Source organism: Algimonas arctica, assembly GCF_014652695.1.
In the GTDB taxonomy this organism is placed as follows: Bacteria; Pseudomonadota; Alphaproteobacteria; order Caulobacterales; family Maricaulaceae; genus Litorimonas; species Litorimonas arctica.
Genome location: NZ_BMZH01000005.1, coordinates 170,030 through 225,364, shown reverse-complemented (window position 1 = coordinate 225,364; position 55,335 = coordinate 170,030). Strand labels below are relative to the sequence as shown.

The window sequence follows — 55,335 nt, the reverse complement described above, 5'->3', positions numbered from 1 at the left end:
CCCTAATTTAAACTCTTCTGTATATCGAATGCGACTGCCCATAAGACACTCTCCTTGCTTCCAGTTTTACCCAACAAGGTGTCTACAAAGCTAGGGGCACATCACTCTACAGATAAACGAGAATGCCAATTTTTGTCACGAAGTTTAAAAGTCAGAGAGTCACTCTATTGTCGAAACAAGAACTTACCCCAGTCCGACATAAGATCCTTACGTTTTTCGAATAGATCGCTTCGAGCATAAGCTCGCTCCGTCATGTCGCCTCTGACATGGGCCAAAGCGACTTCTGAAACTTCCCTTGGAGCTCCCGCATAGTCGGAGCACCAATCTCTAAAAGAAGATCGGAATCCGTACGTGGTGAGGCCGTGTAAACCCATTCGCTTATATAATGCTGAAAACACCATATCAGACATGGTTTTGTTGGGCTTCGAGGCTGGAAACAGATAGGTCTCATCAAACCCCTTACATTGATTGAGTATTGTCATCGCTTGAGGCGAAAGCGGTATCCGATGGGGTCTTCCCATTTTCATCAGACTGGCCGGGATCGTCCATGTCTGAGTTTCAAAATTAATTTCAGACCTTTCAGCCAATCGCGTCTCACCAGACCGCGTCGCAGTCAGGATTAGAAATCGGAGAGCGAGAGCCGAGACCGCGTCTCGCGGCTCAATCTCTTTCATGAATGCGGTAACGTCGTTCCATGGCATCGCCTTGTGGTGCTTCGTCTTAGCGGTCTGTTTGATTAAAGCGTCAATCACGCCCATTTTCCAATGCCGGCCAATGAGCATAACTGCTTATGTGGAATTGCGTCCGCATGGATGGCGCGGTTTCCGTTCATGCGGGCGCAGCTGTCGTTAACGTTGGAGTCGCGACAATATCTCGCAGCGTAGCAGATGAAACCGTCTCAAAATGGTGTAAGCTAAACCATGCGAACGCCAAAAATCCTGACGACACTCAAGAGCTATAGCTGGTCGCTTTTTACGGCCGACCTCCTTGCGGGTCTGACCGTGGCGATGGTTGCGCTGCCGTTGAGCCTGGCGATCGCGATTGCGTCAGGCGCAGACCCTGCAAAAGGCTTAGTCACCGCAATTGTCGGCGGCTTATTTATTTCCCTCCTCGGCGGAAGTCGCGTTCAAATCGGCGGCCCAACGGGTGCCTTTATCGTTGTCGTGTTTGGCGTGATCGCTCAACATGGGTATGATGGGCTTGTTCTCGCGACTTTCATGGCTGGGATCATTCTGCTGATCGCGGGATATTTTCGGGCAGGGAACCTCATTGCTTTCGTGCCTGAGGCCGTCGTGAATGGTTTCACCATCGGTATCGGCATCATCATTGCGGCGAGCCAGTTGCAGGATTTTTTCGGGCTGACGGTCCAAAATATACCGGCTGACTTTTTGGAGAAAATTCCAGCCTTATGGGAGGGTCGAGAGACGCTCAACTTAGCGGCGCTTGGCATCGCGGCTTTGTCGTTGGCATTGATAATCGTATTGCGGCGTATCGCGCCTCGCTTTCCGGGGCTACTCATCGCGGTGGGAATAGGGTCGGCATTTGTCTATTTTATGAACATGCCTGTCGATACGATTCAATCGCGGTTCGGGGATTTGCCAAGCCAATTACCGCACCCGCAATGGCCTGATATGTCGCTCTCACGTATGGGCGATCTCTTACCGTCGGCCCTCATTATTGCCTTCCTCGCCGGAGTTGAATCGCTTCTCTCCGCTATGGTGGCGGATAAGATGATTGATGGGCATCATAGGCCAAATGCGGAGTTGTCCGCACAAGGGGTCGCCAATATAGCGTCCTCACTATTTTCTGGTCTTCCTGTAACCGGCGCGATTGCTCGGACGGCCACCAATGTCAAAGCGGGCGGAAAAACACCGGTGGCGGGTATTATTCATGCCATTATCATTTTGCTCGTCATGTATTTTGCGGCTCCGCTCGCAGGATATCTTGCCATGCCCGCGCTCGCGGCCCTTCTTGTCATAACGGCTTGGAACATGACCGAGCCGCACAAATGGCGCGACTATGCGCGGGGCCGCAAAAGCGATCTGTTTTTATTAGTGCTGACGTTAGGGCTAACGGTTGTCGTTGACTTGACGGTCGCCATTGGCGTCGGTGTTTCTGTGGGCTTAGCCTTACGCCTCAGTCGCCGGAAATCAGTTGAAAGCGATTGGACGCCCCCGGACAGGTAGTTTTTCAGTTCATTCTTATTGGGCCCGAGGGGCTTCATTATCAGCTTGAGTGCTAACAGAGACATATTCACACGCCGCCCTTGATAAGGTGCCGGTGACTAAGGCTGCGGTGCCTATGAGACGCAAAGTTTGATGTGACGCAGACGCGGCTGCCATCCTACCCCTGAGGCCTGTCGACAGGTTCTGTTCGGTCATCGACCCTTAGGCTTTCTTCCCGTCCAATAGTTTCTCCATCAATATGATTTGATGGGCTTGTATCTCGATTAAGGCCGTAATTTCGCTCTGGCGCATTTCATCCATTTTATTGTGCCGTTGCAAGATTTCCAATTCGGTTTTCAAATTGACTTCGTAATCATGTCCCGCGGAAATGCGATCCTTCTCGCTCTGGCGGCTTTGAGACATCATAATTATGGGGGCTTGAATGGCGGCCAACATGGATAAAATGAGGTTTCGGAATATGAACGGATAAACATCGAACGCGATGTATCCAGATACCGCTATTAGTGCATTGCTTCCGGTCCACAGCACTAAGGCAAAGAAAAATAAAATGATAAATGTCCAAGACCCGCCAAAACGGTTTTGAAGGTTTCAAGCCGTGCAGGCTGCGCGATGCAATAGACTGTCGAAGTTTATCCTGCGGCCACTCTTGCCAAGATTGACATATACGGGGGAAGGGTATAACTTGGTTGAGTAGGAGAGTTAAAATTTATGGCTCTAGGGCAGATGAAAGCGTTAATTTCGATAGCTGTCGCCACTCTGTTTGGCGTCATGCAGATCGTCTGTGCGTGTCTGCCAGCGGCGACATCTGCTGATTTATTACCAACGTCAGCGTCTTCACATACCTCGCATATGGCGATGTCCAAGGCTGGCATGTCGGCCCAGTCTCATGGTGAGCATTCAGCTCACGGCACGTCGATCATGGCGATGGATATGGATGATGCTGACCGTGAGTCCCGCGCCGACGACGACCATGACCATGCGATGGACTGTGTACATTGTGATACGGACCTCACGAATGCCTCAGTCAGTGATATTCCAACGCCCAGCGTTGTCGATGTCCCTCAGCCAGAGCTTGTCTTTGTCATGGCTGACCCCACACCGCGATACCGTGCGGGCATGGCGGCCACCAATCTGTCCGGGCTCCGATGGCGGGATCCGCCGCGATCGACGCCCGTTTCGCTGAACACACTCGCCCTCATTTAAATCACCGCTTGGCTAAAGCGTGACGGACCGTTTTGGCCGTCTCGCAAAGGGTCTTGCGCGGTTTTGTCTTCTGAGACTCCGCTCTTGACCCGTTTTCCGGCGGTGGCGTCGGGTCGTGGTGACGGAACCCCCATTTCTGCCTCTATTGTCCCTTCGCACCGCCGGTCTTTATCGACGGCGATGTGCGTCGTCGTGTTTTCCTCATTCAGGACATGACCCATGAATAACCACGTTTTTTCCGCGATGAAAATCACCGCGATGAGTTCGGCGACGGCCTTGCTGATGGCGACCTCTGCGTTCGCTCAAGACCCATAGCGGCCATGCCATGCCGCAGATGGACCCGTCACAAATGGATCACTCAAACATGCCGCAGGGCAGCCACGCAGACGTCATGGCGGCGCGCGCGCAGCATATGGTCGAAGCGCGCGGGACAGTTCGGCGCGTGAACGCAGCCCGCCGCGAAATCACGCTCCAACATGCGGCTATTCCGCAAGTCAGCTGGCCTGCCGCTGACATGATTTTCCCTGTCGGGCCGTCGATTGACCTCAGCCGCCTGTCCCCCGGCCAGCCTGTCCAGTTTACGCTGCACCGCGCCCCCAATGGCAGTCTTCCGCTTGTCGAGCTGTGTCCAGCGCAAGGGGTGCATGTCACCCCGGGGCTCTGCGCCGACGGCATGAACCACGGCGCTATGGACCACAGTAAGATGAACCACTCTGCTCACGGCACGCACGACTAATCTTTCACTACGATTTTTCGGAAAGGACACGACATGACATTCGATAGACGTCGATTTTTACAAACATCGCTGGGATCAGCCGCCGCGATTGGCGCGGCGGGCCTTTTGCCCGCGTGGGCCAGACCTGCATCAATGGGCAATATGGGGCTGCCCGCGCTAAGCGGCACTGACTTTGGCCTAACCGTCTCGAAGTTTCCTGTCCGCATTAATGGACGCAAGACGATGGCTACGGGCGTGAATGGGACGGTTCCCGCGCCCCTGATCCGTTTTCGGGAAGACACGCCGATCCGCTTGAATGTTCATAATGATCTAAATGTCGATACGTCGATCCATTGGCATGGGCTTTTGGTGCCATTTCACATGGACGGGGTTCCGGGTGTCAGCTTTCCGGGCATCAAGCCAAAGTCCAGCTTCACCTATGAATTTTCGGCGCCGCAAAACGGCACCTATTGGTACCATTCCCACTCCGGTTTGCAGGAACAAGTCGGTCACTACGGTCCGATTATTATCGATCCTAAAGGGACGGATCCGGTCGCCTATGACCGCGAATATGTGCTGGTTCTGGGCGATTGGACTTATACTGATCCGCACCATCTTTTCGCGCGTTTGAAAAAGAACGCGGAAAGCCTAAATTTCAATCAGTCAACGGTAAGTAACCCTAAAGGGCTCACAGGGATGTGGGGTGCGATGCGCATGTCGCCAAACGATCTCGCTGATGTCACGGGCGAAACCTACACCTACGTCATCAACGGGCACGCGACGGCGGATAATTTCAATATGGTGTTCAAGCCCGGCGAGCGGGTGCGGCTTCGTATTATCAACGCGGCGGCGATGACCTTATTTAATGTTCGGATGCCGGGCCTGCCGATGACCGTCGTGCAGGCTGATGGGCTGAATGTGCGACCCGTCGAGACCGACGAATTTCAAATGGGCGTGGCGGAAACCTACGACGTTATTGTCCAACCGACAGAGGCCAAGCCTTTTGCCTTCGTCGCCGAGTCGATTGATCGGTCCGGGCAAGTGGTCGCCACGCTCGGTCCGCGGCCCGGCATGCGGGCGGCTGAGCCGCGCATTCGCGCTGTGCCTGTCCTCACTATGAAAGACATGGGCATGGATCATTCCGCGATGGGCGGAATGTCCAGAATGGACCATGCTGGTATGGATAAGGCTGGTCCTGATACAGGGGCGATGTCCGGCGCAATGGACCATGCCGCGATGGGGCATGGAGATATGACCTCTGGACCCGACCCCTTTGGGCCGACGGTCCAACTCCCTCGCGTCGAAGCCGACCTCACGACCGGACCCGGCGTCGTGAATGTAGCCGCGATGCCCGTCAGCCGCTTGGATGAGCCGGGGATCGGGTTAGACACTGTTCCCCATAGAACCCTGACTTATGCCGATCTGCGCAGTCTTGACCCTAATCCCGATATGCGTGTGCCCGCGCGAGAAGTCGTCGTGCACCTTACGTCCAATATGGAACGCTACATGTGGTCCTTTGACGGGGTGAAGTTTTCTGAAATCACCAAGCCGATCACTTTTATGGAGGGTGAGCGCGTCCGCATGACGCTCGTGAATGATACGATGATGCCGCACCCGATCCACTTGCACGGCATGTTCTTTGACTTGGTCAATGGCGGGGGAAACCACCGTCCGCGTAAACACACGGTCGTTGTGAAACCCGGCGAGAAACTATCGACAGATATTTCTGCCGACCATGTCGGGGACTGGGCGTTTCATTGCCACCTCATGTACCACATGCATGCGGGCATGATGCAGGTCGTCAGCGTCCTGCCAAACCCAATGATGAGAAGAAACGATCCGGTCGATGCCGCTATGGCCCGTCAATCGACGGAGGATGCACCATGAGCGTCTTATCCGTGAGAGGGGTGGCCTTTACCATCCTCGGCGTGTCGGCGCTTGTCGCGCCTCTCAGCGCCCATGCGCAAAATGCCGATGCTGCTGAGCCGGACAAGCTCTGGTCCATGGCGGACCGCTATTGGGGCGAAGCGGTGATGGCTGAGGCCCGTGATGATCTACTCGCCGAGAATGGCGACATGAAAACGTCCATGTTGATGTTCGATCGTCTGGAATGGCAGGACACGGGCGGCGACGGCACATTGCTGTGGGATTTTCAAGGCTGGTACGGCGGCGACATCAACAAGCTTTATATCAAAAGCGAAGGCGAAGTGTCGCTTGAGGATGACGAGATTGAGGACGCCGAAGTGCAGGCGCTCTGGTCTCGCGCTGTCGCACCCTTCTGGGATGTGCAAGCGGGGATCCGTTATGATTTGGAACCCAAGGGTCGCACCCATGCCGTTCTCGGCATTCAGGGGCTGGCGCCTTATTGGTTTGAGGTTGATACGGCGGCCTTCCTGTCAACGGACGGTGATCTGTCTGCCCGCATAGAAGCGGAATACGACCTTCGCTTTTCGCAACGCCTTGTTTTGCAGCCTCGGATTGAAGCCAACCTTTCGGCACAGGATATTCGCGACATCGGCGTTGGTGCGGGTCTGAGCAGCATCGAGCCCGGTGTTCGCCTGCGCTATGAAATTCGTCGAACCTTTGCGCCCTATATTGGCGTCGAATGGCAGAAACAGTTTGGCAACACCGCCGACTTCACCCGCGCTGATGGCGGTGATGCTGACAATATTGTCGGAGTTATCGGTCTTCGGACTTGGTTTTAGGAGATTATCATGGGCGGATTTATTGAACCGAACATTCACCCCATCCTTGTTCACTTCGCCTATGCGCTCAGCTTGAGTGCATGGGCTGTCTATATCATGGGACGGATATTCCCCCCGGGGCCGAGGCGAGATCGCACTCAGCATGCCGGGGACTGGATGTTGGCTCTGGGGTCCATTGCCATCGTCGCGGCAATCGCAGCCGGGTTTTACGCTTATTACACGGTGGCTCATGACGGTCCGTCACATGCTGCTATGACCACCCATAGAAATTGGGCGGTTCCGTCTGGGACTGCGGTTCTTATTCTGGCAGTTTGGCGGTTTATTGAGCGGACCAAAGCGCCCAGTGCGATCTTCTTAGGTTTGCTCGCGGCCGCGACCTTGTCGCTGTCTGTTACGGCGTGGTGGGGCGGCAACATCGTCTACAAATACGGCATCGGCGTGCAGAGTTTGCCGACTGTGACTGGTGACGGTCACGATCATGAGCATGGTGCAATGCCAGACCATGAGACTGCGGGAGATATGGCAAACACCATGACGGCCCCTTTGGATCCGGAGCAGGGCGGTCATGATAATTCTGACGGGCATCATAGTGTTGATAAACCGGAAGCGGGTGTGCCGTCAGGGCACGAAAATAGCGATGGTCATCACGACCCTATGCCTATGATGATACCTTATGCGCACGATAATGTGGACGGGGATCATAATAGCGGGCCTGAAACGGTGGATGATCAGGCGATAAAATCCATCATCACAGCCATCCAAAAAGGGTGGGAAGACGGCGACGGAACACCGTTTCGAACACATTTCCTAGATTTTGACGGCGCGCGGTATTTTGAATCGGGGGGGCAGAACACCGGTTTGAGCGATCTGGTCGAAAATCATGTCGAGCCTGAAAAAGACTCGATCCCAGATTTGAAACTCGGCCTGTCTGACTTGAAAATCTATTATGAAGGTGACTTTGCTTGGGCTGTTGCCAGTACAACTGTGCAGGGGACGATTATAAAATCAGGTCGCGTTCTCGACAATACAGGCAAGCAGACGTGGCTATTCCGTAAAGTCGATGGGGCTTGGAAGGTTGTTCATACGCATTCTTCGTCCCGCGCTGCGCGAAATTAACGCCAAAAGACGGTTGTGAGCGCGTGAACGTTCGCAACCGGCGAAATGAAGCAATTAGTGGGGGTCGTTATGGTGAACCAAAGTAGAGTTTTTTGGAGACGTATATACCGTCTAGATGGCGTATCTTCGAACAAGATTAAGGCGGATAACATGCCGCAAATATCTCATCGAAGACAAACTGTCTGGTCATTGACGCACGTTTATCACCTCCGCCTAGTCGTTCGGAGGGCATGAAATGGTTGCCGTTACACCCTATAATATGCCGCGCGATCCGCTCATGGGCGCAAACCATCTGACTGCGGTCAGGTGGATTTTAGCCGCGATCGTCGCGCTCGGTCATGTCTTTCTACTGACGACAGGGTGGGAGCCGATCCGCATCCATCAATGGACGGGCGGTTACATGGCCGTGAACGGCTTTTTCGTGCTGAGCGGTATGCTGATTGCGAAAAGTCTTGATTTGCGGCGCGACCTGAAAATCTACGCCGCGTCGCGCGCCCTGCGTATTTATCCGGCCTTGATTATTCTGCTGCTCGCGTTTGTGTTCATTTTTTCGACTATGTTTTCACGACCGGGCGGGATCGAGAATATCATGTCCGGCGAAATCTGGTCCTATGTGGGGCGAGTCCTATTGTTGGGCGACCCACAGAATGCGCCGGGCGGAATTTTTGCGGGCAATTTGGAAGCGGATTTCAATGGTCCGCTCTGGACGATCCGGTTTGAGATCGCCGCATATATTCTTGCAGCTGTTGGCTTTGCGCTCGGTATTTTGAAGAATAGATGGCTGACTGTTGTGACCTTCGTCACCGTGCAAGTGGCCTATCTCGGGCTGCCTTTGGTTATGGATGTCGGAACGCTGTCAGCAGGCGTCATGCCCCTAATGCGTCTGTCCGCGGCATTCTTACTCGGCATGTGTTTGTGGCAATGGCCCCGCGCTCGCCGTCCGCATTGGGTTTTGGTCATTGCCGCGATAGCCGCTTTTTTATGGCTCGGCGCAGGCTTTGGCGGTGAGTTGTTAGCCACGCTGGCGTTGACGGGTGTGATGTTGCGTTTTGGATTGTCTGACGTGGCGCACGCTCCAGTCGTGGCATTGCCGGATTATTCCTACGGTATCTACATTTGGCATTTTCCGGTCATGCAGGCGGTGATGTTTCTGCGGCCAGACACGGGCCCGCTCGGTCTTGCGCTCTTGTCCACCCCTCTTTGGATCGGATTTTCGGCGGCAAGTTGGCACTTTATCGAGAAACCCGCGTTACGTTTAAAGCCACGTGCGCGTCGGACCGTCGCCGCCCCGTCAATCGGCACAGAGGACAACAGACCCATGCCGTAGCACGCTTCACAAAACTACGCGGCACTTACTCAATGATTGGAAAACACTATGGAAACGAAACATAAATCAGGAAATAAAGGCAGTAGTTACGGACGCTTCCTTGCCATGATCGCTACGTCAACGGTCATCATGCTCGGCTTGATGTATCTCAACACTTATGAGCTGAGCCACGTCCGTTTCTCTGAAACGCGCACCTATATGGCACTTTACATGGGGGCTGTGATGGCGTTGGTCATGCTCGCCTTCATGTGGGGCATGTATCAGAATAAAACGAAGAACTGGACGATTGTTGGCGGATCAGCCTTGCTGTTTATTATCGCCCTCTTCCTTGTTCGCTCACAGACCACAGTCCAAGACCGGGCGTGGATGAGCGCCATGATCCCGCACCATTCCATCGCTATTTTGACGAGTGAGCGTGCAGAAATCGACGATGTTCGGGTCCGGGAACTGGCGGATTCTATCATCGCGGCACAGCGTCGCGAAATCGCCGAGATGGAATGGTTGATCGCAGATATTAAAGCGAACGGCGCAGCCACAACTGAAACCGACGCCAGTGCCCGTCCTATCCCAAATTTTAGCGCGACGGAATAAGCGCAGCATACCACCTCGCACCCTCAATGAAATTAGAAGTGAGATTTCCATGACCACCTCAGGAGAATTTGCCGTCAACAAAACAGGAGAGGGCCGTAAGGCCATTGTCTACCGCATGGTGACGAGTGAGCATATTTGTCCGTTTGGGCTGAAGACCGTGGACCTGTTGAAACGTAAAGGGTTTGAGATCGAGGATAATCATCTCGAAAACCGGCCTCAGACAGACGCTTTTAAGGAAAAATGGAATGTAAAAACGACACCCCAAACGTTTATCGGGGGTGAGCGGATTGGCGGGTTTGACGATGTTCGCCGTCACTTCGGCTACACAGTCAAAGATCCCAATGAGAAAACTTATACGCCTGTCGTCGTCGTGTTTATCATCGCGGCCCTGATGGCTCTCGCGGCTGTTTGGGCGTTGACTGGGGATTGGGTCACCGGTCGAACTGTGGAGTGGTTTATCGCCTTCTCGATGGCGATGCTGGCGATGCTCAAGCTTCGTGATTTGGACAGCTTCTCCAACATGTTCCTGAATTACGATGTGCTGGCCCGGCGTGTTGTTCGCTACGCCTATGTCTACCCTTTTGCGGAAGCCTTCACTGCCGTGATGATGATTGCGGGCGGGGTGTTCGGCTTGATTGCGGCTCCCGTTGCCTTGTTCGTCGGCACGATTGGCGCGTGGAGCGTGTTTAAAGCCGTCTACATCGACAAACGCGAGCTTAAATGCGCCTGCGTTGGCGGGGGCGTGAATGTGCCGCTTGGATTTGTCTCACTCTCAGAGAACCTTGCCATGATGGGTATGGGGATCTGGATGATTATTAAAGCTGTGATCTAAAACCCTATTTTTCAACTCAAACAGGACCGCTACATGAAACATTATCTTATCGGATTAACGACCCTCGGGCTTATAACGTCGCTGCCCCTCACGGCGCATGCGCATACGGTCTTGGCGTCGTCAAATATTGAGGCGGGCGCCTCTATGGTTGCCGCGCCGAATACGCTTGACCTAACCTTTGTAAAGTCTGTCGGGCTGGCGAAACTTGAGCTGACCGAAGCGGGGTCAGATACTGTTCTGGACCTCACACCCGAACGGACAATGGCGAAAACGCATCGCGTTGATTTGCCATCGCTTGAGCCCGGAAATTATACAATCCAGTGGCGCGCAGTCGCAAGCGACGGCCATGTCATGACCGGTGAAATCGCGTTCACGATTGCCGCCTAGTAGCGTGCTCGATGTGTTCGCAATCCTGCTAAAAGCTGCCTTTTACGCGGGCAGCCTCACAGCGGTCGGCGTGGGTGTGCATACAGCCATAGGGATGCCTATTAAGTCGCTGTGGCTGAGGGTTGCTGCGCATGGTCTTGTGCTTGCGCTGGCCCTGCGGCTCCTGTCCTTAAACGCGGAGATTATAGGCGGTTGGGGACAGGTGATGGATGTCTCCATGTTCAGTTGGGTCTGGCCGAGCGTGCGGGCGCAAGCTGTCGCACTCGGCCTCGGCGCTGTCTTACTCGTAGCTGCTAGCGTCTCGCGGCCTCGCGTGCTTGCTGGACTAGGCGCTATCGTCACCGCCGCCGGGTTTGGATTGGCAGGACATACGCAAGCTCTGGAAGGGTCCAGTCTCGCATCTTTCGCCGTCGCTTTTCATGTTTTGGTGGCAGGGTTTTGGGTTTTAGCGCCCGTCGTTCTGTGGCCTAGATCGGGCGCGGACGTCAGGGCTTTAGCGGTGAGACTGGACCGTTTCAGTCGCCTTGCCGTTTGGACTGTTCCGATGATGGTCGCTTTGGGACTCTGGCTGTCAGTGCAAATCTCGGGATCAATCGCGAGCCTCTTTCAAACGGCCTATGGTCGACTGCTCTTACTAAAACTGGGCGTGGCTTCGGTGGCTCTCGGGATTGGCGCGTTTAACAAGCTTTATGTGACGACCAAATTGACAGTAGATGGCGCGGGGGCCATCCGCCATTTACGGTGGGCGCTCCTCGCTGATGTCGTTTTGTTCTCTATCGCAATTGCCGCAATCGCAGCCGCAACGTCTGTATTCGGACCGCACTAGGTTGAGACAAAGTTTTGGAAGGCCAGGCTCCAAATGCCATTCATAGACTTCGCTATTGGAGGCCTTTCATTATCCAAGTCACAGACCCAGATTGCTTCAATATTAGGCCGCCGTTACAACGCTGACTCTGCCGTTTAAAACAGACTTTATTCTGTCTCATTTGGGGGTCACGAAAACTGTAAAAACACCCGGTTCAAGGGCGGTTTGTCTGAGGTCTTTAAAACGGTAACCGCGTGATTAAGGTCAATTTTTATATGGGTGACACCTGAGGACGCGCTTATAATTTGAGCTCCCAAGGACCGAAAAAGCGCTATCCCCACGCGATTCTCGCTCAAAACATCCAGTTCCACATGTTCGAACTGTTTTGAAATCGCATCAGAAAACAAACAGGCAATGAGGGACCTCGCAATCCCTTGATGGTGGTAGTCATCTAAGATTGCGATCGCAAAATCCCCACTTGTCGGCGGCAGGTTATCGACGCGAAAAATATGCGCGGCGGCAATGGGAGGGTTCGTATCCAAGCTGGAATCAACCGCGCCCCACGCTAAATGATCATCGCCATCAAAGTCTGTCAGCCGTTTTAAAACCGACGGCGGAGCTTGTTTGAAGCCAGAGAAAAACCGGAAATACCGAGAGCGATCTGACAAAGCGATGATGCCGGCTTCGAGGAGTGGCGCGTCTCGACTTTGCAGAGGCCGCAGGCAGAGGCTGCGGCCATCTTTCATTTCGGTATGTATGACGTCAGCGATGTTGGGCGCCCTTTTTAAAACGAGATAAGCTCAATCTGTCAGAGAGCCGATCATTTAAAGTCGTTCCGTAACAACTATGGCATCGCCGTTGCAATTGATCGCTCAATATCGTCGGTTGAAGAATTAATCAGCGTTTTATCCAGCTGTAGAATTATTGTGGCGAGGACTTCTTTATGAAGCAACGGGCGAATTTCTCCCAGAGAGTCAGGATCGGCGGTGAGGACAAGGTTTTGATACGCGCCTTTGTGCGCGAGCGCGTAGAGGCGTTCAGCAACTTGTTTAGAGAAAGTGGCTTCCATGGACTCCTTATCGGATTGCTCAGACGGCGACTTCCCTGATGGACCTTCATCGGCAAGGTCTGTTGGTTCCCAGTGACCATCCGCTTTTAAGTGGGCGCCTTTCATACGGAAGAGTTTGGCCTCCTCACCCGTCGTGACGACTACAAGCGTGTTTTGGGGGAGATTAAAGTCTGACATTAGAAAGGCTCCGAGCGTTAAATGTGAGTGTCTTCTATTATACGCCTCACATTGCTCGAAGTTTCCAAATGCCTCAGCCTGACGGCGAACGGATATGCTCAGGCTCCAGTTTTCAATCTATTCTGACGTTCTTGGGTGGCGCCTTCGGGAGGGGCTCAAACGCGTCGGTGTGCCGTTAATCGTGTTTTGGCCGATTATGATGGTGTGTTTCATCGCCCTGGCGATCTGGGGCATGGTCGCCGCCAAGGGCGGCGTGATGCCTGAAAACCCACCAGAGCCCTCGCCAATGACAGTGAAGACGTTTCCACAGACGCATCTGTGGTTTCTCTATCTCTTACTGCTGCTCTATACTGGGATGTTGGCCTTTCGTGCGCTGCTGTCACTCGTATGGCTAAAGGCCGGGTTGGGGCGGCTGAGCGATTGGGCTCTGCGTCCTATTGGCTCTATCTAATCCATTTGCCGATTATTATGGCGCTGCAAATTTGGGTGGCGCCATGGGCATGGCCAGCCGCGCTGAAATACGTCATGATATTAGGGCTCTCGATTCCTTTGATGCTGGTGAGCTACGAAATTCTCGTACGCTATACGTTTATCGGGGGACTCTTAAATGGGCGAAAGCGCATCCGTCGGGCCCGTAACCAAAAGGAGATAGCCGCAGGACTTTAGATGTAAAAACGGCCGAAGCGAATCTCGCTTTCATGCGGGCACTGGTCGATGATGATGGCTCTCACAACCGGAATTTCGGGTTCATATATCTCATTGCGGGCGTGCTTTACGGGGCTCAATGCTTGCTGAATTGGGCGCTTCTTGTGACAGACGCGCAGGTCTCGCCGCTTATTTGGATGCTCGTAGGCTGGCTGCCAACGATCCTTTTTCTCATCATGATCTTTCAGAATTCATGGCAAAATCTGTCGAACCCTTACGGTAAGGGGACGACGAAACGGGCTGTGGGGGCGGCGTTTACAGGGGCGGGCATCGCCAACCTCGTCTTGGCGCTCATCTTCGGTTGGGTCGCTTTTCAGAAGCGAGATTGGTCTATTTGGTTGTTGTTCCCCCTCGTGGTCTGTGCACTCCAAGGCGCGATCTGGTTGGCGACCGCGATATTGCGGCGTCACATTTGGCACGGTATCACCGCCATCGGATGGTTTGTGTCGGCCATCGTGTTGGGCCTATTCATCGATAATATACCCGCCTATGTTCTCGCTCTCGGTGTGGCGCTTTTCGTCTGTATGGCTTTGCCGGGACTGCTCATTTTCCGAGCGGGAAAACAGACGATGTCAAACGCGTAATCGATATGTCTGAACCGAGCATCGACAATATCAGAGACATTATTCATGTGCGCGTTCGCTTGGGCGTGATGGCCTATCTGGCGAATGCCGAAGTCGCGTCTTTTACAGAATTAAAGACGGCCTTGAATGTGACACAAGGTAACCTGTCGATCCAAATGCGAAAATTGGAAGAGGAAGGATATATTAATATCGATAAATCAATCGTAGGGCGCAAACCTTTGACTACGATCCGAATGACAAAGTCCGGGCGGACCGCCTTTGCAGCCTATATTGATGTTTTGTCAGGCGTACTGGGCGGGGCTTTCAAGGGATAGGCCGGATACAAAATCATACGATTGCCAGTGCTAGTTTGAGCAATCGCTCAGAGATGGACTTGAGATTTTTAGCGAACAGAGATGGCGACAATAATATGGTCTCATCCCCCAAGGGCCGAAATATGTAGATTGACCTGCGTGCAAGGGTCGAAGTTTTACGCGCAACAAGACTGATTTTCGATACAAGTCGGTGTTTTGTTCAACAAACGCTATAAAAGTCTTGTGTTTATATAATTTGTTGTATATTCACAACAATATGATACATAACCGTGTCAAATTACTCCGTGTCGAGAAAGGTCTATCCCGTAAAGATTTGGCTGATGCCATAGGGATAAACTTCCAGACGATCGGTTATTTAGAGCGAGGGGACTATAACGCGTCCTTGGAGTTGGCGTTCAAACTTGCCGATTTTTTTGAATTACCATTTGAAATGGTGTTCAATCCCAAGCCGTTCAAATCACTCGCTGAACAATTGGCTGCGTCAAGTATTGCCGCAAAGGAATAAATCATGACCATCAAGAGACCTGATGTAACGTTGCACCCTAGCACTCTTTTGGGCAAAAATTTAAAACGGTTGAGATGGTGTGCAACGATAGCTGTAGTAGGCTTTCCAATCATGGTGCAAATATTAGGCGCGATGATTCTGTATTCAGAACAATACGCATTGTTGACGTCTCCCCTTATGTTGGGTCTCTACGCGGGTGTCATGCTTATGGTGGTCGCATCTGGGGTGTATGCGGTTACAAACCGTGTTTTCTTAAGGTTCTCCGGTGCAAATTCAGGATTGCAAGAATGGGAAGCAAAGACGCAAGATGACGCCTATTCATTTGCTTGCCGCATCATCTTAAAGGGAGCTTTGATTGCGTTTTTAATCGTCTCAATTTTTGGGGCGTTACAAATGTTAGGCATGACAGGTTGGATGAATTTCAACCTCAGTGAATCCCTTGTGTTGAATTTTCCGGGCATGGCTGCGCTGACGATCATTCTGACATATGTCATTGTGTTACTGCCAACACTTTACATCGCTTGGACTTTGAAGCCTCTGAGCGAAGACGAGTATGATCTAGCGTTGTAGAACGGTGCCCATGTTGGAAAATATGCGAACGGTGGGCGTTGTAATGGCGTTTATCTTAGCGGCATGTGTGACGGCTGAAACGGCTGTGTCGCAACCCTCTACGGCGAAAGTAGACGGTCATATATCGGATCGCGGGTGGGATCTTGTTTGGGCGGATGAATTTGACGGTGATGCGCTTGACCGAACCAAATGGTCCCCCGAAGTGTCCTGCTGGGGCGGCGGGAACGAAGAACGCCAATGTTACATCGACCGCCTTGAAAATGTGAGTGTTGCGGGGGGCTATCTGTGGCTTACCGCTCGCGACGGAGAATGGACAGGTCCCGGTGTTCACATGGAACATCCCGCATACCCGGGCGCCTCAAAAACAAAACCTTATACATCTGGCAAAGTCCGGACTCGCGATTTGGCGGCTTGGAAATATGGTCGAATTGAAGGGCGGATGGAATTGCCAAACGGGCAGGGGGCATGGCCAGCCTTTTGGATGATGCCGCAATCCAGCGTCCATGGCGGGTGGCCGCTGTCGGGTGAGATTGATATTATGGAAGCCGTTAATCTTGGGGCAACCTGTTACGATTGCGCGGACAGCGATGTTGAAAACCGGTCCTCTGGCGCCATCCATTTTGGCAAACGTCCGCCCAACAATACTCATGTTAGCGAGCGCCGGGCTTTGACGTCTGTTGCGGGGCAGGACGGCATGCCGCGGGAGCAGTTTCATACATTCGCGGTCGAATGGGGCGAAGGCCGGATAGATTGGTTTGTCGATGGGGACCGTTTCTGGACCGCCAAAGCCGAAGACTGGTTTACGGATGCGGTGCGTAAATCCGAAAACCCCAACGCACCGTTTGACGAAGACTTTTATCTCATGCTCAACTTTGCCGTTGGTGGGAAATGGCCAGAAGGGGATAATGAACGTGGTATCGATCCGAGCGTTATACCGTCGGCGCTGATTGTGGACTATGTCCGGGTCTATCAGTGCGATGCCGATCTTGAGACAGGTCGGGCTTGCATGTTTGATGATTGATCGACGATGAAAATTCTGATTGCAGGCGGCGGCATTGGGGGACTGACAGCGGCGCTGGCCTGTGCGCATTTCGGACATGAGGTCCTTGTTTTCGAACAAGCGGACGCCTTAGGTGACGTCGGCGCAGGCATTCAAATTCCGCCCAATGCGATGAAAGTGTTTCGCGCTCTGGGCATCGCTGAGCGGATTGCGCGTGACGCGGTTCAGCCGACCGCGATTGAGACGCGGATGGGGCTCAGCGGTCGGACAGTTTTCTCTGTGCCTTTGCGCGATGATCGCGGTGAGGACTTGGCCGCAAACCTGTGGGGCGCGCCCTATCTCCACATTCATCGGGCAGACTATATTTTGGCCTTGAAGGATGCCTTAGAGGACCACCCCTCAATCACGTTAAAATTCGGCGCGACCGTGTCTGCCATTGACCAGACGGACCTTTCCGTCACGCTCAGCCTATCAGACGGGACGCACTATCGCGGCGACTTACTGATCGGTGCAGACGGGCTACATTCCTTTGTGCGGACGTGGATGCAGGGTCCAGACCGTCCGAGATTTACCGGGAACATTGCTTGGCGGGCGGTTGTTCCAGTTGAGCTCTTGGGGGCGGATGCGCCCTCTGCGACAGCCTGCGCTTGGATGGGACCGGGCCGTCATGCCGTGACCTATCAATTACGCGGCGGGACGCTGGCGAACTTCGTCGGCGTGGTTGAGCAAGTTGAACCGATCGCCGAAGGGTGGAGCGCGCGCGGTAGAAAAGCTGACGCGCTCAATGATTTCGCGGGCTGGCATCCAACCATTACAAAGCTGATTGCGGCTGTGCCAGACGACGCGCTGTTCCGCTGGGCGCTGTATGATCGCGACCCTCTCTCGCATTGGACACAAGGGCGCGTGACGCTCCTCGGCGACGCCGCGCATCCGATGTTGCCGTTTCTGGCGCAGGGGGCGGCGATGGCGGTCGAAGATGCGTGGGTGCTGGCTGCGGAGATTACGGAGTCCGACGATTTAGCCGCCGCACTCCAGATTTATCAGGCCACCCGCCGGCCAAGAACATCGCGCGTGCAAGCGGGATCGCGGAAGAATGCCAAGACATTCCATAAGCGCACACCCCTCTCGCAACTCGCGACCTATGGGCCGATGTGGCTCGCCGGGACCGTCGCGCCGTCGTTGATCCGACAGCATTTGTCGTGGCTTTACGGGGCCGACGTGACGCGACGTTAAGCGGGTTTTCCGCGTATTCTTATGCAGGTTTGCTGCGCAAGGCGAAGATCATCAAGGCGCAGGCGACGATTTCAATCGCGATGGGCTGTAATGCGCCGGGCGCAAAGCCGTTCATGAGGCCAAAGTAGATCCGGCCGATAGCCGTGAAGCCGAACAGACAAATCGGGGCGAAAAGCCAGCCGCGCTTGCCAGCAAAAAGCGCGCCCGCGACGCAAATTGTGAATGTCACGAATAAAGCGGCGAAGTCAGCAAAGATGGTCGCGTTGCCAACAGGGCCTGTACCCGCGATGCCGCCGAGCGTTTCCGATAGTTTGGCAGGCACAAACAACGCCTGAAACGTGAGAAGAATCCCAATCAAAAACGGTGGAATGAGTGCGAGTTTTGCAATGCGTGACATAGATTTTCCCCTTAAACCCAACTGGGTTTTTTGTGCTCTTGCCGTTCACGGCCCGAACTGTCCAGAAATTAAGATTCGTCTTTCAAGGCCGCTTCCATAACCCAAAGGCGGTCTTGTCCCCAGACGGCGGTCTCTCCCACGCGGAAGCTCGGAACACCCCAAATCCCGTAGGACATCATCTCGGCGCGATTGGTTTCCGCGACAGCGCGCCAGTCATCCGTGTCGAGTTGTTGCCGTGCTTCGGACCAATCGAGTTCGGCCCCCTCGACAATGCGTCTTAACCCGCGGTCAGAGCCGGCATCGACGCCTTCGGCCCAGACATAATGAAGGAAGGTGCGGACGAAATCGATGCCGTGCCCTTGGTCTATCGCCCAGTTCAAGATCGCGTAGCCACGCTCAACAGGGGCACCGACCGGATCGGAGACCCGCCCAAATAACACGCCCAGTCGGTGTGCTTCGCGCGCTGTATCGCGCACGATATAGCGGCGCTTAGCCTTCGGCACAGGGAGCGCGCGCATGACCATCGGGAGAACAAACCGCAAGCGTAACTCGGCCCCATAGGTGGCCGCGAGCGCTTCGGTCCGCTCAGCGACAATGGCAGTATAGGGGGAGCGGAACGACAGATACCAATGCAGCACTTTGTTCGTCTCGCGGGATATATCGGGGACACGGGTGGGTGTGGCAGGCGGTGTAAATATGGGTGTCGTTGGGGCTTCTTTGCGCTTTGCGCCGATCCCAGCGAGACGGCTTTCTAGATAATGCAGTCGGTCCAAACCCCAATACCATTCACCGCCATAATGGATCATCCCGCCTTGATAATGCCCCAGCGCGCGGAGACGTGCATTGGCGTCAGCCGTGTCCAGCGCAGGCGGTTGCGGGCTGAGGTTGGCCTTAAGGCCTGCACGAACGGCAAGGCGTTGCGCATCAATCGCTGCATAAACAGCCAGCGCGCTGCGTTCCGGCGCAGCCCCGTCATCGGGCGGTCCGACTATATAAGTCGTTAAATCAATGTCATAGCGGGCTTCAAAGTCGGGTATGACAGACTTTAAGAGCTGTGAGTAAGGATCGCTAGGGTCGAGGAAAACCTCAATATGCGGGCGACCCGTCCGCTTTGCCTCAAACCGGGCGCGCTGTTTTTCTAAGCGCTCGCGGCTGAGAATGCGTTCGGCGAGACGCGGGACGATATATGATTTTATGCTCACATCGCTATCATGATGGCGGAAAGGCTGGAGGGCAAGCCCACAACAGGTTAGGTTGGCCCAACATAAATGAAGGACTCAAGTCATGAGCTTGCCAAAAACCTACAAATCTCTCGTCTCAACTGTCACCGAAGGCGGTCAACTCCGTATGGAGATGGTTGAAAAACCAATGCCCGTTCCGACGGCTGATCAAGTTTTGATCAAAGTCGAAGCCTGTCCGATTAATCCATCGGATCACGGCGTCATGTTTGGCTATTCCGACATGTCTAAGGCAACGAATGACGGCGATGCGCTCGTCGCGCCGGTCCCTCCGATGGGCATGCGGATGATGAAAGCCCGTATCGGACAAGCGCTCCCTATCGGCAATGAAGGCGCAGGCACTGTCGTCGCCGCTGGCGAAAGTGACGCCGCTCAGGCGCTCATGGGCCGTACAGTCGCGGCCATGGGCGGCGGTATGTATGCTGAATATCGCTGCGTTCCGATCATGTCAGTTCTACCGGTGAATGAAGGCAACACGGCGCGCCAAGCCGCGTCATCATTTGTGAACCCGCTGACAGCGCTGTGTTTCCCAGAGACGATGAAAAAAGAAGGTCACACAGCGATTGTCCATACGGCGGCGGCGTCCAACCTCGGCCAGATGCTAGTCAAAATCTGCAAGGCTGACGGTATTCCGTTGGTCAATATTGTGCGTAAACAAGAGCAGGTGGATATCCTTAAGGCCATCGGCGCGACGCATATCGTCAATTCGTCGGACGAAGATTTTATCCCACAATTGATCGACGCCATTCACGAAACGGGCGCAACATTGGCGTTTGATGCAACGGGCGGCGGGAAGCTGGCGTCGGACATCCTAACCGCGATGGAAGGCGCCGCAGCACGCACCCCGGGCGCCTACTCGATCTATGGCTCAATCCATCACAAACAAGTCTATCTCTATGGCTCGCTCGACCCGTCACCGACAACACTCACACGCGGCTACGGCATGGCGTGGGGCGTGGGCGGCTGGTTGCTGCCAAACTTCCTGGCCAAAGCCGGCATGGAAACTGCGATCCGTCTGCGCCAACGCGTGGCCAGTGAACTAACGACAACCTTTGCTAGCACCTACACGGATGAAATTAGTCTTGCCGACGCGCTTAACGCCGATATTGTCGGGCGGTATAATGCGAAGAAAACGGGTGAAAAGTTCTTAGTCAACCCGACGCTCTAAGGACTCTATGAAACCACTCGCACAACAGCGCATTCTCGTCACAGGGGCGAGTTCCGGTCTTGGCCGGGCGCTGTCTGTGCGACTGGCCGATGCGGGCGCGACTGTTGTCGCGACCGCACGTCGGCAAGCTCCGCTGGATGAGTTGGCGGACCGTCATCCAGGAATCGAAACGCGCATTCTCGATCTGATGGACGCTGCAGGGCTCGCAAAACTCTGTCATACAATCGGGCCTCTCACCGGGGCCGTCCTAAATGCCGGCGTCACCCATGTGGGCCCGTTTAACGCGGGATCAGATGCGGACGATGCGGCGATGGTCGAGACCAATGTCATGGCCAATGTGCGGTTGGCGCGGGCGCTCTATACGCCGCTTGTCGACGGTCGCTTGGTCATCGTGGGGTCGATGGCTGGACAAGTCGCGCTGCCCTATCAGGCGGTCTATTCCGGCACCAAAGCCTTCTTACAGAACTTTAGCCTCGCGCTACGAGAAGAATGGCGTGATCAGGTGAGCGTCGGTCTGTTCACGCCCGGCGGCATTAAAACTGAAATGACTGACATCGAAGCCTTGTCCAAACTTCAAAACATGCTCGCCGGAGCGGACGAAGTGGCGGATGAACTGATGGCCTTCTATCTGTCCGACCGCGCCTTGCGTATTCCGGGCTTCGTCAACCGTGTCTCCGCCACCGCAACGCGGCTTCTGCCCCGCCCCACGATTACACGAATTATGGAACGAGTTTATCACAGGGAGCCGTGAGAGGGGTGTAGGGGGTCGTTTGTGGGCGGTATCAACGCCGCCAATCTAAAGCCTCATTCAACATCAGACTTTTTAGACGGAGTCGGAGATGTCCATATCAATAAAACTAGTCCTGATATTATTAAAATCGCGCAGCCCGAGAGCAGCCATGAGTTAATATACCAGTGATCTCCCCACTCGAATTTCCCAAACATGATTTTCTTCCATCCCTCAAAATGTTGATATGAGGCGACAAAAAATCCAAACGCACCAATAATCGACGCGAAATACAAGTTTATCCAATTTCGCGTGTTCGGGAGTAAAAGAGACAAACCTAACACGCCGATGATGGTGCGCTGCGCGCGACAATAGGGGCAAACGTAGACGAGGTCAGTCAACTCTAACGTCCACGTCAGAACGCAAATAAGGATTGCGATAATTCCGATTATTTTCCTGTTCTTCCATAACCAATTCATCAAAATCTTGTCCATGTGTCTCCCCTTTGGAAATACCGATTTCATAAATACTTGCGCCAACGCTATGGTCTTGTTCGCGAAGCCTTCTCCACATAATTAATCGCGTTTCAAACGCGACCTTACGGCTTTGTATGCGAGCCAAACCAATGACATTAAGCCGATGAGGGCGGCGACATTAAACAGAAAGTACTTCGCAGGCGTCAGGAAGGCCTTGACCCCAAGGAGACTGTAATTCCCCTTCAACGCCATGAGCTGAATGGTGTTTTCCACCAGATCGGCGCCGAATACCAGAAAGGCGGGAATGGCGAGCATGACGCCGATGCGGTTCGGGAACTTCAAAGCAAGCCCGGCAAAAAATGAGCCGTAGGCGAGCGGGAAAAGATAATCGAGCAAGAGCGTCATCCAGAAATGGCTGCTTTTTTGATCCTCCGACATGGCGGTCAAAACAGTCATTTGATCGTCAACAGACGCCGCCTGATCCAAAATATCTCCGCCCACGAATGGGATCCAAGCTTGAAAGGCGAACACGAGCGCTATTGCGACGACAAAGCTCGCAATAATAACCCAAGGTTTTCGAAGTGTTTCAAGCATTCAGTGGCCCCCTTATTGTGTCGACGGCCTTTTGCGGCTTTTATTGTCGAGACTCGCACGTTCACTCTACGGTGTTGAATGCCCACACACGCTAAGCCTGAGAGTTTTATATTGATAGCCGTTTGTTTTGAATAGACTTCGAAAGAAAATGCACGTCGAAGTCACAACAATGACCCCCACATCCTGTTTGAGAGCCCCATGACCAATATCCTCACGCTTGACCGCGATGGCCCTATCGCCATCCTCACACTCAACCGACCAGACATGCTCAATGCGCTGGGACAGGATGGGGATGGCCAAGCGTTTGCGGATATGCGCGCCACACTCGAAGCGGACCACACGTTACGCTGTGTTGTGCTGACCGGGGCCGGGCGGGGATTTTCTGCCGGCGGTGATATTAAGGCGATGAAAGCCCGCACGGGCGCGTTTGGCGGGTCGCCTGAAGACGTCCGCCAAGGCTATCGCCGCAATATTCACCGCATCGTCGATAGTCTTTATAATCTTGAACTCCCGCTCATCGCGGCCGTCAATGGTCCGGCGATCGGGCTTGGCAATGACGTCGCCTGTATGGCCGATATCCGGATTGCGTCGGACAAGGCCAAGTTCGGCCCGACATTTTTGAAATTGGGCTTGATCCCCGGCGACGGCGGCGCGTGGTTACTGCCGCGCATTATCGGCGCGAGCCGGGCGGCAGAGTTGATTTTCACAGGCGACGTTATCGACGCGGAGACAGCGCTTGATTGGGGTCTGGTCAGTCGTGTTGTGCCGCATGATGACCTGATGAACGAGGCTATGATCATGGCGCGTAAAATCTCGAAACAGCCCCCGCAAGCGCTGCGCGCGGCAAAAACATTGCTGCGTCACGGCGCGACGGCGAGCTATCCGGCGATCATGGAAATGAGTGCAGCGATCCAAACCGCGATGCATTTCACTGAGGATTTCAGCGAGGGCGTCGATGCGATTCTAGAGAAACGAACGCCTGAGTTTAAAGGTCGCTAGCGGCCTTGTTGCCCGTCATCGACTTTAATAACCGTGCCCGTCACCGCATGGCTTTTGGGGTCAAGGAGGAACAGGAGCGTGCTGTCGAGAAAGTCCGGGGTTGGCACGCGCTTGCGTTTAGTATGGGCCGCGAAGTCTTCGGCTTGTTCGCCCGCTTGCATCCGTTGCGCCATGAAATCCGTCATTTCTGACTTCACGATACCCGGTGCGATGGCGTTCACATTGATGGGGAACTGAGCCCACTCAACGGCCAGTGTTTCGGTCATCCGCGCAATCGCGCCTTTTGAAGTCGAGTAGAGCGCCGCGCCATTGCCGTCATAGCTATAGGCGGCGATCGACGCGATGTTGACGATCCGGCCGGATTTTTTGGCTTTAATCAGGCGTTTGGCGACCTCGCGTGCGAGCAGAAAAGGCCCCGTCAGATTGACCGCGATGAGCTGTTCAATGAAAGCGACATCCAGTTTCGTCGCCAGCTGCCCATCCGCGATCCCCGCATTATTGACGAGGATAGTCGGCAGGCCGAGATGGGCTTCAACCGTCGCGGTAAGGGCTTCGACCTGTGCCATGTCGGACATGTCAGTGGGTACGCAAAGCACTGTGCCGCCATCGTCTGTGATTTCTTTAGCGAGGGCGTCTAGGCGGTCAACCCGGCGTCCGGCGATAGCCACGGAGGCGCCCTGTGCCGCCAAAAGTTTGGCAAAGCGCCAGCCAAGCCCCGAGGTCGCCCCCGTGACGATAGCGATGTCGTTGGAAAGGTCGATGGTTTTGTCAATCATGGGACGGCTCATATGAAGTTGAGCCGTCTCTTAGCGTGGGTTGCAGGGCTGCGCCAAGACACAGCCGACAATGGCACAGACGTGATTGAGATGGCCGTGATTAAGCGCCGGGATCACAGGCCGTGATCAGTCGTCGCCCGTCTTCTCATGGCCCGTGCTGAGATAATCGGACGCGCTGCGTTGAGTGCCGCGCGTTGGGCTGTCTTCTTTCGCCCGACGGATACGCTCAAGCGGGCTGAGCGGTTCTTCGGCGCGCGTATCGGCGGGCCAAGCGTCCGCGTCACCAGTATCGGTGCTATTGTCCTCGCCTGAACTGTCGCCCTGATCGGATGCGTCGCCTTGGCCCGTGTCTTGGCCAGCCTCTTGTGCTTGGCCGTCGTTATCCGATGAACCTTCGGCGTTTGCGTCGCCGTCGTTTTGAGCTTGCCCGGACGCATCAGCGACCGACTCGGACGGGTTTTGACCTTGTGGCTGTCCATCAGGTGATTGCCCATTCGCCGCGCCAGACGCGTTGCCGCCGCCGGTCTGACCAGATTTAATCGCGTCCATAATTTCTTGCAACGTGCGCGTGGACCCGCCGCGCGATCCGCGTGTGGGAGTCGCGCCGTTTTCACCGACCACAGCGACCTTGTTCGGTCCACCTTCGGACGTCGCTTCACCGCCAGACTCTTGCATATCAGTCACGATAACGTCCCACGCCTCTTGCTCGTCACGCATCAATTGTTCGTCGGATTTTGCCTCATCGGACGGGACATATTCCGCGTCGGAAATATCACCGTCGTCACTTTCCGCAATCGCTTTGGCGCGTTCCTTCATCAGGTGACGCCGCGATTCAGACGGGAGGCGTTCAACCGGGCTGACCGGTTCATAGTCAATGACGGGGGCGCCTACGCCGGTCGAGCTAGTATTGGGGGTGCGATAAATATCGGATGTCCCGCTTTTTTTGCGGGATTTCCTCCAATCCTCTTCGGACTGATCGGTCTGGTCTGTGACCTGCGCATAAGCAGGCAAGGCGGTGCCGAGCGCTGCCGTGAGCGCCAAACTGGTCATGAGAGTTTTCAACATCATGAGCGTTGCTTAGCACAGATAAGCTGAGCCGCGCGTGAACGGAGAGCGTGCATTAACCGCTGATCTTGCGCACGACACGGAAGCCCGTAAAGTCGTTTTTGTCGCCCCGTCGCAACATGGTGCGCGCCGAATATCGCAGGTCATCAGGCCCCGAGAACCACGACCCGCCGCGCACAACTCGTTGTCCGCAAGACCCGCGCGCATCGGCGCTGCCGTCCACGGGCGCATCACGCAGGTTCAACGTATTACAATCCAACGTCCACTCCGCGACATTGCCGACCATATCGCGCAGCCCGAATTTATTGGCCGACAAGGTGCCGCCGGGCAGGGTGCGTCCGACGCCGGGGTCAGTACAGGCCGTATTGGCCCACGCGACAGAGGTTTCCTTGGACGCGCCATTGGCAAACGCGCAGAGCGCGGCTGTTGATCCGCCGGGATAGATGTCATTCGATCCGGCGCGCGCCGCATATTCCCACTGCGCCTCGCTGGGGAGAGAGTAGGCAAATCCTGTCTTCGCTGACAGCCACGACGCATAGGCTAGTGCGTCAGCAAACGACACATTGATGACGGGCCGCAATCCGCGCCCCCAGCCCTTATCGCTCGGACGGGTTGAACAGCCACCTGCCGCGACACAGGCGTCATAATCGGCAAAGCTGACTTCGCGCACGCTCATAGCAAACGGTGCACTGAAGTTCACAGGGCGGGCCGGCTTTTCATTAGACCGCGCTGTGTCGTCGGTGTCGAGCGCGCCGAGCGTATCATTCCCGCCGGGCAAAACCGTCATGGACGGGCAGGCGTCGCAATCGGAAAAGACCTTGCCGACGGAGGGTCGTAGTCGCTCGATCGCGGCGATCGCTTGCGCGACGTAAGCGCCTTGCGGAAAACTACTCAGGTAACGCTCATAGGCATCCGCCGTGCCCGCAGCATCAGCCGCTTGCCAGGCCGCATTATCCGCAGCGGACGCTTGCATAGACGCGATGCGAGACCGCGCGGTATCAGCGTTCGTCCCCGTCGCATGTTTGCCTAAATAGGTCTGATAGCTCTTAATTGTGTTGGCCTGAGCCGCCGTTTGCCAGTCCGCTTTCTCGCGCGCTGCCCGCTCTGCGGCGTCCCGTTCCGCGGCTGTTTGTGCCGCTTTCATCTCGGCGATGCGTTCGCGGGCTTTATCCGCGTGAAGGCCATCTTCCCATGCGGCGAGGTAATCCTCATACCCAACAATTGTATTGCGCTGTTCCGCTGTCGCCCAATCGCGATTGTCGTAAACGTCAATCTGTTCTTGAGCTTTCTCGGCGAATTTTCCGTCTGGAAATTCAGCCAGATACTCGCGGTAGCCTTCCAAAGTGTCCTTCTCCAATGCGGCGACCCAAGCCGCTTCGTCCGCGCCCATGGGCTTGGCCTCAGGGTCAGGGGTTTCGCCTTGCGCGATGTCGATGATCGGCGCGCGGTCGCCGGGTTCGCGGACTACGACTTGGCTCGCGAGCCATATCCCACCGATGGCGACTGCGCCGAGTAGAACCGCATAGATCGCGTAACGTCCATAGGGTGTCCGTTCTTCGCGGACGTCAAATTCATTATTGGGGGGCTGCCAGTCGGACATTAGTCAGTCGCCTTTGTGTTGACGTCCGCATCAACCCGACCACCCAACCGCAAAATCAGATTATCAATCGTATATTGCCCCGCCGCGTTCAGCGCGCGTTCTTCTTTGCTTTGCACCATGCTCTGCGCGAGCACGAGGACAGCGGACATGATGAGGGCGAGCAGGGTCGTGGTGAAGGCGACGCCGAGGCGTTGCGTGACTTGGTAGAGAAATTCTTCGCTCTCGGCATTGGCAGGAACCCCCGCATATTGCAGAGCAAACATAATGCCCATGACGGTACCGATAAAGCCTAAGCTTGGGATCAACCACGTGAGGTACCGTAGCGTCGAATAACGCAAATCAATCTCGTGCATGTACAGTTCTAGCGACGCATTCATCACGCCCAGCGCTTGGTCCTCCTTGCCGCTGACACGGTATTGATCGATGGTGCGGCTTATCATTCGTGGCAGAAACGCATTGCGCGCGAATTTACGGCTGGCGATGCTGTCGCGGATTTTACCGAGCAGCGCATGATCGAGGCGACGGCCATCCGTTGGTAGGTAGCCGCGCGCGAGCTGGCTTTCCTCATCCTTGGCAGCGGACCAGCGCAGGACCAGCTCACCAAAACCAATGAACAGCGCGACCCACATGATGTTCTGGATCGTAAACGGCCAGAAGGTGGCGTCGCTGTCGAGCAGGATTTCTTGCAACGTCGGGCCTGTTGTGAACTTAATGATGCCGATCAGCACAATGGCCGCGACAATCGCGATGAGAAACACGAAGGCGCGTTTAATAAGGCTATCAGTCTGGTTCATCGGATCGATCCTAGCGGGCTAGATTTGATTTGGGAACGGGGCATTAATCGCAAACCCCTTTATCGGAACTGGCGAGTGCCATGAACTGGCCGCCATTGCGCGCAGCCAGCGTTTCCATAAATTCGACCGTACCGTCATAGTCAAAAAAGTTACCGACGACGACGGTATGAATTTCTTTGCGACCTCCGTTCAGGCGGGTCAGCTCGCTGATTAAGCGATTGGGCGAGAGGCCGTTATTGGCGGCTGGATTGGGCAGACCATCCGAGACAAGGAAAATCGCGTCGCCGGGACCGCTCAGGAGTTTTCCGAACGCATCCAACATGGACGCTGAGCCGCCAAATTGCCCGGTCAGGCGATCCGTGAATTGTTTGGCTTCCGCCTGCGTTCCGGCCAGATTAATGTTGCGCAGTCCGCCGCCGGGCGGCCAGCTTTGCGTGCGTGGACCGCTATCGGTCTGTTGGAAGCCCACAATCTGCAGAGCATGGTTATCTTGTAAACTGTCGATGATCCGATCCACGGCGCGGGCGACACTGCGCTCATGTCCGCCCATGCATCGATTCATATCGAGCGCGATAGCAACGTCGTCCTTCGTCGTTTTTAAACCGAGAAACCGAAACGAGACGAGGGCCGGTTTGGGATTATCTTGCGGCGCGGGCTTATCCTCAATCGGTTCGGGTTCCGGGGTCGCGCGAAGTGTCTCGGCTTGTTTTTCCAAGAGGGCGGCTTCGGCTGCGCGAAGGTCCGCGAGGAGTTTGTCAGCGTCCGAACGGATGTCCGACACAGCTTGCGTCGAGGCGGCACGCTTGGCTTCGAGCGCCTTGCGTTTCTCGACGGTTTCGACCGAGCTATCCTCGGCCGCACGCAGCAGGTCGCTGATCGCATTCTCCGGTGTCCGTTCGCGAATTTCCTTCTGATAGTAAGGCAGCAGAATAATGGCGAGCAAGGCAAACGCCCCCATCGCGGCGGCGAAGAGGTCCACCGCGCTGAGTGAGAAGACATTGACCTCTCTGTCGGCGCGCCGCTTCATCGGGCTCTCCCAACAAAGTCACCGCGGTTATTATTGGCCAGCTCTTGCAAGAACATCGTCAAGGCGGGGTCGGATGTGTAGTCCCCAATGGCGACCGTATGAATTTCGGTGCGACCGCGATTACGCCGCGTGATATTTTGCACAATGTCGCCCGGATTGCCGTCATCCGGCTGCCCATCACTTATCAGGATGATCGCGCCGGGCTTAATATTGAGCGCGCGCACCAAAGCATTTTGGGTCGGCGTGCCGCCGCCAAAATCGCCGGGCAATCGCCGCACAAAAGCGAGTGCGCCATTGACTTCGCCCGCCGATGCGCGCGCGAGCTGACCACCAGGCGGGTAGACGGAATAGCTTGGCCCGCCCCGATAGCCGAGAATGGAAAACCGATTATCGGTCTGCATCTGACCGAGGATTTCTTCCAAAGCGGAGACGACATTATTTGTATGGGCCCGCATTGAGCCGGACATATCGACGACGATCATCACATCTTTTTTTGAGGTGCCCACTCCTAAAATGGAAAACTCGACACCGCGTCCGCTGGACCGCGGGGGATTGGGAATGGGGTCGGGTTGCGGCACAGGTTTGGGTATGGGCGGCGGTTCAGGGATTTCAATGGCGGCGGTTTGCGCCTGCACCTCAAGGATTTTTGCTTCGACCTCGGACATGTTTTCAGCCGTTGTGCGATATTGCCGATCCAAGAGCCGGACTTCCGCCTGAATGGCGCGAATTTGCGCCATTTCGGACTGCGTGGAACTGGCGACGAGGCGACGTTTTTCGACGAGCTCTTCCAATTCCTCCATCGACGTGTCGGTCCCCCCCATCTTGTAATAAGGGAACAGCACGAGCACGATGAGGATAAAGGCCCCGAGCGCCGCCGCGAACAAGTCGAGCGCTGAAATCGTAAAGACCGAGATGTTGCGGGACCGTCTACGCATAGACAGGGGCTAGCCGATCCCGCCTAAAATGCGAACCAGAGAATAGAGCCGTTCCTTTTGCGCTTGTTCACGGGCTTGGTCGTTCATGTCATTGGCGAGCGCGACAGCGTCCTGGAAGGATTCGACATTCATGCCTTCATTCACGGCATCGTTCGAGCGCGAAAGCTTGGTGTCGAGATCACCCATATAAAGGGTTTCCAACTCACCAATTTCGTCTTCAAATCCGATATATTCGATATCGTCACGCTCTATCACGAGGGACAGCGCATAGGCTTGCGCCGCCATCGTGTCTGATGCGCCGAGACGGTCCAGCGCTTCAGCCAGAATTTGACGCAAGTAAAGGGCGTCTTCGCGGATCATTATATCTGTGTCTGCCAGAGCAGGATTAAAGGCGAACAGGCTATCGACCTGACCCTGAACAAAGGGTCCGCACAGCGCATTGAAATAAGCAATATGGGCCATGCTGGCGACAGTTTGCGTGGGCGCCGCTTGGCGTAAAACAGGGTCGGCAATATCTTCAATCACGTCGAGCATCGGCCAGTCGGCGGGCAGGCGCCGTGTTTCATTGTCGATCATGAAATCTGTCATCAATTGGGATAATTCCGGCGTGACATCCTTGGCGAGCTCTTGGCTTAGGCGAAAGAAAACATAGCGCGATTCCGGACTGTCGTCGGGAAAACCCGACATCATGGTCACGCAGGTTTCACTCTGCTCAGCGGTGAGCGAGGCAGGCGTGAGTGTACGTACCTCAATATCCGCGAGAGCGGCCGTCGGCAGTAAGAGCGCTGCTGCGGTCATTAAAAACTGTTTCATCCGGTTCGGTCTCCGACAGTATAAGGCGCTGCAAACGGCGAGGCGATAATCGACCCGGCGGGGGCTGCGCCCATATCTCGCCCGCCTGTATAGCGCCGCAGTGCAACAGAACCTGAACGTTCAACCTGTGCGACGCCGTTCGCCATACCGCCTGAAAAATTCCCTTCAATTGAGTATGAGCCGTTGGGTGCCCGGACAATGCGGTAGCCGGGTCCGTCCGCGACGCCAGCGCGGGCGTAGCCATAATGCTCAACGAGATCGCCTGCGCGATTGCGGAAGATGCCAACACCAGACCCATTAGCAACGCCGTTTTCACACGCGCCCAACCAGGTTCCAGCCTCAACGGGGCCCTTATAGACACAGCGGGTGGCGACAGTATCCAGCGCACGCTGATTGTCGGAATAAAGCTCGCTCAGTTTCGTTTTTAAATCCTCGAACCGAATGGCCGTTATCGTCTCGCTACTGTCAATCAAATCGACCTGAATTTCAGTTTGTGCCTCCAGCGCAGGGACGACGGATTGCAGATAATTAGTGCCAACTCCTTTGGAGAGTTTGTTTTTCCGCATCGCTTCTGTCGCGGCAAAAATCGCGCCTTGGATCATTGCTTGGGCGGCGATTTGTTGTCCTAGGGAGGAACCGCGGCCATTATTATCTTGTGTAGCAATCGCGACCCCACCCAGAGCCGCGGCGAAGGCCGCCGCCGTCGCGATGTTTTGTTGTCGGGCTAATTGACGACGGCGTTCGAGCACGCGGTATTCTTCTTTGAGCATATCGCGGACTTGTCCGCCCATCTCGCCATTAATGACGCCGTCGTAGAGGCGGAGCGATTGAACGGAGAGGTATTTCTGTTCGGCTTCCAACAACCGCTCGGCATAGCGAAAGCGAGTTAGATAATCCGGATCGTCACTGCCGACTAAGGTCAAAGCCGCGAGGTTATCGTCATAATCCGCGATCACATCCGCGCGGCGCAACATTGCGGCCTTGGTCGCGTCCGTGGTATTGATCAACATAATGATCTGATTGGCGAAACCGTCGGTAAAAGGTGTTTCGAGAATATCGGTATCATCTTCGCCAAGGGTCGCAAGCTTGGCCCCATTTAATTGTATTTTCTCAATCGGATAGCTCTTGACCGCGCCCCGTGACCGGTCACGCAGGCCTTGTGTCGCCGGCATTAAACGCGGTGTGCCGGACAAATGGCTGAGAATGTCAAGTTCAGGGACACCCGCTTCGATCCGACCGGATTGCAGGGTCGTGGCGTCTGTGATGGCCTGAGAATAATTGCCGCCTGCGGCCGCTCCGATGATGGGGGCTGACGCCATCAGCACGCCTTCTGATCCGACAGCCGCGCGCGGATCGGTTCTGACCGTAATGATGGGCGTGAAGAGATCCCCAAAGGTAAGGGGCTTGCCGCCCATCATCCGTTCCAGATCGGGATAGCTATACGCGGTGAAATCGACGGTGACGACGGAGGCAATGCTCTCTGCTTGCGTCATGGGTTCAGAGGTTAAGCTGCCGTCCGACGCCTTGGTAATGCGGTGCGGGCTGAGCAAGACGGAATGTTCTGGCAGCCGCGATGCGAGTTCCCGGTAGAGCGACATAGCGAAGAAATTCGATTTCAAAATAACGGAGTCGGCGAGGGCTTGAGTCGCGACGGGATCAGATGCACCATTCCCCCCACCAATCGCCATTCCGGCATAGGCGACGGCGAAATCGGCTTCGGCATCATCTTCGATAAAGGCGGGGTAACGCACGACCGCGAGAGCGGTGCCGCGCGGTGCGGATTGCGTCAGGCTGATGTCTGGACCCGCGACGAAAGTCGACTTCGTCACCCCTTTGGCTGTCGACGCACAGCCGGAGGTGAGCGCGCCTGACGCCAGCATAGATGTGCCGAGCAGGGAAATGAGGGCTTTGCGCATGGGAAGGCTCCGGCAGACTAGGGTTATGAGTTAACCTATGACGGAGAGAACCTTAATGGTAGCTGAGTTTTTGCTAAGCTGGATTTATCCGCCTTGCAGCGATTTCAATCGCGCGAAGATACCGTTCTTCTTACGGAGGTCAACTTCGGTGCCGTCTTCGACGACTACGCCTGCCTCAATCACATAGACGCGGTCTGCGCCGGCGATGGTGGACAGACGGTGCGCGATGACGATGGTTGTACGCCCCTGTGACAATCGTTCCAGCGCGGCTTGGACCTTGGATTCTGATTCAGCATCCAGCGCCGACGTTGCTTCATCGAGCAGCAAAATAGGTGCGTCGCGGAGCAGGGCGCGCGCAATTGAAAGCCGTTGTCGTTGGCCGCCGGACAATGTGTCACCGCTCTCGCCTAAGACCGTGTCGTACCCCTGTGGTAAAGCCATGATGAAGTCATGGGCGTCCGCCGCTTTGGCCGCCGCGATAACCTCATCCCGGCTCGCATCTTCACGGCCCAAGACGATATTATCGGCGACAGATTCTGAGAATAAAGTGACGTGCTGACTGACCAGAGCGATGTTGCTGCGGAGGCTGGAGAGCGATAGATCGCGAACATCATGACCGTCAATTAGAACGCGACCGGCTGACGCATCAAACAGACGGGGAATGAGATTGAGGATTGTGGATTTGCCGCCGCCGGATGGACCGACCAACGCGATACGTTGTCCCGGCTCAGCTTGGATTGATACACCCTCCAACGCTGTTGTGCCGTCCGGATAAGTAAAGTGAACATTGTCCAGTGCGACTGCACCGCGAACGTCCGACAGAATTATGGCATTGGTATGCTCAGCAATCTCCGAGCGCATATCGGCAACGCTAAAAATGCGGGACAAGCTTGCGAGCATTTCCTGCACGACATTGTTCATTGTGCCCAGCGCGCGCAGTTTTGGCGCTAGCATAAATACACCTGTTAAAACGGCGGCGATTTCGCCCGGCGTGATGACGTCCGCACGTAAGAGCCAGATGCCGAAAATCATCACAGCTGCAATTGCAAAACCGCCGAGAATTTCGAGAATGGGGTCAACCCGAGCCTGCTGGCTGACAAGTTTGAGGAAGAGCCGGATACGCGTATCGAAACTCTCGCCCAATCGTGCGCGTTCGCGGTCTTCTAGCCCATAGGACCGAATAAGACGCGCGCCGTCAAAGCTCTCTTTCAGTTCTGAAGTGATCCGGCCAACGTGGGCTTGTGCGTCATTCGCAGACCCGCGCATTTTCTGCGATAGAGCGATCAACGGCGCAAGGGCGAGGATGAAGATGAGCAAGGCGGCGGAGAGCTGCCAGCTTTGCCAGAGCATGACGCCGACAGCAAAAATAACGACCAGCACATCTCGGACGAGATTCCCGATGATCCGTATGAGGGCATTAGAGACAACGCCGACATCCGACACAAACCGAGAAATCAGTGTGCCGGACGGTTCTGCGTTGAATGTGGCAAGGTCCACGTCCAAGGCCGCGTCATACATATGCGTCTGCATGTCAGCGACCGCGTTCAGCGCAATATGATTCGTTGCGATCCGTTGCAGATAATTGGTTGCGGCGCTGATGAACGGTACACCGATCACGATGGGGAGAACCATACGCGCGTAATCAACGACGCTGCTGCCGTCTGCGGCGGCATCGATGACGATTTTAACAACGAAAATATAGGCGGCCGTCGCGGCGGCATAAATCGCCATATAGACAGCAGCGATAATTAACCGGCCGCGTTGCGGGGCCAGATAGTCACGCCATAAGCGCCGGATCATCGCCTTGTCGTCGGAGGTCTGATGGTCCGTATTCGGCGCGTCCGGGGCGAGATCAGCCAATGATGCCGTCTTTATCCGGATCGATCAGTTCATGCGCGTGCAGGATGAAATAACGGGCATGCGCGTTATCAACGGTGCGTTGAGCCGCTGATTTCCACGCATCATGCGCTTCAGCGTAACTGGCAAAGGCGCCGACAAAGTCGATGTCTTGAAGGTTTTTAAATGTGGTTCGGCTCGGATCGACTAACTCACCACCAATAACGAGGTGTAGAAGTTGGATCGGCGCAATGTCGCGGTCGCTCATGGTTGTTCCCAAATATCGATAGTCTTGGCGTGTGGCTTCGCCCGTCGAGAGCTTATCCATCACGGGTTTCACGCGTTCCAATAGCAAGGCGTGCAAGGCCGGGGAAGCGCAAATGACGCCATTTCCAGAGGTTGTCGGTCCATCGAAACGCGGGGTCGACCCATAAAGGTCCGTAATGACCGCGCCCGCTTCGGTCGCAATTAACGCCGCTGCGGCAATATCCCAATCGGATTTCGGGGTAAAAGACACAGTTCCATCGGCATGCCCGGCCGCAACCATCGCAATGCGATAGGCCATCGAATTGCTAATTTTATAGTGCATCTCCGGAAAACCGAGACGTTTGAACTTGCGCGCGTAACCGACCATGGTGCAGCCACTTTCTTCGCGGCAAGGTCTGACGTGCAACACTTTGCCGTTCATTGTCGCGCCGCCGCCGCGCCGAGCGGAATAAAACTCGCCCTTAAGCGGGTTAAAGACGCAGCCCGCCACAGCTTCGCCGGCTTCGATGATAGCGACAGACACAGAAAAGCCGGGCTGGCGATCAATAAAGGCCCGCGTGCCGTCAATCGGGTCGACCACGAAGGACCGGGTTCGCGTCCGTCGTGAGTGATCGTCTTTGGTTTCTTCCGATAGCCAGCCATAGTCAGGCCGTGCTTCCATTAATTCGCGGAGCAGGAAATCATTGACCGCTATATCGGCATCTGTGACCATGTGGTTATCGCTCTTATCCCAGACCCGGTCATCGTTGCGATGATAATGATCCAGACACAGTGCGCCTGCCGCGCGGACAGCGCGTTCTAGTAGGGCAAGGTCGTCGCGATCCCTCGCGCTATCGCCCGGCAATCGTCAACCCCTCGACCAACACGCTTGGCGCGTTTGTGTCGTTGTCATAACGCAAATCTGATCCGGGGATCAGGCTCGCAAACACATCGCGAAGATTGCCTGCAATCGTGACTTCGCTGACAGGGTGGGTGAGGACGCCATTTTCAATCGCAAAGCCAGATACGCCAACCGAATAATCGCCCGTTGTTGGATTGAGCGATGGTCCAAACATTTCACGCACAAGAAGGCCGTTCCCCGCCAGCGCAATCAATGCCTCCGGGCTGTTCTGCCCCGCGAGGAGCGCAACATTCGAGGTGCTAATGCCGGGCGGGCTGCTGAGGCCGCGTGCGCCGTGGGCGTTGGTTTCAAGGCCAAGCTGCCGGGCGGCGCTGGTATTGAGTAGCCAGCTATTCAGCTGCCCATTTTCGATGATGTTGAACAGGGTGGTTTCAACCCCTTCGCCGTCAAAGGGCCGCGAAGACAGACCGCGTCGACGCAGCGGGTCTTCAACAATTTGGATGTCTTTTGAGAACAGGGATTTGCCGAGGTCGTCTTTCAAGAAAGAGACGCCGCGCGCGACAGCATTGCCACTAATAGCCCCGGTCAGCGCGCCAACGAGGCTCGCCGAGACGCGGCGGTCAAAGATGACAGGGAACGCGCCTGAGCCCATTGATGTCGCGCCCAATCGTCCGACTGCGCGTTCGCCGGCGTGGCGACCAATGTCCTCCGCACTGCGTAAATCACTGAACCAACGCGTGCCGTCAAAATCATAATCGCGTTCCATCGCGCCGTCGCGTTCTGCGACGGCGGAGACAGACAAACCATGACGAGACGCTGCGTAACCGCCGTCAAATCCGGCACTGGTGCGGAGGCGGACGGCGGACCATGACATGCTGGCGGACGCGCCTTCGGCTTGCCTCACGCCCGGAACAGCCAGAGCGGCGGCTTCGACGTCGAGTGCGCGCGCCTTTAATTCTGCGGGCTGCATTTCTGTGGGGTCAAACAGATCAAGGCCGTCTGCGTCCCGTCGTAAAGACAGGCGCGCGTCTGGTGCAAGGCCGCAATAGGGATCTTCGGGCGCCAATTTAGCCATCGCAACAGCGCGTTCCGCGAGTCGTTGGATGGCACCGGACGATAAGTCCGATGACGACACGCAGGCTTGCCTTTGACCGACCATAACACGCAGGCCAATATCGAAGCCTTCGCTATTATCGATATCTTCTAACTCACCGCCGCGAACCGTGATGGACGCGGATCGCCCATACAGTCCGAGCGCGTCAGCGGCATCGGCCCCTGCCGCGCGGGCATGATCAATCAAAGCCGAGAGCGGCGCATCAAGCGGTTCGAGCGAAAGGGGATCAGAGAGAGCCAATTAGACAGGTCCGTGAACGAAGACGAGATAGAGCAGATAAAGGCCCAAGCCCAAGAAAGTGAAGACCGTCATCAATGTCCCGATCAGGCGACCTTGCCCAAACGTGCCGCGCATGCCGAGGAAATGCAGGATGCGACCGATAAAATATGTTGCACCAAAAATGTGCGCCATGATCGGTGAGCCGTCCATAGAGGCCAGCGCCAATAAGCCGATGAGGGCGAGAGGGGCGACTTCCGAAAAATTGCCATGAGCTCGAATCCGCGACAACATGTCGGCATCCCCGCCGTCTCCAAGACTGATCTTTTTCTTTTGTCTATGCAGCCCAATCCGCATCATCAACACCGGATTGAGGAAGAGGCTGAGGGCAACATAAACTGTGACAATCTGAAAGGCGGTCATGGTAATCCCTTAGGAGGTTGATGGGTTTTTCAGCGCTTCTTTGAAGGCGCGTCTATGCTTATCTGGATCTTGTGCGCCTTGGACGGCGAACTGACCATTGTAAATGAAAGTCGGGACGCCAGAGATCCCCAGGCCGCGGAAAAACATGATTTCTTGCTGAATTTCGAGCTTATCATCGTCGCGCGCCAACAGGTCACGGATCAGTTCACCGTCAAGCCCCGCGTCATTCGCGATCGTCACCAGAACGTCCGTATCGCCTATGTCTTTGCCTTCTTCGTGAAAGGCTCGGAAAATGGCCTCCGCAACGGCGTCACCGGCCTCTTGTCCTTGCGACCATTTCAAGAGACGATGCGCGTTAAGACTGTTTGGACGGCGTGTAATGGCGGAAAAATTGAACGCAATGCCATAATCTTTTCCTGCTTGTTCTAAACGCTCTCGAGAGCCTTTGAGCCGGTCTTTGGAATCCGTGCCAAACTTAGCCGCCATATATTCGCGGTAATCCTGGCCTTCTTCAGGCACGGTCGGGTCGAGCATATAAGGGCGAAATGTCATGGAGGGGCGGGGCTTCGCGCCCTTCGCGGCTTGGGCATATTGCTTGTAACCGAGCCAGCACCACGGACAGACAAAATCTGACACCAAGTCGACTTGAATGGGAATATCTTGCATGGTTTGGCGCTTAACGAAGCGCGAAGTCCTTGTCTAATTCTCTACCCTGTAGGCGCGGACGATTTTGACGGGCTGTGTCAGATATTGATTATCTGTCACGGGGCTAGGGCTGTCGCCGCTTGCGTCTTTGCTATGAATGTTTTCGACGACGTCCATGCCGCGAATGATCGTGCCAAATGTGGCGTAGCCGGCCCCATCTGGATTACGGTCGCCGCCTGTGTCGAGGAAGCTATTATCGCCGATATTGATGAAAAAGTAGCCCGCGCTGCCTGTGCCGGGGGCGTCGCGCGCGATGCTGATCACGCCGCGCGTGTTAGATAGGCCTGTGTCGGTCGTCAGTTCATGAGCGATAAGCGGCGTGTCGAACTCTTGCGATAAAATCCCGCCTTGGATCAAGCTCATCCCCATTCCGCGCGGGTCATTATCGGCCCGCACGACCCGGTAAAACCCTTGATCGACATAGAGGCCTTTATCGACATGCATGAGGAAATCAGCGCCGGAAATAGGCGCCGTATCGAGATGAACTTCGATCTCAATTTCGCCGAGCTCCGTGTCAAGAACCACGTTCGGGCGTCCATCATCCGTGGCGCCACAGGCGGACAAGGTAAGGGCGAGGGGAAGGAGGTAATGTTTCATATCGTGACTATACGCCTGTGTATGCCCGGGCGCTACTCCCTTGCACGACCAGAGGGGGGCGCTATCTCTGTCGTGTGATGCATTTGCAGAAACTCTCCGTCGGATCGAAATCGATCGAAACGCTGGCTGATTGGCAAGAGACGGTTGTCGACCGTCGAAAGGCGGCCGGATTGTCGGCGCATCATGAGCATGTCACGCGCATGTTCCCGAAACAGAAGGATGCGCTTGAAGCTGGCGGGTCGATCTTCTGGGTCATTAAAGGCATGATTTTGTGCCGAAATCCGATCGTCCGGTTGGAAGAGGTCGTTCGTCGGGACGGAGTCAAAGCGTGCTCCATCCTGATGGAATCGACGTTGATTCCTGTGATGCCGACGCCGCGTCGGGCCTTTCAGGGCTGGCGATACCTTAAACCCGAAGACGCCCCCCACGATATGGGTGAGGCAATTGGCGACGACGATGAGTTGCCAACCAAGCTGATGCGAAAGCTCGTCGAACTTGGTGCGTGGTAGCGCTTTTTAGTTAGACATGAAAAAAAGGCCCGGTCGCTTGACCGGGCCTTTTAATATTCATGTGTCGAAGACCGACTAGAAGGTGATCCGGATTTTACCGTAATACTGGCCACCAGAGAAACCTGTTGGAGCCGCCTCTGGATAAAGTTGCCCTGTGCCACCTTGGCCGGGGTTCTCATCTGGATAGTTGTCAAAGATGTTGCTGGCCCCGACGACGAGCTCGACCGCTTTCGTCACATTGTAACCGACTTCCGCATCGACAAGGATTTCAGACGAAATGTCATTGACGCCATTGCCGGTGTCATCCCATTGACCAAAATAATTGGCCCGAACGAGAGTCCGTAGTCGACCTTGTGTGTGGGTCCACTGCGCGAAGCCTTTCCAGTTTGGAAGCAGATCTTCGAGGGATGCAACGCGGCCATCGTCAATCCGTTGAATTTGACCGGCGGCAGCACGACGTGTGACTTCTGTCTCATTGTAGTTTGCCGCAAGTGTGAGTTCTGAGTTGCCGTTCAAGAAGGCGAATGGCATCCGACCGACGACATCAATACCGCGCGTCCGGGTATCGAAGCTGTTGGCGAAGAATCGGAACTGGGACAGATCGTCCAGACCGATAAACTCACTCCGGTTGATCACGTTGGCAGCACTCAGTTGAGTCAGGCCATCATTGACGGACGTAAAGGCCGTGGCTGACGTGTTGAGGCTTTCCAGCACTTGCAGGAAGTCGATATTGGCACCGAGCGCAATGCGGTCATCCACATCAATCTGGTAGCTATCAACGGTCCAGCTTGTCGGGCCAAGGTCGAATGCAGCCCCCAATGTGAAGATCGTCGCATCTTCAGTGGCAAGAGCCGGACGCGTGCCGTCACGGTTCTCAATGAAGGTTGCGGCCAATTGACCCGCAGCTGAGCTGAGGGGCAACGTTCCTTGATCAATCAAGACGCCACCGACGTTTTGGGTTGTCACATTGGTGATGTTCGCTTGACCCGCTGTTGGCGCGTGGAAGCCCGTCGAGTGGGACCCGCGAATTCTGAATGAATCCGTGACTTTGAAAAGGCCAGCCAGCTTGTAATTGAATGTATCACCAAAGGCTGAGTAGTCTTCGTATCGGATTGCCCCTTGTACAGTGAGGCGGTCCGTCACGTCAGCTTCAAGCTCTGTGTATACACCATAAGAGTCTTGTGAGGCGACGCTCGCGTTGGCGAACCCACCAAAACCATTTGATGAGGATGAGAAGCCTTGATCGGCGAGAGGGCCCAACGCGAATGATGCGGGGTCACCTTGGAAGAGTTCAAATTCTTCTTTGCGGTATTCCGCACCAAAAGCGATCGACAGATCGGACGCCATGCCTGTTGGCAACAAATAAGCGAAATCAGCATTCAGCACTGTTTCAGTCTGCTGCTGTCCACCTGGACGGAAGTCGCGCGGCGTGTTCGGGCCCAGCGAGGCGTTGATTGTATTGTTGATGAAAAACTCGGTCTTGTTTCGACCGTGTGTCATCGACAGGTCATAAGCGAGACCGTCGCCAATGCTGACATCGCCGCGTAAACCAACGGCAAAACTATAGTCCGTATTGTCACCGCCAAAGCGGGGTGTGAAGCCGTTCGGGATCGTCTCAATGAAGCTGAAACAATTTGGATCCGCTTGAACTTGGGCCAGAACCGTTGGGTCGGGTAGCTGGTTGACCATTTCGATACCAGCCGGGCAGGCACCGCCGACGCCGAGGCCATCAAGATCGCCAACGAGGACGGATGGGTTCCCGTTGATTGTTGGGCCGGCATAGACACCGCCACGGGCACCGCCGAAGCTGTTTGCGTAAGGGGTGCGGTAAAAGAAGCCACCCGTAACGGTCCGAGACGCATAGCTACCGAAGCTGTAAATTTCCGCATTATCGGAAAGTTCGAGCGCAGAGTTATAGAAGAGTTTCAGGTCATCTTCGACATCCGGCTGCCCCCAATATTGAGGAACAGAGTCGGTGTAAGTGTTGATGCGGCTATAATCGTTCGTCACCAAACCCAGACCGACAAGTTCTGTCACATCATTGCGGTTTACGGAGCGGACTGTGCCGTTTGTGTCGCCATATTCGGCGGAGACGTTGACGAAGCCTTGGTCACCCAAAGGAAGGCCGATGTTGCCAGAGAAACGATAAGTATCGCCGTCACCGTCATAGGTCGTGCCATATTTTGCTTCGAAGGAACCACCTTCTGCGGAGTCTTTAAGGACAAAGTTCAATACACCCGCGATGGCATCTGAACCATATTGTGAGGATGCGCCGTCACGTAGGACTTCAACCTGTTTGAGAGCAATGGACGGGATAGCAGAGATATCTGCACCCTGAGCGCCGTCGGAAATGCCGCCGCCGAGGAAAGAGATGACTGAGCCGCGGTGGCGTCGTTTGCCGTTAATCAAAACCAAGGTTTGGTCAGGTGACAGGCCGCGTAAGTTGGCAGGACGCACAATGGATGCAGCGTCAGAGATCGGTTGCGTATTGATGTTAAAGGACGGGACGGATGTGCGAAGCAAATCCTGCACATCGTCAGCCGCGTTACGGGTAAACTCAATGCCAGAAATAACGTCAACCGGCGCGGGTGTATCAGCGGCAGAGCGCTGCGTCCGGCGCGTACCGATCGTAATGATTTCGTCTTGGGTGACAGTGTCATCAGAACTGTCTTGGGCATAGGCTGTACCTGCGCTCAACATAGTCGCGAGCATGACGGACGAAGCGCTTGCGGCGAGCCAAACCTTAAGATCAGTGTTTTTCATTAGGAATCCCTATATTTCTCTGAGTGTCTTTGCGTTAAGATCAAGCCCCCTTGACTGATCGTAATCGGAAAGACTTATCTTCGCTAAGGCAAAGATTAACATTTTGCAATCAACTTTGCCCTCGCATTAATGGATTGTGGCGACTCTGTGTCATTCGTGCAACATTTCGAGTCGGGTGTTTTTATCCACGACGCATGAGGGTGCTACAGTGTTCGTTTCTGCTGCAAACTTGGGCGATGTCCCAAAAATTCAACGCCTTCAAACCCTTGCTATCCATGAACTTCAAAAGGGTTATCTGGATGACGCGCAAATAAAGGCCTCCGAAGCGTCAATGGGGTTGGACACGCAATTAATCTCTGATGGGACGTATTTTTGTGTTTTTGATGGCGAAACGCTGGTCGGATGTGGCGGCTGGTCATATCGCGCGACCCTATATGGCGGCAATCATTCAGCGGGCCGCAGCGCACGCGAACTTGACTCTGCAACGGATCGGGCAAGGATACGCGCCATGTACACGCACCCCGATCACGCTCGGCGGGGGATTGGGCGGCTCATCTTGGATCGATCAGAGGCAGCGGCGAAAGCGCGCGGGTTCACGGGCCTTGAAATGGCCGCAACCGAAGCGGGGCGGCCATTTTATGCGCGTTGTGGGTATAGGGTTGAGAACAAGTTTTTCGACGACAAGGGCGGCGTTCCTGTGCCTCTTTACACCATGATCAAAACAATTTGAGATCAAACCAAATTTGACCGGAATATTACGTTGGAACGCCAGTGAATTTGCCGTCCTTGGCCAATGCCGCTTGCCACGCGGGACGCGCTTCCATCCGGTCAACATAGGCTTGGGTATGCGGATAGTTTTCGCCCAAATCTCCGCGCATTGACGCCATTTGTAGAGTGTATCCAAAGGCGATATCGGCGGCTGTGAAGGCTTCACCCGCTAAAAACGGATGGCGAGACAGGTCATCTTCCATCAGGTTCATAACAGTATTCAGGCGCGGGCTGTAAAATGCCGCGTCCAACATCCCCATCACCTTACGAATGATGCCGCGCACAAGGCGGGGCGAGCGGTCGACCGCAATACTATTGATAAACCGCCCAGTTTGCAGCGATTGATAACTGCCTTGGGCGGCATGAAACCAGAACAAATATTGTGCGCGATCCGCGGTCTTCGGGGCGGGACGCAGAGCGTGCCCGTCTGTCTGATCTAAAATATAGTCTATAATCGCATTGCTCTCCGCCAAAACGGTTTTGCCATCTGTTATGAAAGGCGCCGTCCCGAGCGGTGAAATCGCCTTATAATCATCCGGCGCTAACATGGTCTCCGTATCTCGGTCATACATTTTGAACCCATATTCCCCGCCCAGCTCTTCAAGGAGCCAGAGAATGCGAATGGATTGAGAGTTTTCGAGGTGGTGCAGTGTAATCATCACTAACTTTCTTGGGATATAACGGCGCAATTATCGATCAAACGAACGCCTCGGCAATGGGTTGCTATCAGCAAGCGCATCCGGGCAGCAACGTGACCGTCTGTTTTAAGCGCGAGCGTGGCTGCGTCAGCGAGGCTCACATAATCAATATCCGATAGCCCAGCATGGACCAATTTTTGCTTGGCGTTAGACAACGTCTCTGAAATCTCAGCGCCGCCTTGCAGCGCGTCACGAGCCGCAAACAAAATATGATTGAGTGTCCGGGCAACAGCGAGTCCCTCGGCGTCGAAATAGCGATTTCGTGATGACAGCGCCAACCCGTGCGGGTCGCGTGCAATTGGGGCGCCGATGATCTCGATTGGCATATCCAAATCCCGTACCATACGGCGGATGACGGCGAGCTGCTGGTAATCTTTCTCGCCGAAGATGGCGATGTCGGGCCGAACTTGGTTGAGAAGCTTGTTCACAACCAAGGCAACGCCGTGGAAAAACGTTGGGCGGTGATCGGTTTCCAATCCTTCGCCTACATCCCCAACAATGACCCGGGTGCTGTGATCCCCAAAATACATCGCATCGGGGGCGGGGAGATACAGCAGATCAATATTCTCTCGGGCCAAGAGCGCCATATCGGCACTAATATCACGAGGGTAGGCCTCGAAGTCTTCGCCGGGCGCAAATTGCGTCGGATTGACAAAAATCGAGACGATAACCTTATCGGCGACGCGTTTGGCGATCTGAATCAGGGAGAGGTGGCCCGCATGTAGCGCGCCCATAGTCGGAACGAGAACGGTCGTTTTCCTGTCCGACGCATAGCCCGACATGCGCGCGCGCAATGCGGTCTTTGTCTCGACAGTGGGCAGAATCAAATTCATCGGCAGGCTGCTCCGTCTCAATCAGTAGAGTGGCGAGAATGCCGCTCCCCCTAACCGGAATTTGCGATGGATAAAACCTTACATCGACGCGGCGCTATTTTTAATAATTCGCCATGGTGAGCGCACAGATTACGCGCCGTGGTTTGATCAAGTGCTTCGACCCGTACGCTGTGGGATATGTGGTCGCCGCGCGTGTGACTGCGAGAGGCTGCCGCGCCAATCCCCGCACTCCGAATCAAGGTGTCGGTAAAAATGGCGGTTTCAGCGGGACTATCGAAGCCATCGATCTGCATCGCCCAGTGTCGTTTGTGCATGGGGGATTGCGTCAGTGCGCTGACTGCGATGACGGGATCGGTTTTCGCGCCAATGACGTCAAAGCCACGGTCGATCAGGTCCGACATATGGCTATTGCGGGATCCGCTCGACGCACCGCCAAGCACGACGGCAATGATCCGAGCCTCGTCACGCACAGCGCTGATAACAAGGTTGTAGCCAGAGGCATTCGTATAACCCGTTTTGAAACCATCAACGTCGGCGCGTTCTTTCAGAAGCTTGTTCGTACTTTCGCGTCCGCGAAAATGGGTTTGCCCGAAATAATGATAATGCTGTGGAAATCGCGTGCGCGTGGCAATGGCTAACTTCGCCATGTCCCGCGCCGTTGTGACTTGCGCCGCGTCGGGTAGCCCGTGCGGATTTCGAAATGTTGTGCTACGCATGCCAAGCGCGATCGCGGCCGCATTCATCCGCTCAACGAATTGTGCTTCACTACCCCCGATCGCTTCCGCCAAAACGACTGCGGCATCATTGGAACTGCGCACCGCAACAGCTTGGATGAGCGTGTCTATCCGAACGTTTTGTCCGCGCCGCAATCCCATTTTGATCGGGGCCGTGCTGGCCGCATGAGCGGAAACTGGAACGGCCAAATCCAACGTCACTTGGCCTGACTCCAGCGCTTCAAAAGTGAGGTAAAGTGTCATGATCTTGGTCAGGCTTGCAGGATGGCGCTGGGCGTCAATCTGGCGCGCATGCAAAATGTCGAGACTATTGGCATCAACAATAATCGAGGCGTAGCGACCTTGTTGTTCCGCATAAGCCGGCGCCGCGACGCAAAGCGCTATTGCAATTATGGCGAGACGAACCCAATTCATGACGAACCGCTAAACGGGGTCGGTTAGGGACAGGTTAATATGCCTTAACCATGCCCTGAAAATATCAGGGCAACCCCATAAACGCGTAGTGTGTTGAGTATGACTTTGTCGCGTGGGCGACTTTTCAAACGCGATGCGCTGCCATAGTAAGTGAGAATAATGCTCAACTTGACGACACCTATAAAATTGGCTGGCCCGGATAAGGGCGCAAATGGACGACCGGGAAAACCGGATGATGGGTCCGATGACGGTATGGAACGCGGTGTCGCAACCAAGACGCGCGAGAAGACCAAAAAGCCCTCCATGTACCGCGTCTTGCTGATGAACGACGATTACACGCCGATGGAATTTGTGATTTCGATCTTGATGGGGATTTTCAAAAAGTCTCAGGAAGAGGCCACGCAAGTCATGCTCGCGGTGCATCAAACCGGCATTGGCACATGCGGTGTCTATACATTTGAAGTCGCCGAAACCAAAGTCGCGCAAGTCATGGACGCCGCCAAACGCAACATGCACCCGCTACAATGCACGTTGGAGAAAGAATGATTTTCGTCGCTCACTTGCCGAGTTTGAAGTCAAATTCCGCTATTGTTGCAGAGCAGACACACTTTTCACGGTTTCGTGCAGCCACATCGCCTCGCGCCGCATTGAATATCGATCCCCGACTTCCCAAGTCGAGTATTCGAAAGGAAGCTTAATTATGGCCTCATTCTCTCCAGTCTTGGAAGAAACCATTCATCGCGCCCTGACGCTTGCGAGTGACCGGAAACACGAACTCGCAACGCTGGAGCATTTGTTGCTCGCGCTGTTGGATGACAAAGACTCTGCCGCCGTTGTGACGGCGTGTAGTGTTGATATTGAACCGCTTCGAGCGGACGTTACGCGTTATTTGGACGAAGACCTCGCCTCATTGATCGTCGAGGAATTTGAAGAAGCGCGCCCAACGGCGGGTTTCCACCGTGTTATTCAACGCGCGGTTATTCACGTGCAATCCTCTGGCCGCGAAGAAGTCACGGGCGCCAACGCGCTGGTCGCTTTGTTCGCCGAGCGTGAGTCACACGCCGTCTATTTCCTGCAAGAACGGGACATGACCCGTTACGATGCGGTCAATTATATTAGCCACGGCATCGCCAAAAACGGGACAGCGGCGGCGCCTAAAACGCCAACCGGCGTGAACGAAGATAGCGAAGAAGCACAAGGCAAAGATCCGTTGGCCGAATATACGGTCAATTTGAATCAGAAGGCCCGTGAAGGCGATATTGATCCGCTGATCGGACGCGCTGAGGAAGTCGAACGCTGTATCATGGTGCTGTCGCGCCGACGCAAAAATAACCCGCTCCTCGTGGGGGATCCGGGTGTCGGTAAAACGGCGATTGCCGAAGGTATCGCGCGCCGCATCGTCAATGATGATGTGCCGGACGTGCTCGCGGACGCCACGATTTACTCACTTGATATGGGCGCGTTGCTTGCGGGCACACGCTACCGCGGTGATTTTGAAGAACGGTTGAAAGCGGTTGTGACCAAATTGCAGGACACGCCGGGTGCGGTTCTATTCATCGACGAAATTCACACCATCATCGGCGCTGGCGCAACAAGTGGCGGCGCAATGGATGCGTCAAACTTGCTCAAACCAGCGCTGCAAAGCGGCAAGCTTCGTTGCATGGGGTCGACGACCTATAAGGAATATCGTCAACATTTCGAGAAAGACCGCGCGCTTGCGCGTCGCTTCCTCAAAATCGATGTCTCTGAGCCAACTCCCGAGGATGCGGTGCTGATCCTTCACGGGCTAAAAACCTATTTTGAGGAATTCCATAAGGTCGAATATTCGACCGAGGCGATTGATGCGGCTGTGCAGCTATCTGTGCGCCATATCACGGACCGCAAATTGCCCGATAAAGCCATCGACATCATTGATGAAGCGGGCGCACGCACGAAACTTGTGCCTGAAGAAGAGCGCAAGTCGCTCATCGGCATCAAGGAAATCGAAGCCGTCGTGTCCAAAATCGCGCGTATCCCGCCCAAGTCGATTTCGCGTGATGATGAGAAAGCACTCAAGAGTCTTCCGCAAGATCTCAAGCGCATGGTGTTTGGTCAAGACTCAGCCATTGATCAGGTCGCCGCTGCGGTGAAACTCGCGCGCGCAGGTTTGCGTGAGCCGAATAAGCCGATTGGGTCTTACCTCTTCGCGGGGCCGACAGGTGTGGGTAAAACCGAAGTCGCTCGCCAGCTGGCGATGACGCAAGGTCTGGAACTGCTCCGCTTTGACATGTCCGAATATATGGAACGTCACACTGTGTCGCGTTTGATCGGGGCGCCTCCCGGCTATGTGGGTTATGATCAAGGTGGTCTGCTGACAGATGCGGTTAATCAGAATCCGCATAGTGTGCTGTTGCTCGACGAAATCGAAAAAGCCCATCCGGACATCTACAACATCTTGTTGCAAGTGATGGATAATGGCTTCTTGACGGACTCGAATGGTCGCAAGGTCGACTTCCGCAATGTCATCATTATTATGACGACAAATGCAGGCGCAGCCGATGCGGCAAAGTCAGAGATTGGCTTTGGTCGTGGCATGAAGGATGATGAGCAAGAGGTGGCGATTAAACGGCGCTTCACGCCAGAATTCCGCAACCGCCTCGATGCGACCGTCATGTTCGCGCCGTTGTCCAAAGAGCACATTGGCCGGGTTGTCGATAAATTCGTTATTCAGCTCGAAGCTCAGTTGGCTGACCGTAAAATCGAATTTGAAGTGTCCAAGGGTGCGAACCAATGGATTGCGGACAAAGGGTATGACAAGCGTTACGGCGCGCGTCCGCTCGGACGCACGATTCAGGAATATGTCAAAAAGCCACTGGCTGACGAAATCCTGTTCGGGAAGCTGAAATATGGCGGTCTGGTCAAAGTCGGCGTCGATCGGAAGAAGGAAAATTTGACCTTCAAATTTGTTCCGACGCCGAAGCCAAAAGCCCCGGAAGAAGACAATTCCGAAGCGACACCCAAAGAAGACGCATAAACGTCGACCTTAGAGTCACCGAATAAAGAGTCACCGTGTAATATTTAAGCCGCCCCTTGGGGCGGCTTTTTTTAATCCCAATCGCGACGACGGAGTGTCGTGAGAACTTGGTTGTCTTCGCCGTAGAGCGTCAGTTCTTTGAACGTCGCATCGACGGCGCGGACTTGTTCAAGCAATTGCAAAAAGTCGCGCTCGGCGTCCATAATCGGCGGCGGGCAGGCTTTCTTGGTGCTCGCCAGAGGACCAAAGGTGATGAGGCGGCCATTTTGGGTGAAGCTGCCGAAGAAATTATTACAGCCACCAGAGCCGACGACTTCGCCCTCACTCTTAAAGGCCACAAACTGATCGACACCGCCTTGGATGGGCCCCCATTCTGTCCCAGCCAAGGTCGCTAGCGGCCGATTGGCGGCGTGACTAATGGCTTTTTGACAGGCACCCAGCGCGACCATGAGGACGAGCGAGCCAACAACGCGACCGATCATTAATTCATCTCCCGATAGGGATCGCCAAGCATGCGCGATACGGAGCGACCATTTTCAGCCAAGGCGGCAACGTCGGCGCTGACCGATTGGCTACATACGCTATGTCTCTTTTTTTCGAGGTAATATCCGGCGTTAAAGGCCTGCGTGAGCTCACGTTGTTTTGACGTATCGCCGGGCGCTTCAATATCGAGCATGTCGGACATATATTCACGCCATTGCTGATCATCCTCACCAAAGCATAAGGTGCGCAAATAGTGCATCTGACCGAGGTTTTTCGCCAAGGCTTCAACGAGGCTCGTCATCCGAACCATGTCAGCCTCGATCCGCAATTCAGCCGCTTCACGTGCGGCGCGGCGGTCCTCCTCGCTCTGTGTATCCTGCGCGAGCGCGCTGAGCGGCAGCAGGAGCAGGATGATGACGAACAAATGACGCATAGGCCTACGCTAGCCCCCCTTTCTTAACAGGGCGAGACTCGATTGCAGAATAGGCGTCGCGAATAACGGTGTTGGTCTTTGACCACATGCCGAGCGCGCCAATATCGGCGACGGGGATAAACCGGGCCTCTAACGCATCATCGGCCCCGCAGGGATCGCCGCTCGTCCAGACGGCGGCATAATCGTGAAGTCGGTAACAAAAGCCTTCGAAATCAGCCTCAATGACCGCAACTTTCTCGCCAAGCATGGCGGTCACGCCCGTCTCTTCCGTGAGTTCACGCAGAGCCGCGTCAGCTTCGCTCTCGCCGGGTTCGATCCGGCCGCCGGGCAGCGACCATTCGCCCGCGCGCGGCGGGTTGGCGCGGCGGATCAACAAGACAGTGTCATCGCGAAAACAGGCGACCCCGACGCAATCTGTTCGCTTTGTTGGCTCAGGGGTGATTGCGCTGACCTCGCTCTGTGCTAGCTTTGAAACTATGTGTGGCCGCTATGTCATTGATACCAACCAAGGTCAGGTCGCGGCGCGATTTGAGGCCGAGATTAGCGATCTTGGTTTGTGGACTTGGGAACCGAATTACAACATCACGCCGATGACCGTTGTTCCGACAATTGCCCTCGATGGAACAAAGGCCCGCAAATTGGTGCCGATGCGCTGGGGCTTGCATCCGCATTGGCGGAAAGACATGCCGCAGGGCCGCCCGCTGTTTAATGCGCGCGCAGAAACGGCCGCGGACAAACCATCGTTCCGGACGCCGTGGCGCCGCCGTCGCGCGCTGATCCCCGCGAGCCATTGGTATGAATGGACGGGCGAACAGGGCGGGAAAGTGCCGTGGTGCATTAAGCCGGACGCGAGTCCCCAAGAGAGCGGCCTGTTCGCCTTTGCCGGCCTGTGGGATCAATGGCGGGTTGAGGACGGCGTCAGCCTGCTGTCCTGCACAATTCTGACGATGGACAGCGATGGGCCGATCAAACGGCTGCACCACCGGATGCCGGTGCGATTGCCGGAAACAGAATGGGCGGCGTGGCTTGACCCGGACTCGACAGCTGAGCGGGTTTTGGATTCGGCCTTGAGCGCAGATGATTTGATTTTTTGGGAGGTAGACCGGGCTGTCAATTCCAACCGCGCGGGCGGGTCGGCGCTGATTACGCCGGCCGTTTAACGCACAGCAAACCGTCATGACGGGTCTGTTTCAGACTTGGGCAAATCAATGTCGGCGGGATCCATATCGTCCGGATCAGTGTCGGGAAGATCAATATCTAGCAGATGCAAATCGGGCGCACTGGGATTAACGGGCTTATCTTGTTCGTTCAAACTCGGGGCATGGACGAATTTTTCAGGGAATAGCCGGCGCATCGCCCCCGTGAGGAAATCCGACATACGCGCATGACGTTTTCCAACCGGGCGTTCCGGTCCGCGCGTCGTGTCGGCGAGGGTCTGGCGTTCCATTTCGGCGTTGAGTTCGGCACCAATGATGACCGTCATGGCCGTCAGCCAAAACCACAGCAGCAACACAACAACGGCGGAAATGCCGCCATAAGTTGCTTCATATTGCCCGAAGTTGCGGACAAAAAATGAAAAGGCCCAGCTGATCATCAACCAACTCACGGTCGTGAACAATACGCCCGGAACGATCCAGCGTTTGCGCGCCCAGCGACGCGACGGGCCGAAGCGATAGACGAAACCGGATCCCAGCATGAAAACTGTAATCAAAACGACCCACGGTAAATTACCCGCGAAAACGGACGCTGTGCGGTCCAAATTGAGGAAGGCGAGCGCGGCGGGTATGCCGATAATGATCAGCAAAGACAGATAGACAAAGGCAAACATGCCCAAGGTCATCCCAAACGCGACAGCATAAAATTGTAAAACGGAGCGTTTTTCTTCTTCGCCATAGGCCACGTTCATGGCGCGTAAAATGGCGCGTATGCCGGCCCCAGCCGTGTAGAGCGCGAACAGCAGAGAGAACACGATCCGCAATGAGAGTTCCGTTGACGGGGCGCTGACAACGGACGCGATCTGATCCGAAATAATGACCCACGCGCTTTCGGGCATCAGAGGACGCAGGAAATTCGCCAAGCCTTGAATGTCGGAGAGGTCCGCAAAATAACCGTAAATTGACAGTGACGCCGAGATCAGAGGGAAGATCGACAGTAGCGCAAAAAACGCCACGCCCGCTGCGACCACGGGAACATTATCGCGGCTGGTCTGCACAAACATGCGCGCGACAATTTGCGCATACTCATGCGGTCGAAATTGAAGCGGACTTCTGACGTCGCGCTGGACAAAATCAAGAGAAGCAATTTTCATGTCAGCGCGGGTCGCTTAGGATTTTTTCGGGGGTTGCAGGCGTTCGAAAACTAATTCCATCTCGGACGATCGCTCTTTTGACAGTGTATAGCCATTCTCGTTGAAGTGTCTGAGGTCGGCGGCGGTGTTGATCTGGTTTTGTATCACCCAGCGGGCAAACAAACCGCGTCCAAATTTGGTGTAATATTGGACAGGCCGGGCTTTCCCATCCTTTTCTTCGAGGAACTTAACCTCAATGACGGGGCGGTCGAGTGTCTTGGCATTGACGGCTTTAAAATATTCATTGGAGGCCAGGTTCAACACGGTTTGATCATGATGGCCGTTCAAATCGGCTCGGATCTGTTCGCCGATTTTTTCGCCCCAGAATTGATAGAGATTTTTGCCGCGATCATTGTCCATGCGCGTGCCCATTTCCAAGCGATAGGGCTGAATTTCGTCCATCGGGCGAAGCAGACCGTAAAGTCCAGACAAAATGCGGAGGTGGGTTTGGGCGTAGTTTAAATCAGCCGCAGACAGGCTTTTCGCCTCGAGGCCCCAATAGACATCGCCATCAAAAGCCAGACCCGCCGGTTTCATGCCGTCCGTCTGACCGTCCATGTCAAAGCGCGCGAACCGGTCGACGTTTAATTGCGCCAAATTATCGGATAAATGCATGAGCCGTTTCAGGTCGCCAAGCGATTGCTCCTTGGCCGTTTTAGCCAGCAGTTGTGTGTCGCTCAGCAGGCGCGGCTGGGTGACAGGCACGGGCCCGTCATACGCATCCATATTCAATTTTTTAGCAGGGGAGAGTAAGGTCAACATCGTTTCGTCCTCATAACAGCGAGCCGGAATTGGCTTGTCCGCGTGGGTATGAGGAGGGGTCGCAAGGACAGGGGATGAAGTCAAGACAGACATCCACGCCAACCGGACATCAGGGTCGCGGCTAAGTCTGCGTTTGCGTCAAAAATGACACGACCGCGGGCGCTCCCCCGTGACGGGTAGAGCAATAGAGAACCGATTTACACGAAGGCAGAGCCCGCGCGCTTGGGGGCGCATCCAAACAAAGCCTTGTGACCCGGCAGATCTTCATCACGTCCGGGACGGTGAGACAGGATGGCGGACTTTCGGTCTGGTCCTCTCTACCGATAAATTAGGTGTCCCTCTGACATTCAGGCTTTCGCCATTATGCCAAACAGCCCCCAATCCATCATCAATCGCTTTGTCGGATGGAACCGCGCGCGCCGCATTACCTCGCCCACCGTCCAGCCCACCAAACCCCCGCCAGCATAAGAGCAATGCCTCTCTCGTGTCCGAAGCGGGTGAGGGTAAAGTGCAGGCGTTTTGGACAGCGGGGATGAGGTTGTTTGGATTGCAGTCGGATTGAACACGACGAGAACCGCGAGCGTGGACGGGGTTTTATCAACAGCCGTATTAAGGGGTGGTGCCGATCAACCTAACGCGTGGACGTTCGCTTAGGGGGGCGAAGCGGACCTTAGACGAGCGGCTTAAAACGCCCAAAGAAGGCCGCTCGCTAATTTCTAGTAATTCCCGCAAGCGGAACTTAACCCCATGACTTAAACCAGGCGACTTTAAGACACTCACCTTAGCCAAGTTTGAGCATCCAAAAAATGACCCCTGCGAAACCGCTCTACATGTAACGAGCTCATGCCTACTCTTGATGTCCGTTAAACCAGACATTATGTCTGGTTTAACGGACATATAAAAAGAGGCTCTTATCGTGTTAAAATCCTTGATTTTCGTTGCTGTGGCAGCGGTCGCTGGCACGGCACTGGCTATCTTATCCGTGCGGCTACATGTTCCAACTGGATGGATAGGTGGGCTTGCGCTTATCGTATGGGCCGTGCGGTCACGCAAAAAATGGGCGCGTGCTCAAACGCAGACAGGTCTTGAACCTAGCGGTCCTGAACAAGTCTTACGGTTACGGACAGTTGGTACAGCACTCTTATTGGGGCATTTGCTTGCAACACTCGCTCATCCCGAACTGGACCTTCACGTTGGTCAAGGAAACAGTCTGGCGATCGACTCATGGACTATGGTTGCCGCCTTGCTAATCGCAGGATTTTTGTTTCGTCAGGGTTCAACTGTCAGAGACGAGAGAGATGATTCAATAACCGCAAGAGGGACAAAAGTTGGTTATTTATCCCTTATTGGTATGCTTATTTTACTGTTATCTCTTCTGGGGTTTTTACCCATGCACATTCTAGTGGAGCTAAATTACTTCACGCTCGCAAATATTCTGGTCGCGATCATTCTGCTCTCCATTACGTTCAAGTACACAATCCAGCTGATTGGGTATGCCCAAGATACTGAGGCCGCATTATCGATGAGGCTTGAGAATGACTGATCTCCAAATTGGCAACCATTTGCGCAAACTTCGGTTTCTAAAGGGTGAGATGACCCAAGCCCAACTTTCGAAGAATGTTGGCGTCACACGGCAAACTATTGTTGCTCTCGAAACCTCCCGTTACGCTCCCTCTCTTGAACTTGCTATGAAGCTGGCATGTGTTTTTGATTGTGGTGTTGACGATCTTTTCTTCTGGATAAACCTTGAAGACGCAAAATCTAAATACTCTTCTGACGGACAATAATCATGACTGAGCACAAAACCCGAAGCAGACGAGGCCTAAAACTCCTCGCAATCATTTTATCTGCATTCGTACTTCCGGCCTATTTTATCTTTAGGTTATTTGAACCGGTATTTGTTTGGAATAGCGGCTGGCAAACGCTCACCAATAAAGATCGGCTAATTGGAGAGCAAACGGCCATACCCGAAGGTTATGCCGATATCATTCTTGCGGCCAATAGAAGCCTGGATGAAGCCATCTTGACGAATGATTTTCCTGCAGTTTCCGTTGCTCTAGGTAAAAATGGAGCGCTGATTTGGGCGCGCGCTGCAGGATTTCGGGACATCAAGAATGAAGTGCCAGTCACACTTCAGACTAAATTTAGGATTGGTAGCGTTTCAAAGGCTGTGACCGCGACAACAGCAGCCAGGCTTTCCGATGAAGGGGTCTTGGACATAGATGCGTCGATCAAAGACTTGGTGCCTTATTACCCGCAAAAAGCCTTCGATATCACCACTCGTCAGCTCATGACTCACACGGCCGGTATTCGCCATTACGGGCCTTGCCTCTGTTTTCCTTTTGATGAGTACAGCAATCAAAAACATCATGACAGCGTCGAAAGCGCTATTGGTCGTTTCTCAAAATCAGCGCTTCTTTTTGAGCCCGGAACGGATTTTTCATATAGCTCATATGGCGTCACCTTAGCATCTGCGGCAATGGAAGGCGCGAGCGGTCAATCTTTTGATAGCTTAATAGAAACGAAGCTTACGACGCCTTTGGGTATGAAAAACACATTACGTGAAGGCTTGGCTGATGGTGATTTCGCAGTGCCCTATGTCATAAAAGACGGGCAATATAAAAAAGCGTATCCAGTGGACAGCTCCAACAAGACGGCTGGTGGCGGCTTTCTTTCCACACCAATAGACTTAATATTGATGACCCAGGCAATTTTAACCCAGGATTACGTAGCCCCTGCTACACGTGAATCCTTATTTTATACGCCACAAAAACTGGCGACCGGCGAGGTAAACGAGCAGAGCTATGCTTTTGGTTGGCGGAGCCATTTGTCGACTGACATATTTGACGACGGCCGTGAGGTTATGATTTCACATCATGGCGGCGTCGCAATGGGAGGCATCGCTTTTCTGATTATGTATCCCGAACATGATATGTCGATTGCTATTACGGTAAATCGCCAGATGGACGGTGTTGGTGAGCTTTGGAATTTGGTTCACGCCATTGCACAAGAGGTCATTCTAAGAACTGA

The 55,335-nt window shown here is 54.8% G+C and carries 60 protein-coding genes and 1 pseudogene (1 of these 61 running past the window's edge); 29 read left to right on the top strand and 32 right to left on the bottom strand.

Going from position 1 to position 55,335, the window contains the following annotated elements; translation table 11 throughout:
- Window positions 1–164: 164 nt before the first annotated feature.
- Entirely contained in the window at window positions 165–701 is a 537-nt protein-coding gene (locus IE105_RS15655) for a tyrosine-type recombinase/integrase (RefSeq protein WP_373299067.1), read from the bottom strand.
- 219 nt (window positions 702–920) lie between these two features.
- Here IE105_RS15655 and IE105_RS08255 point away from each other — a divergent pair, with 219 nt between their 5' ends.
- A complete protein-coding gene (locus IE105_RS08255) occupies window positions 921–2,186 on the top strand; it encodes a SulP family inorganic anion transporter (RefSeq protein ID WP_189497285.1) in 1,266 nt (421 codons plus the stop codon).
- A 15-nt stretch (window positions 2,187–2,201) separates the two neighbouring features.
- Here IE105_RS08255 and IE105_RS08250 read toward each other — a convergent pair whose 3' ends face one another.
- Together IE105_RS08250 and IE105_RS08245 are read right to left on the bottom strand one after the other, a co-directional pair.
- Window positions 2,202–2,342, bottom strand: coding sequence for a VIT1/CCC1 transporter family protein (locus IE105_RS08250; protein ID WP_233354063.1), 141 nt, complete (start codon window positions 2,340–2,342; stop codon window positions 2,202–2,204).
- A 45-nt stretch (window positions 2,343–2,387) separates the two neighbouring features.
- Window positions 2,388–2,744, bottom strand: a pseudogene (locus IE105_RS08245) (DUF1003 domain-containing protein); the annotation flags it as partial.
- Window positions 2,745–2,894: 150 nt separating this feature from the next.
- Between IE105_RS08245 and IE105_RS08240 the strand changes: the two are divergent.
- Window positions 2,895–3,389 carry a hypothetical protein gene (locus IE105_RS08240; RefSeq protein ID WP_189497281.1) on the top strand — a complete coding sequence of 165 codons (495 nt, stop codon included), beginning with the start codon at window positions 2,895–2,897 and terminating at the stop codon, window positions 3,387–3,389.
- On the opposite strand, the gene IE105_RS08235 is transcribed toward IE105_RS08240, so the two are convergent.
- Window positions 3,386–3,610 (bottom strand): hypothetical protein, encoded by a 225-nt coding sequence (locus tag IE105_RS08235; protein ID WP_189497278.1) that lies wholly within the window; start codon window positions 3,608–3,610, stop codon window positions 3,386–3,388. The genes IE105_RS08240 and IE105_RS08235 overlap by 4 nt on opposite strands.
- A gap of 128 nt (window positions 3,611–3,738) precedes the next feature.
- Between IE105_RS08235 and IE105_RS08230 the strand changes: the two genes are divergently transcribed.
- The 9 genes from IE105_RS08230 (at window position 3,739) to IE105_RS08190 (ending at window position 11,888) form a co-directional block, all read left to right on the top strand.
- On the top strand, window positions 3,739–4,125 hold the full coding sequence (locus tag IE105_RS08230; protein WP_189497276.1) for a copper-binding protein: 387 nt from the start codon (window positions 3,739–3,741) through the stop codon (window positions 4,123–4,125).
- A 33-nt stretch (window positions 4,126–4,158) separates the two neighbouring features.
- Window positions 4,159–5,991 (top strand): copper resistance system multicopper oxidase, encoded by a 1,833-nt coding sequence (locus IE105_RS08225; RefSeq protein ID WP_189497274.1) that lies wholly within the window; start codon window positions 4,159–4,161, stop codon window positions 5,989–5,991.
- Window positions 5,988–6,809: a copper resistance protein B gene (locus IE105_RS08220; RefSeq protein ID WP_189497272.1), complete on the top strand. Its 822-nt coding sequence runs from the start codon at window positions 5,988–5,990 to the stop codon at window positions 6,807–6,809. Before IE105_RS08225 ends, IE105_RS08220 begins: the two co-directional genes overlap by 4 nt.
- Before the next feature lie 9 nt (window positions 6,810–6,818).
- The gene (locus tag IE105_RS08215; RefSeq protein ID WP_189497270.1) at window positions 6,819–7,925 is read left to right on the top strand and encodes a DUF2231 domain-containing protein; all 1,107 of its coding nucleotides are present in this window, start codon (window positions 6,819–6,821) and stop codon (window positions 7,923–7,925) included.
- A 235-nt stretch (window positions 7,926–8,160) separates the two neighbouring features.
- Complete coding sequence (locus IE105_RS08210; RefSeq protein WP_189497269.1) at window positions 8,161–9,252, top strand: acyltransferase family protein; 1,092 nt, start codon at window positions 8,161–8,163, stop codon at window positions 9,250–9,252.
- A 48-nt stretch (window positions 9,253–9,300) separates the two neighbouring features.
- Window positions 9,301–9,843 carry a DUF305 domain-containing protein gene (locus IE105_RS08205; protein ID WP_189497268.1) on the top strand — a complete coding sequence of 181 codons (543 nt, stop codon included), beginning with the start codon at window positions 9,301–9,303 and terminating at the stop codon, window positions 9,841–9,843.
- A gap of 49 nt (window positions 9,844–9,892) precedes the next feature.
- A complete protein-coding gene (locus IE105_RS08200; RefSeq protein ID WP_189497267.1) occupies window positions 9,893–10,675 on the top strand; it encodes a MauE/DoxX family redox-associated membrane protein in 783 nt (260 codons plus the stop codon).
- A 33-nt stretch (window positions 10,676–10,708) separates the two neighbouring features.
- Window positions 10,709–11,062, top strand: a complete 354-nt coding sequence (locus tag IE105_RS08195) for a copper resistance CopC family protein (protein WP_189497265.1) — start codon at window positions 10,709–10,711, stop codon at window positions 11,060–11,062.
- Complete coding sequence (locus IE105_RS08190) at window positions 11,034–11,888, top strand: CopD family protein (protein ID WP_189497263.1); 855 nt, start codon at window positions 11,034–11,036, stop codon at window positions 11,886–11,888. The genes IE105_RS08195 and IE105_RS08190 overlap by 29 nt, the downstream gene beginning before the upstream one ends.
- A gap of 167 nt (window positions 11,889–12,055) precedes the next feature.
- Here the strand turns inward: IE105_RS08190 and IE105_RS08185 are convergent, their stop codons facing one another.
- Together IE105_RS08185 and IE105_RS08180 are read right to left on the bottom strand one after the other, a co-directional pair.
- A complete protein-coding gene (locus IE105_RS08185) occupies window positions 12,056–12,613 on the bottom strand; it encodes a GNAT family N-acetyltransferase (protein ID WP_189497261.1) in 558 nt (185 codons plus the stop codon).
- Between the two features lie 98 nt (window positions 12,614–12,711).
- Window positions 12,712–13,113 carry a host attachment family protein gene (locus tag IE105_RS08180; RefSeq protein WP_189497259.1) on the bottom strand — a complete coding sequence of 134 codons (402 nt, stop codon included), beginning with the start codon at window positions 13,111–13,113 and terminating at the stop codon, window positions 12,712–12,714.
- 94 nt (window positions 13,114–13,207) lie between these two features.
- Here IE105_RS08180 and IE105_RS08175 point away from each other — a divergent pair, with 94 nt between their 5' ends.
- The 7 genes from IE105_RS08175 to IE105_RS08140 all read left to right on the top strand — a co-directional run bounded on the left by IE105_RS08175 (window position 13,208) and on the right by IE105_RS08140 (window position 18,024).
- A complete protein-coding gene (locus IE105_RS08175; RefSeq protein WP_189497331.1) occupies window positions 13,208–13,564 on the top strand; it encodes a hypothetical protein in 357 nt (118 codons plus the stop codon).
- 247 nt (window positions 13,565–13,811) lie between these two features.
- Complete coding sequence (locus IE105_RS08165) at window positions 13,812–14,402, top strand: hypothetical protein (RefSeq protein WP_189497255.1); 591 nt, start codon at window positions 13,812–13,814, stop codon at window positions 14,400–14,402.
- Between the two features lie 5 nt (window positions 14,403–14,407).
- Complete coding sequence (locus IE105_RS08160) at window positions 14,408–14,716, top strand: winged helix-turn-helix domain-containing protein (protein ID WP_189497253.1); 309 nt, start codon at window positions 14,408–14,410, stop codon at window positions 14,714–14,716.
- A gap of 256 nt (window positions 14,717–14,972) precedes the next feature.
- Window positions 14,973–15,221, top strand: coding sequence for a helix-turn-helix transcriptional regulator (locus IE105_RS08155; RefSeq protein ID WP_189497252.1), 249 nt, complete (start codon window positions 14,973–14,975; stop codon window positions 15,219–15,221).
- Window positions 15,222–15,224: 3 nt separating this feature from the next.
- Window positions 15,225–15,791: a hypothetical protein gene (locus IE105_RS08150; protein WP_189497250.1), complete on the top strand. Its 567-nt coding sequence runs from the start codon at window positions 15,225–15,227 to the stop codon at window positions 15,789–15,791.
- Window positions 15,792–15,801: 10 nt separating this feature from the next.
- Window positions 15,802–16,812: a glycoside hydrolase family 16 protein gene (locus IE105_RS08145; protein ID WP_189497248.1), complete on the top strand. Its 1,011-nt coding sequence runs from the start codon at window positions 15,802–15,804 to the stop codon at window positions 16,810–16,812.
- A 6-nt stretch (window positions 16,813–16,818) separates the two neighbouring features.
- On the top strand, window positions 16,819–18,024 hold the full coding sequence (locus tag IE105_RS08140; RefSeq protein ID WP_189497246.1) for an FAD-dependent monooxygenase: 1,206 nt from the start codon (window positions 16,819–16,821) through the stop codon (window positions 18,022–18,024).
- Window positions 18,025–18,043: 19 nt separating this feature from the next.
- Here IE105_RS08140 and IE105_RS08135 read toward each other — a convergent pair whose 3' ends face one another.
- Together IE105_RS08135 and IE105_RS08130 are read right to left on the bottom strand one after the other, a co-directional pair.
- Complete coding sequence (locus IE105_RS08135; RefSeq protein WP_189497245.1) at window positions 18,044–18,421, bottom strand: hypothetical protein; 378 nt, start codon at window positions 18,419–18,421, stop codon at window positions 18,044–18,046.
- A gap of 68 nt (window positions 18,422–18,489) precedes the next feature.
- Window positions 18,490–19,623 (bottom strand): 2-hydroxychromene-2-carboxylate isomerase, encoded by a 1,134-nt coding sequence (locus IE105_RS08130; protein ID WP_189497243.1) that lies wholly within the window; start codon window positions 19,621–19,623, stop codon window positions 18,490–18,492.
- An 82-nt stretch (window positions 19,624–19,705) separates the two neighbouring features.
- On the opposite strand from IE105_RS08130, the gene IE105_RS08125 reads away from it, so the two are divergent.
- Both IE105_RS08125 and IE105_RS08120 read left to right on the top strand, forming a co-directional pair.
- Window positions 19,706–20,827, top strand: coding sequence for a zinc-binding dehydrogenase (locus IE105_RS08125; protein ID WP_189497241.1), 1,122 nt, complete (start codon window positions 19,706–19,708; stop codon window positions 20,825–20,827).
- A 7-nt stretch (window positions 20,828–20,834) separates the two neighbouring features.
- Window positions 20,835–21,578, top strand: a complete 744-nt coding sequence (locus tag IE105_RS08120; RefSeq protein WP_189497239.1) for an SDR family NAD(P)-dependent oxidoreductase — start codon at window positions 20,835–20,837, stop codon at window positions 21,576–21,578.
- 551 nt (window positions 21,579–22,129) lie between these two features.
- On the opposite strand, the gene IE105_RS08115 is transcribed toward IE105_RS08120, so the two are convergent.
- Window positions 22,130–22,624 carry a hypothetical protein gene (locus IE105_RS08115; protein ID WP_189497237.1) on the bottom strand — a complete coding sequence of 165 codons (495 nt, stop codon included), beginning with the start codon at window positions 22,622–22,624 and terminating at the stop codon, window positions 22,130–22,132.
- A 198-nt stretch (window positions 22,625–22,822) separates the two neighbouring features.
- Here IE105_RS08115 and IE105_RS08110 point away from each other — a divergent pair, with 198 nt between their 5' ends.
- Window positions 22,823–23,623, top strand: a complete 801-nt coding sequence (locus IE105_RS08110) for a crotonase/enoyl-CoA hydratase family protein (protein ID WP_189497235.1) — start codon at window positions 22,823–22,825, stop codon at window positions 23,621–23,623.
- On the opposite strand, the gene IE105_RS08105 is transcribed toward IE105_RS08110, so the two are convergent.
- The 14 genes from IE105_RS08105 to IE105_RS08040 form a co-directional block, all read right to left on the bottom strand.
- Entirely contained in the window at window positions 23,620–24,399 is a 780-nt protein-coding gene (locus IE105_RS08105) for an SDR family NAD(P)-dependent oxidoreductase (RefSeq protein WP_233354060.1), read from the bottom strand. The genes IE105_RS08110 and IE105_RS08105 overlap by 4 nt on opposite strands.
- Window positions 24,400–24,525: 126 nt before the next feature.
- Window positions 24,526–25,467: a hypothetical protein gene (locus IE105_RS08100; protein WP_189497231.1), complete on the bottom strand. Its 942-nt coding sequence runs from the start codon at window positions 25,465–25,467 to the stop codon at window positions 24,526–24,528.
- Between the two features lie 52 nt (window positions 25,468–25,519).
- The gene (locus IE105_RS08095; protein WP_189497229.1) at window positions 25,520–27,064 is read right to left on the bottom strand and encodes a formylglycine-generating enzyme family protein; all 1,545 of its coding nucleotides are present in this window, start codon (window positions 27,062–27,064) and stop codon (window positions 25,520–25,522) included.
- Window positions 27,064–27,858 carry a MotA/TolQ/ExbB proton channel family protein gene (locus tag IE105_RS08090; RefSeq protein ID WP_189497227.1) on the bottom strand — a complete coding sequence of 265 codons (795 nt, stop codon included), beginning with the start codon at window positions 27,856–27,858 and terminating at the stop codon, window positions 27,064–27,066. The genes IE105_RS08095 and IE105_RS08090 overlap by 1 nt, the downstream gene beginning before the upstream one ends.
- A 43-nt stretch (window positions 27,859–27,901) precedes the next feature.
- Window positions 27,902–28,885 carry a vWA domain-containing protein gene (locus tag IE105_RS08085; RefSeq protein ID WP_189497225.1) on the bottom strand — a complete coding sequence of 328 codons (984 nt, stop codon included), beginning with the start codon at window positions 28,883–28,885 and terminating at the stop codon, window positions 27,902–27,904.
- Window positions 28,882–29,820, bottom strand: a complete 939-nt coding sequence (locus tag IE105_RS08080; protein WP_189497223.1) for a vWA domain-containing protein — start codon at window positions 29,818–29,820, stop codon at window positions 28,882–28,884. The genes IE105_RS08085 and IE105_RS08080 overlap by 4 nt, the downstream gene beginning before the upstream one ends.
- Window positions 29,821–29,829: 9 nt before the next feature.
- Window positions 29,830–30,633 carry a hypothetical protein gene (locus IE105_RS08075; protein WP_189497221.1) on the bottom strand — a complete coding sequence of 268 codons (804 nt, stop codon included), beginning with the start codon at window positions 30,631–30,633 and terminating at the stop codon, window positions 29,830–29,832.
- Complete coding sequence (locus IE105_RS08070) at window positions 30,630–32,549, bottom strand: hypothetical protein (RefSeq protein WP_189497219.1); 1,920 nt, start codon at window positions 32,547–32,549, stop codon at window positions 30,630–30,632. The genes IE105_RS08075 and IE105_RS08070 overlap by 4 nt, the downstream gene beginning before the upstream one ends.
- Window positions 32,550–32,633: 84 nt before the next feature.
- Entirely contained in the window at window positions 32,634–34,409 is a 1,776-nt protein-coding gene (locus IE105_RS08065; RefSeq protein ID WP_233354059.1) for an ABC transporter ATP-binding protein, read from the bottom strand.
- Window positions 34,402–35,496, bottom strand: a complete 1,095-nt coding sequence (locus tag IE105_RS08060) for an inositol monophosphatase family protein (protein ID WP_189497217.1) — start codon at window positions 35,494–35,496, stop codon at window positions 34,402–34,404. Before IE105_RS08060 ends, IE105_RS08065 begins: the two co-directional genes overlap by 8 nt.
- Complete coding sequence (locus tag IE105_RS08055; RefSeq protein WP_189497215.1) at window positions 35,483–36,847, bottom strand: TldD/PmbA family protein; 1,365 nt, start codon at window positions 36,845–36,847, stop codon at window positions 35,483–35,485. Before IE105_RS08055 ends, IE105_RS08060 begins: the two co-directional genes overlap by 14 nt.
- Entirely contained in the window at window positions 36,848–37,246 is a 399-nt protein-coding gene (locus IE105_RS08050) for an MAPEG family protein (RefSeq protein WP_189497213.1), read from the bottom strand. It lies immediately after the preceding gene.
- Window positions 37,247–37,255: 9 nt separating this feature from the next.
- Window positions 37,256–37,912, bottom strand: a complete 657-nt coding sequence (locus IE105_RS08045; protein ID WP_189497211.1) for a DsbA family oxidoreductase — start codon at window positions 37,910–37,912, stop codon at window positions 37,256–37,258.
- A 33-nt stretch (window positions 37,913–37,945) separates the two neighbouring features.
- Entirely contained in the window at window positions 37,946–38,548 is a 603-nt protein-coding gene (locus IE105_RS08040) for a peptidylprolyl isomerase (protein ID WP_189497209.1), read from the bottom strand.
- Window positions 38,549–38,625: 77 nt separating this feature from the next.
- Here IE105_RS08040 and IE105_RS08035 point away from each other — a divergent pair, with 77 nt between their 5' ends.
- The gene (locus IE105_RS08035; RefSeq protein ID WP_189497325.1) at window positions 38,626–39,057 is read left to right on the top strand and encodes a DUF1489 family protein; all 432 of its coding nucleotides are present in this window, start codon (window positions 38,626–38,628) and stop codon (window positions 39,055–39,057) included.
- 75 nt (window positions 39,058–39,132) lie between these two features.
- Here IE105_RS08035 and IE105_RS08030 read toward each other — a convergent pair whose 3' ends face one another.
- Window positions 39,133–41,820, bottom strand: a complete 2,688-nt coding sequence (locus IE105_RS08030; RefSeq protein WP_233354058.1) for a TonB-dependent receptor plug domain-containing protein — start codon at window positions 41,818–41,820, stop codon at window positions 39,133–39,135.
- A gap of 208 nt (window positions 41,821–42,028) precedes the next feature.
- Between IE105_RS08030 and IE105_RS08025 the strand changes: the two genes are divergently transcribed.
- Window positions 42,029–42,550, top strand: coding sequence for a GNAT family N-acetyltransferase (locus IE105_RS08025; RefSeq protein WP_233354057.1), 522 nt, complete (start codon window positions 42,029–42,031; stop codon window positions 42,548–42,550).
- Window positions 42,551–42,575: 25 nt separating this feature from the next.
- Here IE105_RS08025 and IE105_RS08020 read toward each other — a convergent pair whose 3' ends face one another.
- Genes IE105_RS08020 through IE105_RS08010 form a run of 3 tightly spaced genes read right to left on the bottom strand, consistent with a single transcriptional unit; the run spans window position 42,576 to window position 45,267 of the window.
- A complete protein-coding gene (locus IE105_RS08020) occupies window positions 42,576–43,247 on the bottom strand; it encodes a glutathione S-transferase family protein (protein WP_189497208.1) in 672 nt (223 codons plus the stop codon).
- 2 nt (window positions 43,248–43,249) lie between these two features.
- Window positions 43,250–44,119: a pantoate--beta-alanine ligase gene (panC, locus tag IE105_RS08015; protein WP_233354056.1), complete on the bottom strand. Its 870-nt coding sequence runs from the start codon at window positions 44,117–44,119 to the stop codon at window positions 43,250–43,252.
- Window positions 44,120–44,169: 50 nt separating this feature from the next.
- Window positions 44,170–45,267, bottom strand: a complete 1,098-nt coding sequence (locus IE105_RS08010; RefSeq protein ID WP_189497206.1) for a D-alanyl-D-alanine carboxypeptidase family protein — start codon at window positions 45,265–45,267, stop codon at window positions 44,170–44,172.
- A gap of 159 nt (window positions 45,268–45,426) precedes the next feature.
- Between IE105_RS08010 and clpS the strand changes: the two genes are divergently transcribed.
- Together clpS and clpA are read left to right on the top strand one after the other, a co-directional pair.
- Window positions 45,427–45,813, top strand: a complete 387-nt coding sequence (clpS, locus tag IE105_RS08005; protein WP_189497204.1) for an ATP-dependent Clp protease adapter ClpS — start codon at window positions 45,427–45,429, stop codon at window positions 45,811–45,813.
- A 154-nt stretch (window positions 45,814–45,967) separates the two neighbouring features.
- Window positions 45,968–48,280, top strand: a complete 2,313-nt coding sequence (gene clpA / locus IE105_RS08000; protein ID WP_189497202.1) for an ATP-dependent Clp protease ATP-binding subunit ClpA — start codon at window positions 45,968–45,970, stop codon at window positions 48,278–48,280.
- A 71-nt stretch (window positions 48,281–48,351) separates the two neighbouring features.
- On the opposite strand, the gene IE105_RS07995 is transcribed toward clpA, so the two are convergent.
- Genes IE105_RS07995 through IE105_RS07985 form a run of 3 tightly spaced genes read right to left on the bottom strand, consistent with a single transcriptional unit; the run spans window position 48,352 to window position 49,572 of the window.
- Window positions 48,352–48,762 (bottom strand): META domain-containing protein, encoded by a 411-nt coding sequence (locus tag IE105_RS07995; RefSeq protein ID WP_189497200.1) that lies wholly within the window; start codon window positions 48,760–48,762, stop codon window positions 48,352–48,354.
- A complete protein-coding gene (locus IE105_RS07990) occupies window positions 48,762–49,196 on the bottom strand; it encodes a TIGR02301 family protein (protein WP_233354055.1) in 435 nt (144 codons plus the stop codon). The genes IE105_RS07995 and IE105_RS07990 overlap by 1 nt, the downstream gene beginning before the upstream one ends.
- A 4-nt stretch (window positions 49,197–49,200) precedes the next feature.
- On the bottom strand, window positions 49,201–49,572 hold the full coding sequence (locus IE105_RS07985) for an NUDIX hydrolase (RefSeq protein ID WP_233354054.1): 372 nt from the start codon (window positions 49,570–49,572) through the stop codon (window positions 49,201–49,203).
- A 4-nt stretch (window positions 49,573–49,576) separates the two neighbouring features.
- Between IE105_RS07985 and IE105_RS07980 the strand changes: the two genes are divergently transcribed.
- On the top strand, window positions 49,577–50,356 hold the full coding sequence (locus IE105_RS07980; RefSeq protein WP_189497198.1) for an SOS response-associated peptidase: 780 nt from the start codon (window positions 49,577–49,579) through the stop codon (window positions 50,354–50,356).
- 14 nt (window positions 50,357–50,370) lie between these two features.
- Here IE105_RS07980 and IE105_RS07975 read toward each other — a convergent pair whose 3' ends face one another.
- Both IE105_RS07975 and yaaA read right to left on the bottom strand, forming a co-directional pair.
- The gene (locus IE105_RS07975; RefSeq protein ID WP_189497196.1) at window positions 50,371–51,504 is read right to left on the bottom strand and encodes a YihY/virulence factor BrkB family protein; all 1,134 of its coding nucleotides are present in this window, start codon (window positions 51,502–51,504) and stop codon (window positions 50,371–50,373) included.
- Window positions 51,505–51,519: 15 nt separating this feature from the next.
- Complete coding sequence (yaaA, locus tag IE105_RS07970) at window positions 51,520–52,305, bottom strand: peroxide stress protein YaaA (protein WP_189497194.1); 786 nt, start codon at window positions 52,303–52,305, stop codon at window positions 51,520–51,522.
- 916 nt (window positions 52,306–53,221) lie between these two features.
- On the opposite strand from yaaA, the gene IE105_RS07965 reads away from it, so the two are divergent.
- The 3 genes in view from IE105_RS07965 to IE105_RS07955 are tightly spaced (at most 2 nt apart) and all read left to right on the top strand, a layout consistent with a single transcriptional unit that may run on beyond the window.
- Window positions 53,222–53,848 (top strand): hypothetical protein, encoded by a 627-nt coding sequence (locus IE105_RS07965; protein WP_189497193.1) that lies wholly within the window; start codon window positions 53,222–53,224, stop codon window positions 53,846–53,848.
- Complete coding sequence (locus IE105_RS07960; RefSeq protein WP_189497191.1) at window positions 53,841–54,092, top strand: helix-turn-helix transcriptional regulator; 252 nt, start codon at window positions 53,841–53,843, stop codon at window positions 54,090–54,092. Before IE105_RS07965 ends, IE105_RS07960 begins: the two co-directional genes overlap by 8 nt.
- A gap of 2 nt (window positions 54,093–54,094) precedes the next feature.
- Window positions 54,095–55,335 carry the 5' portion of a serine hydrolase domain-containing protein gene (locus tag IE105_RS07955; RefSeq protein WP_189497189.1) on the top strand. Its footprint extends 16 nt past the window's final position, so 1,241 of the gene's 1,257 nt are visible here — the first part of the coding sequence; its start codon is at window positions 54,095–54,097; the stop codon falls past the right edge of the window.

Coding starts and splice junctions, on each gene's coding strand:
- IE105_RS08125 (WP_189497241.1), top strand. CDS start 19,706: ATGAGCTTGCCAAAAACCTACAAATCTCTCGTCTCAACTGTCACCGAA.
- clpA (WP_189497202.1), top strand. CDS start 45,968: ATGGCCTCATTCTCTCCAGTCTTGGAAGAAACCATTCATCGCGCCCTG.
- IE105_RS08250 (WP_233354063.1), bottom strand. CDS start 2,342: ATGGCAGCCGCGTCTGCGTCACATCAAACTTTGCGTCTCATAGGCACC.
- IE105_RS08090 (WP_189497227.1), bottom strand. CDS start 27,858: ATGAACCAGACTGATAGCCTTATTAAACGCGCCTTCGTGTTTCTCATC.
- IE105_RS08200 (WP_189497267.1), top strand. CDS start 9,893: ATGACCACCTCAGGAGAATTTGCCGTCAACAAAACAGGAGAGGGCCGT.
- IE105_RS08105 (WP_233354060.1), bottom strand. CDS start 24,399: ATGATTGACAAAACCATCGACCTTTCCAACGACATCGCTATCGTCACG.
- IE105_RS08110 (WP_189497235.1), top strand. CDS start 22,823: ATGACCAATATCCTCACGCTTGACCGCGATGGCCCTATCGCCATCCTC.
- IE105_RS08100 (WP_189497231.1), bottom strand. CDS start 25,467: ATGATGTTGAAAACTCTCATGACCAGTTTGGCGCTCACGGCAGCGCTC.
- IE105_RS08075 (WP_189497221.1), bottom strand. CDS start 30,633: ATGAAACAGTTTTTAATGACCGCAGCAGCGCTCTTACTGCCGACGGCC.
- IE105_RS08185 (WP_189497261.1), bottom strand. CDS start 12,613: ATGAAAGATGGCCGCAGCCTCTGCCTGCGGCCTCTGCAAAGTCGAGAC.
- IE105_RS08120 (WP_189497239.1), top strand. CDS start 20,835: ATGAAACCACTCGCACAACAGCGCATTCTCGTCACAGGGGCGAGTTCC.
- IE105_RS08045 (WP_189497211.1), bottom strand. CDS start 37,912: ATGCAAGATATTCCCATTCAAGTCGACTTGGTGTCAGATTTTGTCTGT.
- IE105_RS08070 (WP_189497219.1), bottom strand. CDS start 32,549: ATGCGCAAAGCCCTCATTTCCCTGCTCGGCACATCTATGCTGGCGTCA.
- IE105_RS08175 (WP_189497331.1), top strand. CDS start 13,208: ATGCTCAGGCTCCAGTTTTCAATCTATTCTGACGTTCTTGGGTGGCGC.
- IE105_RS08180 (WP_189497259.1), bottom strand. CDS start 13,113: ATGTCAGACTTTAATCTCCCCCAAAACACGCTTGTAGTCGTCACGACG.
- IE105_RS08095 (WP_189497229.1), bottom strand. CDS start 27,064: ATGTCCGACTGGCAGCCCCCCAATAATGAATTTGACGTCCGCGAAGAA.
- IE105_RS08160 (WP_189497253.1), top strand. CDS start 14,408: ATGTCTGAACCGAGCATCGACAATATCAGAGACATTATTCATGTGCGC.
- IE105_RS07975 (WP_189497196.1), bottom strand. CDS start 51,504: ATGAAAATTGCTTCTCTTGATTTTGTCCAGCGCGACGTCAGAAGTCCG.
- IE105_RS08210 (WP_189497269.1), top strand. CDS start 8,161: ATGGTTGCCGTTACACCCTATAATATGCCGCGCGATCCGCTCATGGGC.
- IE105_RS08140 (WP_189497246.1), top strand. CDS start 16,819: ATGAAAATTCTGATTGCAGGCGGCGGCATTGGGGGACTGACAGCGGCG.
- panC (WP_233354056.1), bottom strand. CDS start 44,119: ATGAATTTGATTCTGCCCACTGTCGAGACAAAGACCGCATTGCGCGCG.
- IE105_RS08215 (WP_189497270.1), top strand. CDS start 6,819: ATGGGCGGATTTATTGAACCGAACATTCACCCCATCCTTGTTCACTTC.
- IE105_RS08115 (WP_189497237.1), bottom strand. CDS start 22,624: ATGCTTGAAACACTTCGAAAACCTTGGGTTATTATTGCGAGCTTTGTC.
- IE105_RS08135 (WP_189497245.1), bottom strand. CDS start 18,421: ATGTCACGCATTGCAAAACTCGCACTCATTCCACCGTTTTTGATTGGG.
- IE105_RS08020 (WP_189497208.1), bottom strand. CDS start 43,247: ATGATTACACTGCACCACCTCGAAAACTCTCAATCCATTCGCATTCTC.
- IE105_RS08085 (WP_189497225.1), bottom strand. CDS start 28,885: ATGAAGCGGCGCGCCGACAGAGAGGTCAATGTCTTCTCACTCAGCGCG.
- IE105_RS08080 (WP_189497223.1), bottom strand. CDS start 29,820: ATGCGTAGACGGTCCCGCAACATCTCGGTCTTTACGATTTCAGCGCTC.
- IE105_RS08240 (WP_189497281.1), top strand. CDS start 2,895: ATGGCTCTAGGGCAGATGAAAGCGTTAATTTCGATAGCTGTCGCCACT.
- IE105_RS08050 (WP_189497213.1), bottom strand. CDS start 37,246: ATGACCGCCTTTCAGATTGTCACAGTTTATGTTGCCCTCAGCCTCTTC.
- IE105_RS08030 (WP_233354058.1), bottom strand. CDS start 41,820: ATGAAAAACACTGATCTTAAGGTTTGGCTCGCCGCAAGCGCTTCGTCC.
- IE105_RS08235 (WP_189497278.1), bottom strand. CDS start 3,610: ATGGGTCATGTCCTGAATGAGGAAAACACGACGACGCACATCGCCGTC.
- IE105_RS08230 (WP_189497276.1), top strand. CDS start 3,739: ATGGATCACTCAAACATGCCGCAGGGCAGCCACGCAGACGTCATGGCG.
- IE105_RS15655 (WP_373299067.1), bottom strand. CDS start 701: ATGCCATGGAACGACGTTACCGCATTCATGAAAGAGATTGAGCCGCGA.
- IE105_RS07990 (WP_233354055.1), bottom strand. CDS start 49,196: ATGCGTCATTTGTTCGTCATCATCCTGCTCCTGCTGCCGCTCAGCGCG.
- IE105_RS08155 (WP_189497252.1), top strand. CDS start 14,973: ATGATACATAACCGTGTCAAATTACTCCGTGTCGAGAAAGGTCTATCC.
- IE105_RS07960 (WP_189497191.1), top strand. CDS start 53,841: ATGACTGATCTCCAAATTGGCAACCATTTGCGCAAACTTCGGTTTCTA.
- IE105_RS08150 (WP_189497250.1), top strand. CDS start 15,225: ATGACCATCAAGAGACCTGATGTAACGTTGCACCCTAGCACTCTTTTG.
- IE105_RS08165 (WP_189497255.1), top strand. CDS start 13,812: ATGCGGGCACTGGTCGATGATGATGGCTCTCACAACCGGAATTTCGGG.
- IE105_RS08040 (WP_189497209.1), bottom strand. CDS start 38,548: ATGAAACATTACCTCCTTCCCCTCGCCCTTACCTTGTCCGCCTGTGGC.
- IE105_RS08195 (WP_189497265.1), top strand. CDS start 10,709: ATGAAACATTATCTTATCGGATTAACGACCCTCGGGCTTATAACGTCG.
- IE105_RS07995 (WP_189497200.1), bottom strand. CDS start 48,762: ATGATCGGTCGCGTTGTTGGCTCGCTCGTCCTCATGGTCGCGCTGGGT.
- IE105_RS08225 (WP_189497274.1), top strand. CDS start 4,159: ATGACATTCGATAGACGTCGATTTTTACAAACATCGCTGGGATCAGCC.
- IE105_RS08220 (WP_189497272.1), top strand. CDS start 5,988: ATGAGCGTCTTATCCGTGAGAGGGGTGGCCTTTACCATCCTCGGCGTG.
- clpS (WP_189497204.1), top strand. CDS start 45,427: ATGCTCAACTTGACGACACCTATAAAATTGGCTGGCCCGGATAAGGGC.
- IE105_RS08205 (WP_189497268.1), top strand. CDS start 9,301: ATGGAAACGAAACATAAATCAGGAAATAAAGGCAGTAGTTACGGACGC.
- IE105_RS08255 (WP_189497285.1), top strand. CDS start 921: ATGCGAACGCCAAAAATCCTGACGACACTCAAGAGCTATAGCTGGTCG.
- yaaA (WP_189497194.1), bottom strand. CDS start 52,305: ATGTTGACCTTACTCTCCCCTGCTAAAAAATTGAATATGGATGCGTAT.
- IE105_RS08035 (WP_189497325.1), top strand. CDS start 38,626: ATGCATTTGCAGAAACTCTCCGTCGGATCGAAATCGATCGAAACGCTG.
- IE105_RS08010 (WP_189497206.1), bottom strand. CDS start 45,267: ATGAATTGGGTTCGTCTCGCCATAATTGCAATAGCGCTTTGCGTCGCG.
- IE105_RS08145 (WP_189497248.1), top strand. CDS start 15,802: ATGTTGGAAAATATGCGAACGGTGGGCGTTGTAATGGCGTTTATCTTA.